At 57.6% G+C, this 55,457-nt stretch carries 58 protein-coding genes, 1 tRNA gene and 1 riboswitch (2 of these 60 only partly in view); of the genes, 20 read left to right on the top strand and 39 right to left on the bottom strand.

Annotation, left to right across the window (positions count from 1 at the left end; genetic code table 11):
- The 8 genes from nrdF to J0X15_RS10900 form a co-directional block, all read right to left on the bottom strand.
- Positions 1-798 carry the 5' portion of a class 1b ribonucleoside-diphosphate reductase subunit beta gene (gene nrdF, locus J0X15_RS10935; protein ID WP_206940593.1) on the bottom strand. Its footprint begins 180 nt before the window's first position, so only the first 798 of its 978 coding nucleotides appear in the window; it begins with the start codon at positions 796-798; its stop codon lies beyond the left edge, outside the window.
- A gap of 8 nt (positions 799-806) precedes the next feature.
- The gene (gene nrdE / locus J0X15_RS10930; protein WP_206940591.1) at positions 807-2,954 is read right to left on the bottom strand and encodes a class 1b ribonucleoside-diphosphate reductase subunit alpha; all 2,148 of its coding nucleotides are present in this window, start codon (positions 2,952-2,954) and stop codon (positions 807-809) included.
- Entirely contained in the window at positions 2,936-3,340 is a 405-nt protein-coding gene (nrdI, locus tag J0X15_RS10925) for a class Ib ribonucleoside-diphosphate reductase assembly flavoprotein NrdI (protein WP_206940589.1), read from the bottom strand. Before nrdI ends, nrdE begins: the two co-directional genes overlap by 19 nt.
- A 4-nt stretch (positions 3,341-3,344) precedes the next feature.
- Positions 3,345-3,566, bottom strand: coding sequence for a glutaredoxin-like protein NrdH (nrdH, locus tag J0X15_RS10920; RefSeq protein ID WP_206940587.1), 222 nt, complete (start codon positions 3,564-3,566; stop codon positions 3,345-3,347).
- 113 nt (positions 3,567-3,679) lie between these two features.
- Positions 3,680-3,934: riboswitch (cobalamin riboswitch) on the bottom strand.
- Between the two features lie 425 nt (positions 3,935-4,359).
- Positions 4,360-5,955, bottom strand: a complete 1,596-nt coding sequence (locus tag J0X15_RS10915) for a tripartite tricarboxylate transporter permease (protein WP_206940585.1) — start codon at positions 5,953-5,955, stop codon at positions 4,360-4,362.
- Between the two features lie 9 nt (positions 5,956-5,964).
- Positions 5,965-6,588 carry a tripartite tricarboxylate transporter TctB family protein gene (locus J0X15_RS10910; protein WP_206940582.1) on the bottom strand — a complete coding sequence of 208 codons (624 nt, stop codon included), beginning with the start codon at positions 6,586-6,588 and terminating at the stop codon, positions 5,965-5,967.
- On the bottom strand, positions 6,585-7,523 hold the full coding sequence (locus J0X15_RS10905; RefSeq protein ID WP_206940580.1) for a tripartite tricarboxylate transporter substrate binding protein: 939 nt from the start codon (positions 7,521-7,523) through the stop codon (positions 6,585-6,587). The genes J0X15_RS10910 and J0X15_RS10905 overlap by 4 nt, the downstream gene beginning before the upstream one ends.
- A gap of 40 nt (positions 7,524-7,563) precedes the next feature.
- Entirely contained in the window at positions 7,564-8,349 is a 786-nt protein-coding gene (locus tag J0X15_RS10900; RefSeq protein ID WP_206940579.1) for a GntR family transcriptional regulator, read from the bottom strand.
- Between the two features lie 94 nt (positions 8,350-8,443).
- Here J0X15_RS10900 and J0X15_RS10895 point away from each other — a divergent pair, with 94 nt between their 5' ends.
- Together J0X15_RS10895 and J0X15_RS10890 are read left to right on the top strand one after the other, a co-directional pair.
- Entirely contained in the window at positions 8,444-10,150 is a 1,707-nt protein-coding gene (locus J0X15_RS10895; protein ID WP_206940578.1) for a gamma-glutamyltransferase family protein, read from the top strand.
- 2 nt (positions 10,151-10,152) lie between these two features.
- A complete protein-coding gene (locus tag J0X15_RS10890; RefSeq protein WP_206940576.1) occupies positions 10,153-10,632 on the top strand; it encodes a GAF domain-containing protein in 480 nt (159 codons plus the stop codon).
- A gap of 18 nt (positions 10,633-10,650) precedes the next feature.
- Here J0X15_RS10890 and J0X15_RS10885 read toward each other — a convergent pair whose 3' ends face one another.
- Positions 10,651-11,997, bottom strand: a complete 1,347-nt coding sequence (locus J0X15_RS10885; RefSeq protein WP_206940574.1) for a hypothetical protein — start codon at positions 11,995-11,997, stop codon at positions 10,651-10,653.
- A gap of 166 nt (positions 11,998-12,163) precedes the next feature.
- On the opposite strand from J0X15_RS10885, the gene J0X15_RS10880 reads away from it, so the two are divergent.
- Positions 12,164-12,370 carry a hypothetical protein gene (locus J0X15_RS10880; RefSeq protein WP_206940572.1) on the top strand — a complete coding sequence of 69 codons (207 nt, stop codon included), beginning with the start codon at positions 12,164-12,166 and terminating at the stop codon, positions 12,368-12,370.
- Positions 12,371-12,975: 605 nt separating this feature from the next.
- On the opposite strand, the gene J0X15_RS10875 is transcribed toward J0X15_RS10880, so the two are convergent.
- A tRNA-Arg gene (locus tag J0X15_RS10875) sits at positions 12,976-13,052 on the bottom strand.
- Positions 13,053-13,109: 57 nt separating this feature from the next.
- Here J0X15_RS10875 and J0X15_RS10870 point away from each other — a divergent pair.
- Positions 13,110-13,370: a hypothetical protein gene (locus tag J0X15_RS10870; protein ID WP_206940570.1), complete on the top strand. Its 261-nt coding sequence runs from the start codon at positions 13,110-13,112 to the stop codon at positions 13,368-13,370.
- 6 nt (positions 13,371-13,376) lie between these two features.
- Here the strand turns inward: J0X15_RS10870 and J0X15_RS10865 are convergent, their stop codons facing one another.
- From J0X15_RS10865 to J0X15_RS10855, 3 genes are all read right to left on the bottom strand, one after another.
- On the bottom strand, positions 13,377-14,891 hold the full coding sequence (locus J0X15_RS10865; protein ID WP_209015253.1) for an ATP-binding protein: 1,515 nt from the start codon (positions 14,889-14,891) through the stop codon (positions 13,377-13,379).
- 122 nt (positions 14,892-15,013) lie between these two features.
- Positions 15,014-16,429 carry a dihydrolipoyl dehydrogenase family protein gene (locus J0X15_RS10860; RefSeq protein ID WP_206940568.1) on the bottom strand — a complete coding sequence of 472 codons (1,416 nt, stop codon included), beginning with the start codon at positions 16,427-16,429 and terminating at the stop codon, positions 15,014-15,016.
- Between the two features lie 34 nt (positions 16,430-16,463).
- On the bottom strand, positions 16,464-17,234 hold the full coding sequence (locus J0X15_RS10855) for a TVP38/TMEM64 family protein (protein ID WP_206940566.1): 771 nt from the start codon (positions 17,232-17,234) through the stop codon (positions 16,464-16,466).
- A 375-nt stretch (positions 17,235-17,609) separates the two neighbouring features.
- Here J0X15_RS10855 and rpmH point away from each other — a divergent pair, with 375 nt between their 5' ends.
- The 7 genes from rpmH (at position 17,610) to J0X15_RS10820 (ending at position 23,307) form a co-directional block, all read left to right on the top strand.
- Positions 17,610-17,744: a 50S ribosomal protein L34 gene (rpmH, locus tag J0X15_RS10850; RefSeq protein ID WP_206940564.1), complete on the top strand. Its 135-nt coding sequence runs from the start codon at positions 17,610-17,612 to the stop codon at positions 17,742-17,744.
- Between the two features lie 32 nt (positions 17,745-17,776).
- On the top strand, positions 17,777-18,214 hold the full coding sequence (gene rnpA / locus J0X15_RS10845) for a ribonuclease P protein component (RefSeq protein ID WP_209015252.1): 438 nt from the start codon (positions 17,777-17,779) through the stop codon (positions 18,212-18,214).
- Positions 18,215-18,219: 5 nt separating this feature from the next.
- Positions 18,220-20,031: a membrane protein insertase YidC gene (gene yidC, locus J0X15_RS10840; RefSeq protein ID WP_206940562.1), complete on the top strand. Its 1,812-nt coding sequence runs from the start codon at positions 18,220-18,222 to the stop codon at positions 20,029-20,031.
- 206 nt (positions 20,032-20,237) lie between these two features.
- Positions 20,238-20,885, top strand: a complete 648-nt coding sequence (locus J0X15_RS10835; RefSeq protein WP_206940559.1) for a CatB-related O-acetyltransferase — start codon at positions 20,238-20,240, stop codon at positions 20,883-20,885.
- Positions 20,886-20,943: 58 nt separating this feature from the next.
- The gene (gene yihA, locus J0X15_RS10830) at positions 20,944-21,588 is read left to right on the top strand and encodes a ribosome biogenesis GTP-binding protein YihA/YsxC (protein WP_206940557.1); all 645 of its coding nucleotides are present in this window, start codon (positions 20,944-20,946) and stop codon (positions 21,586-21,588) included.
- 91 nt (positions 21,589-21,679) lie between these two features.
- Complete coding sequence (gene argB / locus J0X15_RS10825; protein ID WP_206940555.1) at positions 21,680-22,567, top strand: acetylglutamate kinase; 888 nt, start codon at positions 21,680-21,682, stop codon at positions 22,565-22,567.
- Complete coding sequence (locus tag J0X15_RS10820; protein WP_206940554.1) at positions 22,564-23,307, top strand: pyrimidine 5'-nucleotidase; 744 nt, start codon at positions 22,564-22,566, stop codon at positions 23,305-23,307. Before argB ends, J0X15_RS10820 begins: the two co-directional genes overlap by 4 nt.
- On the opposite strand, the gene J0X15_RS10815 is transcribed toward J0X15_RS10820, so the two are convergent.
- Positions 23,278-23,937, bottom strand: coding sequence for a DUF998 domain-containing protein (locus tag J0X15_RS10815; RefSeq protein WP_206940553.1), 660 nt, complete (start codon positions 23,935-23,937; stop codon positions 23,278-23,280). The two genes, J0X15_RS10820 and J0X15_RS10815, sit on opposite strands and share 30 nt — an antisense overlap.
- A 155-nt stretch (positions 23,938-24,092) precedes the next feature.
- Between J0X15_RS10815 and J0X15_RS10810 the strand changes: the two genes are divergently transcribed.
- Entirely contained in the window at positions 24,093-24,965 is an 873-nt protein-coding gene (locus J0X15_RS10810; RefSeq protein WP_206940552.1) for a LysR substrate-binding domain-containing protein, read from the top strand.
- Between the two features lie 4 nt (positions 24,966-24,969).
- Here the strand turns inward: J0X15_RS10810 and J0X15_RS10805 are convergent, their stop codons facing one another.
- Positions 24,970-25,887 carry a DMT family transporter gene (locus J0X15_RS10805; protein WP_206940551.1) on the bottom strand — a complete coding sequence of 306 codons (918 nt, stop codon included), beginning with the start codon at positions 25,885-25,887 and terminating at the stop codon, positions 24,970-24,972.
- Positions 25,888-26,107: 220 nt separating this feature from the next.
- Here J0X15_RS10805 and dapD point away from each other — a divergent pair, with 220 nt between their 5' ends.
- On the top strand, positions 26,108-26,956 hold the full coding sequence (gene dapD / locus J0X15_RS10800) for a 2,3,4,5-tetrahydropyridine-2,6-dicarboxylate N-succinyltransferase (protein ID WP_408015339.1): 849 nt from the start codon (positions 26,108-26,110) through the stop codon (positions 26,954-26,956).
- Positions 26,957-27,037: 81 nt separating this feature from the next.
- Here the strand turns inward: dapD and J0X15_RS10795 are convergent, their stop codons facing one another.
- From J0X15_RS10795 to def, 7 genes are all read right to left on the bottom strand, one after another.
- Positions 27,038-27,631, bottom strand: a complete 594-nt coding sequence (locus J0X15_RS10795) for a hypothetical protein (RefSeq protein WP_209015251.1) — start codon at positions 27,629-27,631, stop codon at positions 27,038-27,040.
- 5 nt (positions 27,632-27,636) lie between these two features.
- The gene (gene dapE, locus J0X15_RS10790) at positions 27,637-28,818 is read right to left on the bottom strand and encodes a succinyl-diaminopimelate desuccinylase (protein ID WP_206940550.1); all 1,182 of its coding nucleotides are present in this window, start codon (positions 28,816-28,818) and stop codon (positions 27,637-27,639) included.
- 70 nt (positions 28,819-28,888) lie between these two features.
- Positions 28,889-29,317, bottom strand: coding sequence for a DUF805 domain-containing protein (locus J0X15_RS10785; protein WP_206940549.1), 429 nt, complete (start codon positions 29,315-29,317; stop codon positions 28,889-28,891).
- A gap of 173 nt (positions 29,318-29,490) precedes the next feature.
- A complete protein-coding gene (truA, locus tag J0X15_RS10780; protein ID WP_206940547.1) occupies positions 29,491-30,297 on the bottom strand; it encodes a tRNA pseudouridine(38-40) synthase TruA in 807 nt (268 codons plus the stop codon).
- A gap of 8 nt (positions 30,298-30,305) precedes the next feature.
- Positions 30,306-30,845: a GNAT family N-acetyltransferase gene (locus J0X15_RS10775; RefSeq protein WP_206940545.1), complete on the bottom strand. Its 540-nt coding sequence runs from the start codon at positions 30,843-30,845 to the stop codon at positions 30,306-30,308.
- A gap of 45 nt (positions 30,846-30,890) precedes the next feature.
- A complete protein-coding gene (gene fmt, locus J0X15_RS10770; RefSeq protein ID WP_206940543.1) occupies positions 30,891-31,841 on the bottom strand; it encodes a methionyl-tRNA formyltransferase in 951 nt (316 codons plus the stop codon).
- A 43-nt stretch (positions 31,842-31,884) separates the two neighbouring features.
- Positions 31,885-32,403, bottom strand: a complete 519-nt coding sequence (gene def / locus J0X15_RS10765; protein ID WP_206940541.1) for a peptide deformylase — start codon at positions 32,401-32,403, stop codon at positions 31,885-31,887.
- A 301-nt stretch (positions 32,404-32,704) separates the two neighbouring features.
- Here def and J0X15_RS10760 point away from each other — a divergent pair, with 301 nt between their 5' ends.
- Together J0X15_RS10760 and J0X15_RS10755 are read left to right on the top strand one after the other, a co-directional pair.
- Positions 32,705-33,907: a DNA recombination protein RmuC gene (locus J0X15_RS10760; RefSeq protein WP_408015338.1), complete on the top strand. Its 1,203-nt coding sequence runs from the start codon at positions 32,705-32,707 to the stop codon at positions 33,905-33,907.
- A 47-nt stretch (positions 33,908-33,954) separates the two neighbouring features.
- Positions 33,955-34,524 (top strand): hypothetical protein, encoded by a 570-nt coding sequence (locus tag J0X15_RS10755; protein WP_206940539.1) that lies wholly within the window; start codon positions 33,955-33,957, stop codon positions 34,522-34,524.
- Here J0X15_RS10755 and J0X15_RS10750 read toward each other — a convergent pair.
- From J0X15_RS10750 to J0X15_RS10740, 3 genes are all read right to left on the bottom strand, one after another.
- The gene (locus J0X15_RS10750) at positions 34,521-35,384 is read right to left on the bottom strand and encodes a C40 family peptidase (protein ID WP_206940537.1); all 864 of its coding nucleotides are present in this window, start codon (positions 35,382-35,384) and stop codon (positions 34,521-34,523) included. The genes J0X15_RS10755 and J0X15_RS10750 overlap by 4 nt on opposite strands.
- A gap of 48 nt (positions 35,385-35,432) precedes the next feature.
- Positions 35,433-35,783: a MarR family transcriptional regulator gene (locus J0X15_RS10745; RefSeq protein WP_206940535.1), complete on the bottom strand. Its 351-nt coding sequence runs from the start codon at positions 35,781-35,783 to the stop codon at positions 35,433-35,435.
- A gap of 75 nt (positions 35,784-35,858) precedes the next feature.
- Complete coding sequence (locus J0X15_RS10740; RefSeq protein ID WP_206940533.1) at positions 35,859-37,247, bottom strand: leucyl aminopeptidase family protein; 1,389 nt, start codon at positions 37,245-37,247, stop codon at positions 35,859-35,861.
- A gap of 283 nt (positions 37,248-37,530) precedes the next feature.
- On the opposite strand from J0X15_RS10740, the gene J0X15_RS10735 reads away from it, so the two are divergent.
- Positions 37,531-38,310: a tetratricopeptide repeat protein gene (locus tag J0X15_RS10735; RefSeq protein WP_206940531.1), complete on the top strand. Its 780-nt coding sequence runs from the start codon at positions 37,531-37,533 to the stop codon at positions 38,308-38,310.
- Between the two features lie 155 nt (positions 38,311-38,465).
- Here J0X15_RS10735 and J0X15_RS10730 read toward each other — a convergent pair whose 3' ends face one another.
- The 9 genes from J0X15_RS10730 to J0X15_RS10690 all read right to left on the bottom strand — a co-directional run bounded on the left by J0X15_RS10730 (position 38,466) and on the right by J0X15_RS10690 (position 47,389).
- Complete coding sequence (locus tag J0X15_RS10730; protein ID WP_206940529.1) at positions 38,466-39,452, bottom strand: type II secretion system F family protein; 987 nt, start codon at positions 39,450-39,452, stop codon at positions 38,466-38,468.
- A 12-nt stretch (positions 39,453-39,464) separates the two neighbouring features.
- The gene (locus tag J0X15_RS10725) at positions 39,465-40,490 is read right to left on the bottom strand and encodes a type II secretion system F family protein (RefSeq protein WP_206940527.1); all 1,026 of its coding nucleotides are present in this window, start codon (positions 40,488-40,490) and stop codon (positions 39,465-39,467) included.
- Positions 40,487-41,953 carry a CpaF family protein gene (locus J0X15_RS10720; RefSeq protein WP_209015250.1) on the bottom strand — a complete coding sequence of 489 codons (1,467 nt, stop codon included), beginning with the start codon at positions 41,951-41,953 and terminating at the stop codon, positions 40,487-40,489. The genes J0X15_RS10725 and J0X15_RS10720 overlap by 4 nt, the downstream gene beginning before the upstream one ends.
- A gap of 31 nt (positions 41,954-41,984) precedes the next feature.
- Positions 41,985-43,289, bottom strand: a complete 1,305-nt coding sequence (locus tag J0X15_RS10715) for an AAA family ATPase (protein WP_231710375.1) — start codon at positions 43,287-43,289, stop codon at positions 41,985-41,987.
- An 8-nt stretch (positions 43,290-43,297) separates the two neighbouring features.
- Complete coding sequence (locus J0X15_RS10710; protein ID WP_209015249.1) at positions 43,298-44,017, bottom strand: CpaD family pilus assembly protein; 720 nt, start codon at positions 44,015-44,017, stop codon at positions 43,298-43,300.
- An 8-nt stretch (positions 44,018-44,025) separates the two neighbouring features.
- On the bottom strand, positions 44,026-45,465 hold the full coding sequence (locus J0X15_RS10705; protein ID WP_206940525.1) for a type II and III secretion system protein family protein: 1,440 nt from the start codon (positions 45,463-45,465) through the stop codon (positions 44,026-44,028).
- 5 nt (positions 45,466-45,470) lie between these two features.
- Entirely contained in the window at positions 45,471-46,244 is a 774-nt protein-coding gene (gene cpaB, locus J0X15_RS10700) for a Flp pilus assembly protein CpaB (protein ID WP_206940523.1), read from the bottom strand.
- A 300-nt stretch (positions 46,245-46,544) separates the two neighbouring features.
- A complete protein-coding gene (locus J0X15_RS10695) occupies positions 46,545-47,060 on the bottom strand; it encodes an A24 family peptidase (RefSeq protein ID WP_206940521.1) in 516 nt (171 codons plus the stop codon).
- A 152-nt stretch (positions 47,061-47,212) separates the two neighbouring features.
- On the bottom strand, positions 47,213-47,389 hold the full coding sequence (locus tag J0X15_RS10690) for a Flp family type IVb pilin (protein ID WP_206940519.1): 177 nt from the start codon (positions 47,387-47,389) through the stop codon (positions 47,213-47,215).
- A 545-nt stretch (positions 47,390-47,934) separates the two neighbouring features.
- On the opposite strand from J0X15_RS10690, the gene J0X15_RS10685 reads away from it, so the two are divergent.
- From J0X15_RS10685 to J0X15_RS10675, 3 genes are read left to right on the top strand one after another with little or no spacing between them, the layout of a single operon-like run.
- Positions 47,935-48,396, top strand: a complete 462-nt coding sequence (locus J0X15_RS10685; RefSeq protein ID WP_206940517.1) for a pilus assembly protein N-terminal domain-containing protein — start codon at positions 47,935-47,937, stop codon at positions 48,394-48,396.
- A 13-nt stretch (positions 48,397-48,409) separates the two neighbouring features.
- Positions 48,410-49,003, top strand: a complete 594-nt coding sequence (locus J0X15_RS10680; protein ID WP_206940515.1) for a TadE/TadG family type IV pilus assembly protein — start codon at positions 48,410-48,412, stop codon at positions 49,001-49,003.
- Positions 49,004-49,008: 5 nt separating this feature from the next.
- Positions 49,009-49,587: a TadE/TadG family type IV pilus assembly protein gene (locus J0X15_RS10675; protein WP_209015248.1), complete on the top strand. Its 579-nt coding sequence runs from the start codon at positions 49,009-49,011 to the stop codon at positions 49,585-49,587.
- 24 nt (positions 49,588-49,611) lie between these two features.
- Here the strand turns inward: J0X15_RS10675 and J0X15_RS10670 are convergent, their stop codons facing one another.
- Positions 49,612-50,520, bottom strand: coding sequence for a phosphate/phosphite/phosphonate ABC transporter substrate-binding protein (locus tag J0X15_RS10670; protein WP_206940513.1), 909 nt, complete (start codon positions 50,518-50,520; stop codon positions 49,612-49,614).
- Positions 50,521-50,606: 86 nt separating this feature from the next.
- On the opposite strand from J0X15_RS10670, the gene J0X15_RS10665 reads away from it, so the two are divergent.
- Positions 50,607-51,239: an HAD family hydrolase gene (locus J0X15_RS10665; RefSeq protein WP_206940512.1), complete on the top strand. Its 633-nt coding sequence runs from the start codon at positions 50,607-50,609 to the stop codon at positions 51,237-51,239.
- A gap of 30 nt (positions 51,240-51,269) precedes the next feature.
- Here J0X15_RS10665 and J0X15_RS10660 read toward each other — a convergent pair whose 3' ends face one another.
- From J0X15_RS10660 to J0X15_RS10645, 4 genes are all read right to left on the bottom strand, one after another.
- Positions 51,270-52,286 (bottom strand): histone deacetylase family protein, encoded by a 1,017-nt coding sequence (locus tag J0X15_RS10660; protein WP_331461908.1) that lies wholly within the window; start codon positions 52,284-52,286, stop codon positions 51,270-51,272.
- A gap of 63 nt (positions 52,287-52,349) precedes the next feature.
- Complete coding sequence (locus tag J0X15_RS10655; RefSeq protein WP_206940508.1) at positions 52,350-53,348, bottom strand: aldose epimerase family protein; 999 nt, start codon at positions 53,346-53,348, stop codon at positions 52,350-52,352.
- 200 nt (positions 53,349-53,548) lie between these two features.
- Positions 53,549-55,048 (bottom strand): phosphomannomutase/phosphoglucomutase, encoded by a 1,500-nt coding sequence (locus tag J0X15_RS10650; RefSeq protein WP_206940506.1) that lies wholly within the window; start codon positions 55,046-55,048, stop codon positions 53,549-53,551.
- 67 nt (positions 55,049-55,115) lie between these two features.
- Positions 55,116-55,457, bottom strand: the 3' portion of a protein-coding gene (locus tag J0X15_RS10645) for a retropepsin-like aspartic protease family protein (RefSeq protein WP_206940504.1). 177 nt of this gene lie beyond the right edge of the window; only the last 342 of its 519 coding nucleotides appear in the window; its start codon lies beyond the right edge, outside the window; the stop codon is at positions 55,116-55,118.

Raw genomic sequence — 55,457 nt, 5'->3', positions numbered from 1 at the left:
CTTGTTGGCGTTGTAATGGAGGAAGTGCTTCACGTCCTCGGTCAGGCCAACCTCATCGTAAAGGCTTTCGGTGTAGTGGCACTCGATCTCGTAGAGATCGAACATCAAACCAAAGGCGAAATCCTTCAGCTCCTGGCGTTCAGCTTCGCTCAGGGCTTCCTGCGCGCGCTGGAACTTGTAGCCGATGTAATAGCCATGCACCGCTTCATCGCGAATGATCAGGCGGATCAAATCAGCGGTGTTGGTCAGCTTGGCACGGCTGGACCAATGCATCGGCAGATAGAAGCCGGAGTAGAACAGGAAGCTTTCCAGGAACACGCTGGCGATCTTCTTCTTCAGCGGTGATGAAGTCGCGTTGTATTCCTGCAGGATGAGACGCGACTTGGCCTGGAGGTTCGGATCCTCCGACGACCAGCGGAACGCTTCATCCACATCAGCCGTCTGACACAGCGTCGAGAACACGGAAGAATAAGAGCGCGCATGCACCGCTTCCATGAAGGCAATGTTGGTCAACACGGCTTCTTCATGCGGCGTGATTGCATCCGGCATCAGGGCAGGTGCCCCGACGGTGTTCTGGATGGTGTCGAGCAGGGTCAGACCGGTGAAGACACGGATCGTCAACTGCTGTTCCTGCGCGGTCAGCGTCGCCCAGCTCTGGATGTCGTTCGACAGCGGAACTTTTTCCGGCAGCCAGAAGTTGGCCGTCAGTCGGTTCCAGATTTCCAGATCCTTGTCGTCCTGCAGGCGGTTCCAGTTGACCGCGCGCGGCACGGCAGTGATTGGTTGATGAATGGTCATGTCAGGCCTCACAGCGAGCAGGATACGCAGCCCTGCACTTCGGTCCCCTCAAGGGCCATCTGGCGCAGACGAATGTAATAGATGGTCTTGATGCCCTTCTTCCAGGCATAGATCTGCGCCTTGTTCAGGTCACGGGTGGTGGCCGTGTCCTTGAAGAAGAGGGTCAACGACAGGCCTTGGTCGACATGCTGGGTGGCCGCCGCATAGGTGTCGATGATCTTCTCCGGGCCGATCTCGTAGGCATCCTGATAGTACTCAAGATTGTCGTTCGACATGTAGGCAGCCGGATAATAGACGCGGCCCAGCTTGCCCTCCTTGCGGATCTCGATCTTGGAGACGATCGGGTGGATCGAAGACGTCGAATTGTTGATGTAGCTGATTGAGCCCGTCGGCGGAACCGCCTGCAAATTACGGTTATACAAACCGCTTTGCATGACGTCTTTCTTCAGCGCTTCCCAGTCTTCGCGAGACGGGATGGCAATGCCGAACTTTTCAAACAGCGCCTTTACGGTTTCAGTCGCTGGCGCCCAATCGGTCTCGGTGTATTTGTCAAAATAGGTGCCGTCGGCATATTTCGACTTTTCGAAGCCCTTGAAGCTCTCGCCACGTTCGCGCGCAATCAGGTTGGATGCGCGAACGGCATGATAGGTCACCGTGTAGAAGTAGAGATTGGTGAAATCGACACCTTCTTCAGAACCATAGTGAATGCGTTCACGGGCCAAAAAGCCGTGCAGATTCATCTGGCCCAGTCCGATGGCGTGGCTTTCATCGTTGCCCCGCCGCACGGATGGAACACTGTCGATGGCGCTCTGTGTGGAGACGGAGGTCAACGCCCGCACGGCCGTTTCAACGGTGGAGCCGATGTTGCCGCCGTCCATCGTCTTGGCAATGTTCAGCGAGCCAAGGTTACAGGAGATATCGGTGCCGAGATGCTCATATGACAGATCGTCCTTGAACTCGGACGCTTCGTTGACCTGCAGGATTTCCGAACACAGATTGGACATGTTGATCCGGCCTTCGACCGGATTGGCCCGGTTGGCTGTGTCTTCGAACAGGATATAGGGATAGCCGCTCTCGAACTGGATCTCCGCAATGATCTGGAAGAACGTACGCGCCTTGATCTTCTTCTTGGCGATCCGGCTGTCGTCCACCATCTCGTGGTATTTTTCAGAGACGGAAATCTCCGAGAACGGAACGCCGTAGACCTTCTGCACGTCATGTGGCGAGAACAGGTACATGTCCTCGTTCTTCTTCGCCAATTCGAAGGTCACGTCCGGGATGACGACGCCCAGAGACAGTGTCTTGATGCGGATCTTCTCGTCAGCGTTTTCACGCTTGGTGTCGAGGAACTTCAGAATGTCCGGGTGGTGAGCATTCAGATAGACCGCGCCAGCCCCCTGACGCGCGCCCAGCTGGTTGGCGTAGGAGAAGCTGTCTTCAAGCAGCTTCATCACCGGAATGACACCGGACGACTGGTTCTCGATCCCCTTGATCGGAGCGCCGGCCTCACGAAGGTTGGACAGCAGCAAGGCAACACCGCCGCCGCGCTTGGACAGCTGCAAGGCGGAATTGATGGAGCGTCCGATGGACTCCATGTTGTCTTCGATGCGCAGAAGAAAACAGGAAATCAGCTCACCGCGCTGCTTTTTGCCGGCGTTGAGGAACGTCGGCGTTGCTGGCTGAAAGCGACCTGCGATGATCTCATCCATCAGCTGCATGGCAACGTCTTCATTGCCTTCGGCCAGGGCCAGAGCCACCAGCACGACACGGTCTTCAAACCGCTCCAGGTAGCGCTTACCGTCGAAGGTTTTCAGCGTGTAGCTGGTGTAATATTTGAAAGCGCCCAGGAACGTCGGGAAGCGAAACTTGCGCGCATAGGCGGCTGCAAAGATCTGCTGGATGAACGCCGGATCATACTGCTCCAGAACGTCCTGCTCATAGTAGCCTTCGCGCACCAGATAGCCGAGCTTCTCCTCCAGCGAATGAAAGAAAACCGTGTTCTGGTTCACATGCTGCAGGAAATACTGACGAGCGGCCTCACGGTCGGCGTCGAAACGAATCTGCCCCTTCTCATCGTAGAGGTTCAGCATCGCATTGAGCGCGTGATAATCGTAGGTCGCCGCGCCTGCGGGCCGGTTTAGGACTGCCGTTTCCAAAATTCTTTCATCCCGTGTTGGATGCGGTCGACATCTGTGTCTGTGCCCGCCATTTCAAAGCGGTAGAGCACCGGCACCTGGCATTTGGAGGCGATCACCTTCCCTGCCCATGCATAATACTGACCGAAGTTCCTGTTTCCCGAGGCGATCACGCCCCGCAGTTGAGCCCGGTTGTCCGCATCATTCAGAAAACGGATAACCTGCTTGTGGACAGCACCCCGGCCTTCCCCATCCGAATAGCTTGGCGTCACCAACACAAAAGGCTCTTCAACCTTCAGCATTGGCTCACTCGCCTTGATCGGGATGCGATGGGCCGGGAGAGCGAGCCGTTCCACGAGACGATGGGTATTGCCGGACGCGCTGGAAAAATAGACAAGCACGCCCAAGGCTTCAGCTGAGCATGCTGATCTTGTCCGGACGGAAGCCGGACCAATGCTCTTCACCAGCGATGACGACGGGGGCCTGACGGTAGCCAAGATCCTGTACCTGCTGCATTGCGTCGTCGTCTTCTGTCAGATCGACGACATCAAACAGGATACCACGTTGCTGGAGGGCGCGCGTGGTTGCTGTACATTGGACGCAAGCAGGCTTGGAATAAACGGTGACGGCCATGAGATTTATTATTCCCCGAAGATCAGTTGCCGGTTTTCAATAGAGTGGACGGGGAAGACCAACGGACAGGCTGGCGTGCAAACACCATTCTGCGCCGCATAGGCCCTCCGCCCATTGACGTTTTGTTCAAGGCAGGTCTCCTGGCTCTCGGCATGGCACATCCAGCCACCTTCCCAAAACCGCCTGAGCACATCAGTTGGTTTCAGTGGCACATCAGGCCAAACGCTTGCCGACTACAGTTGCGGGGGCAGCGCCGGAATAAACATGCGGTCATCAGTGTGAAACCAACGACGCGTAACGGACCGGCTTCCCTCTTAGCTCCCAGAGCCTATTTGCGACTCTCGAGAACCTTGAACACTACATAGGGTATGCCAGCCAGCGCATGAGTCAACAGATGGGGCGTGTCTCGCTTGTGAAGGAATCATTTACCAAACGCCTTATCCCCGGTTTCCCTGCAATTCGGCAGGGTAAAAAAAACCTGCGGGGACGGAGCCATTTTCCGTCAAGTTTTAATTTGCTTTTTCGACCACAACAGGATGTGGCGCTCAAGACAATCGACAGCAACACGGCGTTGCAGAAAGCGTCATTGTGAACGCTACGTAAGCTTGTTGAGCCAGAGGACCTGAGGACGACTTTCTGCCCGCCGACATCCGCAAACGCTGCACTTCAGAAACACCGGCAAAACGACAATGGCGGCTGATCGCCGCGTCGGCCATCAAGTGTTGGCATTGCAGAATCAAACGCACAGCCGCCAATCGCACAGGCCTGCATCAGGCGCGAGTCGTGAAGCAGGTCATGAAAGTGTCCCTTTTTCTCGAGCCTGCCGTACCATCCGGAACAGCAGGAACAGCGATACGGCCAGCATCACGAGTGCAATGGGCGATTTCAGCAAGAAGTACGGATCGCCGCCCGAGGCGGTAAAGGCTCCACGCACCAAGCCTTCAAGGGTCGGGGCGAGAAGAAAGCCGATCACGAAGGGCAAGATGGAAATATTCAGGCGCCGCAAGGCATAGCCGATCAGCGCAAAGGCACAGGCTGTCAGAAGCCCCAGGTAACCGCCATCCTGAACATAGGCAGCCGTCAAGGACACGGTCAGGATCACGGGGATCATCAGATCCTTGGGGATGCGCACCAGATGGCCCATCAAGCCCATCAACATGCCACCGGCCGTCCAGTTCACGAAATTGGCCATGACCATCATCGTGAACAGGCCAAAGGCCATGACCAGATCGCGATTCATGATCGTATCGAAGCCGGGAATTTCAGTAATCGGCGTGAACCGAAAAACCTGCGGACCAAAGGCAAAGTCGCCGATACTCTCGACGGCCAGAATGATGAAAACCGCTGCGAAATTGCCTGGAATTCCGAGGCTCATCACAGGGATCAGGTTGGCACCGGAAACCGCCGAGTTTGACGCTTCCGTGGCGACAACCCCATCTGGTGTGCCCTTGCCGAAGGCTTCCGGAGTCTTGGAGCGGCGCTTGGCCCAATCGTAACTGAGGGTGGCGGCTGTGGTGGTACCGATGCCCGGCAGTGCACCGATTGCCGTGCCGATGCAAGCGCCACGCAGAATGCCTGGCATCATGGTGACCCGCTCGCGCCATGTGAGCTTCGGACCCATCTCGGGCTGCTGCGGCGGGGGAGCATTCTTCAGGCGGCTGTTGCGCATGTCTTCCACGGCGACCAGCACTTCCGACAAGACCAGCACCCCGAGAATGGCGGAGGTCAGCGGCAAGCCGGCGCCAAGCTCCGGCACGCCGAATGTAAGCCGGGGACCGTTGCCCGACATTGTCGACCCGATCAACGAGACGAACATGCCCAGCAGCCCGCCAAGCAGGCCCTTGATCGGAGCGTCACCGACAACGGCTGCCATGAAGCAGAGCGACAGAATGATCAGTGCCGACTTTTCCGGCAATCCCAGCACCCGCTCGACAGCAACTGCAATCATCGGAGCCGCGATGAACAACACCAGATCGGAAAAATTGTCGCCCATGACGGAAGCGAAATGCGCCGTCTGGATGGCCTTTCGCCCCTGCCCTTTCTGCGCCATCGGATAGCCATCCAATGTCGTCAGGAAAGCGTCAGGAGTCCCAGGCGTATTGAACAGGATCGCCGGGACGGCTCCACCGACTGTCGCGCCCTTCATGATGCCGATAAGACAGCCCAGAACCGGGAACAGCGCTTCATTGGTGTAGCCGAAAATGGAAATCAGGACGGGCAAGGCAATCGCCATGGCAAAGGGCCCCGACATTCCCGGCATGGCGCCGATGAGAATGCCGATCACCACCCCGATCACCACCATGAACAAAGGCATGAGCCAGAGGCTGCCTTCTGCGGTGAAAAACACCGAGCTCATCCCATAGCCGACATATTGCAGCAGAAGTTCCATCACGGGTTCCTAGAAGTCGGCGTTGGGAGGCAGTTGGACGTTTATCAGAAGGACATCGAACACGAGGATCAAAGCGGCGGTCGAAACAGCTGCGATCACAACGTCACGCAACCTCAGGGTGTGACGAGTTGTGTGAATGAAGCCGCATGTCAGTAGGGTGCCCCCGACAAAGAAGCCGGACACATCGAAGGGAAAGGTGCCGGAGACCGCACGGTAGCCACTCAACTCGGTCAAACCAGCCGCGTTCGTACACCAGACCAGAGCCGGACCGGTCCAGTTCATCGCCAGCAAGGCCAGACCCACAAGCAGCATGGCACGCAGCAAGAAGGCAAGATTGCCCAGGCCAATATCACCCACCGGCTCCCCAGAAGATCCGGAGCGTGACCGGAAATGCGTAAACACCAGCATCACCGCGAGAGGCACCATCAGGGCCATCAGCAAGACTGGAAAGAAGGCGTCGCCCGGAACAGTCTGTCCGGTCAGGCTTTTCTTCAGGAAGCCGCTTCCGATGTCTTGCGGAAACCAGAGCGTCACGCTGACGAGGGCAAAGACCAGCGTTCCAACCCCAAGCCAAAGGTTCCAGAAGCCGCCCCTTTCGGGGGCGGCTTCGTTGTCGACCGGCGTTCCGGTCATTTCTGAAGTTCTTTCATCATCTTTTCATTGGCCATGTAGCCTGTGAGAACCTGCTCACGAAGTTCCGCGCCCTGGGTCAGGATCGGTGCAGGCGGATACTGCTTCTCGATGAACTGGCGGGTTTCGCTATTCGGGTCGGAGAGGATTTCCTTTACGACCGAAGCAATCTCATCGCGGATTTCATCCGGCAGGCCAGCGGGTGCGGTGATGATGTACTGATAGCCGAGGGTCAGATCGATGCCCTTGTCTTTCAGTGTCGGGGCTTCAGGCGCCAGCGCTACCGGGCCGGTCTCCGCCGAAGCGAGAATATTCAACTGCCCAGCTTCCACCAGAGGTTTCTGCACACCGCCGCCCCAGGCAACGTTGGCATCCATGGAGACCAGGGCATTGAGGGCGCCACGACCACCCTTGGTGCGCAGGTGGTTGACGTTGATGCCGAGCGAGCGTGCGACGATCTCTGCGCCGGCCTCCACCTGGGTACCCCAGTTGGCCCAGACGATCTGCTCGCCACCTTCAGCCGCAGCCTTCAGGTCTTCCAGGCTTGTCCAGCCGCTTTCAGCACGCGCCAGAACCGCCATCTGAGAACCGGCAGTGGTGGTGATGTAGGTGAAGTCTTCCGGAGAAAGATTGTCGCTGTTCATCGGCGCGAAGTCGTAGGTGGTGGTGATCGCAAAACCGAGTGTCTGACCATCCGGCGCCGCGTCCTTCAGCTGAGCCGACATCACCGTGCCATCATCACCAGCCTTGTTTTCCGGAATGACCTGCCAGCCGCGGAGGGCTTCGATTTCTTTTGCAAGCGTACGGCCCTGCACATCCGTGCCGCCGCCTGCGCCGTAGCCGATCCACAAACGAATCGGGCCATCCGGCTTCCAGTCAGCCAGCGACGGAGTGACGAAAAACAGCGCGAGTGCGGTTCCTAAAAGTATGCGTTTCATGGGTATTCTCCTCTGAGGGGTATTTTTATCTAACGAGGGGTCAAGACCCCGGCTTGCCTTCGCTTATTTCCATTGGCCTATGGCCACGGGGCAACTCGAACCGCTGAACAAGCAGCAGCTTGCTCTGGCGGTCGTATTCGTAAGCGTCCCACAACATCCCCACGTGCGGCGCGGCGAGGTCGAGATGCTCGCAGGCCTGACGGGACAACAGATCCGCAGCGATGCTGTGGCGAACGTTGGCTGTGCGAATGCCGAACTTCTCCCACAAGAGCCGGTGGTAGGAGGCTCCGTGCTGGACGTCGGCGCTGTCCGGGAACGCCTGGGCGTGTTCGCATCGGATGAAGAAAGAGCTGTAAGCCGGCGAAGATCCGGTCACCCAGACCAGTCGATCAATCCGCAACACCTCCTCGGCCCCAAACTCTGTCAACAGCGGGCCATATTCGGCAGTCAGCACCTTCTGCATGCCCAGCACGCGGGTGAAAGGCATCATCAGGTCGCCAGTCGCCGGATCGCGAAAGCGGTAGACGTGGACTTCCGGCACCTGATGGCTGATATCGGCGATGAAGCTGCCAATCTTGCGGCGGCGGACGATCAGGCCTTCCTCGACCAGCTGGGCCAGCGCCTTCTGGACCGTCGACAAGCCCAACGGCAGCGCCGCGCAGATCTCCGTCTCCTTCGGCAGGCGTCCGCCTGGCGCGTAGTCATTTTCCTGAATGCAGGCAGCAAAGGCCTTCGCCAGACGCTGGTACTTCGCGCCCTCGTCCGGCTCGGTCTCCCAACGCTCCCGAAGCGGCTCCAGGGACAGCATGTTCATCTCTTCGCTCATGACAACAATGCTAAGTGTGAAATTTTTCAGTTGTCAACTACGTAGTTATTAAATAATGATTTTAAAAAATAGATAGTTTACGGGAGATGGTGACATGACGGGACATTGGGCCGTGGCGACGGGACACCCAATCGCAACCGCAGCCGCAACGCGCATCCTCCAACGCGGCGGCAATGCGGCAGACGCGGGCGTGGCCGCAGGCATAACGCTCGGCGTCGTGCAGCCCGATCTTGTTTCTTTCGCAGGCGTGGCCCCGATCATCCAGTACAATGCCCGCACCGGCCGCGTGACCAGCCAGGACGGCGTCGGCTATTGGCCGGCCGCTGCCGACGTTGAAAAAATGCACCGAGATCATGGCGATCACGTGCCTGAAGGCATTCTGCGCACAGTCATTCCGGCGGCTCCGGCCAGTTGGATCAAGGCCCTGTCCGAGCACGGAACGCTTACATTCAAGGACGTTAGCGAAGAGGCGATCCGGGCCGCGCGCGAAGGCTTTGAGGTTTATCCGCTATTTGCCAATTTCATCGCCGATCGAGCTGAGAAATACGCCCGTTTTCCGTCAACGGCAGAGATTTTCCTGCCTGATGGCAGCCTGCCGAAGGTCGGCGACGTTTTCCGTCAACCAGACCTTGCCTGGACGCTGGAGCAACTGGTTGCAGCGGAAGCAGCTTGCGACGGTGACCGGCACGCGGGACTGGCCGCCGCCCGCAAGGCGTTTTATGAAGGTCCGATTGCAGAGAAGATCGTTGCCTTTCATGCCGCCGAAGGAGGGCTGCTGACTGCAGAGGATCTCGCCACCTATGATGTGCGCGACGAGCCGACACAGGCCGTCCGGTTTCGCGATGCGGAGTTCCATTGCTGTGGCGCCTGGTGTCAAGGGATATCGATGGCCGAAGCCTTGGCGATGGTGGAGACTGCCGGACCTGATGCCACCGTTCGCGATGGAAAGCTGGACCTGCATTTTCTAACGGAAGTGCTGAAGCGGGTTTTTGCTGATCGGGAGGCTTTTGTCACAGATCCACGCTATATGCGGGTGCCACAGGAAAGCTTGTTGCAGGCGGAATTCCTGAAGGCGCGCCTCGACAGCATCGGCCCACGCTCCGATCCACTGCCTGATGCCGGCAGCTGTCGACACAACGACCAGCAAGTTGCCGACAAAAACACCGATGAACAGCCGGTCTATGCCCTCGGCTGCGCCGACACCTCCCACGTCAGTGTGATCGACGCCGATGGAAACATTTTCTCGGCCACTCCAAGTGACCCAAGCTACGACACGGTCGTGGTACCGGGAACTGGTCTTTCCGTTTCCTCTCGCGGCTCGCAGTCACGGGCAATCCCGGGGCATCTCAATGCACTTGCTCCGGGCAAGCGGCCACGCCTGACCCCCAATCCGATTCTTGCGCTGCGTGACGGCAAGCCGTGGATGGCCATGGGGACACCTGGTGGCGATGTTCAGATTCAGGCGATGCTGCAGGTGTTGCTCAACATGCTGGATCTGGGCATGGCCCCGGAAGACGCCGTACGCGCCCCCCGGGTTGCCACCTATGCCTTTCCCGGCAGCTTCGCCCCACATGATGTGCATCCCAACAAGCTGCTCTACGAAGACGACCTCAGTGCCGACCAGCAAGCCGATCTCATCAGTCGGGGACATGACCTGGAACCCTGGCCCAGCCTTACGTGGAAAGCCGGTGGCATCTGCATGGCGTTGAAAACCGGCGACACAACGCTCGCCTTGGCCGACCCCCGACGCGCTGGCACCTCCGCGACAGGGTCCGTTCCCAATCTGCCTGAGGTGCACTGACAATGCACACAAGTCAGTCGAAACAGCCCCTCAGTGATACCCTGAGCCAGATCATTGACGGCAACGTCACGCGTGATGTTGCCCTGACGCTAAGCGCCCAGACCATCGACAACGGACTTTTTACGGCCATGCGGTTCCACGAGGACGACATGGAAGTGGAGCGTCTCTTCTCGACGCTATCCGATGTCTATCCAGTCAGCGGTCGCAAACCAAAACGCGACACCGAATGGGGCGAGAAGGTCCTGATCCGCCGGGAAATCAACCTCGGCTTCGGCCCAGAGGATATCACCTGGGCCTTCGGAGACCACGAGACGATCCTCGAACTTGGTCTGCAAGCCGTACTGAATGTGCCTGTCGTGCGCGGAGAGACGGTTTTAGGCACCATCAATTTTTTGCGGGCAGACAAGCCCTTCAGTGAAGTCGAGACCGCAACGGGACAGCTTCTGGCTGCCGCCTTAGCCTTGCGCGGTCTGCACGCCTGATCATCTGACAGAAATGCTTTAAGGTTCCGATCCCGTCGCCGGTAGGGGGCCCGTCGCATGCCAGCCAGCGGCTTTCAGCGTGTCGAACAGGGTATCGGCGTTCTCGACATCGACAAACAGGCGCCGCACAATCGCTTCCAGTTGGCTGTTTGGCCAGGTTGTCTCGAACTCCTGCGTCAGGCTCCGGGCCAAAGCTACGTCTCCGGCTTTTTGATGGGCCGCAATCAGGTAGGCTGATCCAATTGGACTGATCGGCCCTCCCCGCGCGGCGGAGTTGTTTAATGCCGCTATTGCTTTTTCCTCGTCGCCCAAGTGGAAAATCGATGCAGCATAGGTCACCATGAAGACATGCCGTTTCAGGCTCTGCGTGTCGAATTTTTCCGGATCGGCCGTCCGAAAGACATGCTCGAAATCACCACTGAAAAAATTAATGAGAGAATCGAAGTCAAGCACATCGAGATCCGCCGGGTCGATTTCGAGCGCTCGCCCGGAAAATGACCGAGCCTCCTCGATATTACCACGCACAAACTCCATCCATCCGAAAGAGGACTGGGCCCACGTCGAAGTCGGGCCATGCGCCAAGGCAATCTGAGCATGCTTATACCCCAGGCTCATGATGGCGTCCCGCTCTTCTCCAAGTGGCATGAAGAACGTTTGCAGGCCACAGATTTGCGCCAGACCGGCATGCCCCCCGTAATAAGTCGGACTGAGTTTGATTGCCCGCTCAAACATGCCTTTCGCAGCGATCAAACGACTCGGATTCGTCGCCGGAAAGATGAGCCCACGTGCTTGAATCGCCAGATCAAGAGCCTCCAGTGCCCGCGGCGAACGATTCAGCAGGGCCGCACGCTGTGCGCTGCTCAATCCAGTTCGCTGCGTGTTCTTTTGGGTAACAGGCTCTCCGCTGTTCAAAAAAACGATGCCGCCAACAACGCCGGCCACCAACACACCGAGAACTGCAAGACCGGCGGCAAGGACCTTTCGGCGCCCCACTAGCTGCTCTGTTGGTGTCTCGAGAAGATACTCAAATCGAACTGCGTATTGGCCGGTATCAATATGAAACCGCACGCCATCCTCGGCGCCTTCGCCAGCGTAATAGGCCTCGAGCGCACGTCTCAGCCTCCCCGCATCCACGCGTACAAGACTGGAACTGTCGACGCTGGAGGACGGAGGGCGCTTGTAGACGTCATCGGCAATCGTCTTGCCGAAGATCATATCCGCGCGCCCTGCGAGAGTTTCACCTACGACGTAGGTCAGAAACTCTCGCAGCCGTGGCGAACTGGAAAACCCCTGGCTCCCGCATATTTTTTTGAGGAACCCCAAGAGAATTTTTTTGTCTGCGAGCGTTAATTCCCGTGACGTCATTGGCTGCCCTTTCCGGGTCTAACCAGAATAATCCGAATGTTCTCATGTGGTTAAACCCGTAAAAAACAGTCGAAACACAGTTTTAAACTCTGCGCTTGGTAAATATTAGGCGATCTTGTAGCCAGATCAACCACGTTACGCAGCGAAATGCTGGGGATGGCACCAAATGAAGGGCTGGGAGGTCAGTTTAGGCTTTGAGCCGACGGCGGTCGCAGACCTTCGACACAAAGACACTGTGTTTGATGAAATCTGCAGCGACTATGAAGAGATGCTCGACGCAAGGGCCCGCAGCGCGACTGCAGCAGGCGCCGAGGACCTAGCTGATACGATCGCCGCCCTGGAACTGGAAATGAGCAATTACTTACAGACCTGATGATCAGGTCCGTATGTCAGGATATAGAGCACAAGGGCGTTTTGACCCGACTGGTCCAAATGAGACATGGAGAGTGGAAAGCCACATTGCGCAGATGCCTCAAAGGCGGACGCAAACAAGAAGTCAAAAGCATCTGCTCTCCAAGGTTGATCGGAAACGATCGACCGAAGTGGGGGCCAGTTCCTTTCAAAAGAAGCACCACGCTCATGAAGGAGACGGTCCCCAACTGGTCGAAGCACAGGCCCCATCGCCTTCTTCACACTGAAGGGTTCGACCGTAAGCCCCTGCCGCCCTCCTCCCTGCGGCGGGGGCTTTTTCTTTGTCCCCTCATTGCCAGCAGGGCCTTGACTTATGCCCCTTCCCAGGCAGCCGATCCCGAATGCATGTTGGTGCTGATACACCTGAGGCAACGAAGCCAGCGACACATCTTTCTCAAGCGCCAGCAGGCGCGACGCTCCCCGCACGAGCACTACGAAGTAGCTTTTGAATACAGTCCTCAAACCCTGCGACGGCTATGCAAGCCGCGAAATCGAGCACCTGCACGTAGAGTACGCACTGAAATATTGCTTCATGGAAGTATATTCAATCCACTCCAATGAAAGGAGTGGTGCACCGGGGAGGATTCGAACCCCCGACCCCCAGATTCGTAGTCTGGTGCTCTATCCAGCTGAGCTACCGGTGCATATGACGTTTCAGATTTTTCATCTGCTTATGTCAGCTTGATCATCCAAGATAATCTATGCTGCAGCACTTTGAAACCTGCGTCTCGCTGGAGCGCCGTGGCGGCGTCTCCGTTCGCGATGGAGGGACTTCTACTGCGCTCTACCGTTCTTGGCAAGAGCCGGGTTTGGATTTTTTTTCCTCCCGACATTTTTCTGAAAAAGCTCTTTGTTTTCAGCCATTTTCGCCTGTGTATAACGCCTTCCCTCACCCCACGCACATTGATCGCCACTTGATCACTTTCGTCAAGGCTGTGCTTAGCCGCCACAGCTTCAGCTGAGGAAGGCTATGCGCTGCGATCAGGCAGAACAATCAGGAACTGGGTACCGCGCCGGCTGTCTTCCAGGGAAATACGCCCGCCATGGGCACGCAGAAGCTCGGCAGCAATCGCCAGACCCAACCCCACCCCACCGCTCTTGGAGCTGGAATGAAAAGCCTTGAAGAGGGCTTTGCGGGTTTGCGCCGGGATGCCGGGTCCAGTGTCAGTGACTGTAATGCTGACTTCGCAGCCCTGCCGAACGCCGTGAACATCAATCCGTCGCACAATCGCCGGATCCAGCTCGGTCTCCAGTGCCTGTAGTGAGTTGCGGCACAGGTTGAGCAAAACCCGGAACAGCTGCTCCGGGTCGGCATCGACCTCCAGATCCTTCGGCACGCGCACTTCCAGCTGTACAGCGGGATGCTCGTGCAGACCCAAAACATCAGTGACGTCCAGCACCACCTGATAGAGGTTCAGCCAGCGGCGCTGGGGCGCACTTTCCTGCGCCTTGCCGTAGGACATGACGGCTTGTGTGTATCCGACTGCCCGGTCCAGCGTAGCAACGATCTTAGGGGCCAGGCGCCGCACGGTCGGATCCTCGACATGCTCCAGGCGCTCTAAAAACAGCTGGGCGGAGGCCAGAAGATTGCGCAGATCATGATTGATCTTGGAGACGGCGAGCCCGAGGTCTGCCAACCTTTGCTTCTGATGCAGGGCGCGGGCAAGCGCCTCCTGCATGACGGACAGGCGTGCCTGGGCTTCTCCCAGCTCGTCCTTTCGGGCGGCTGGTGGAATGATGCAGCTGGGATCTTCCGGGGTTTCCGCAAAACGGTCCATGGCGCGGGTCAGGCGTTGCAGGGGACGCACAAACAAGGCCTGAAGGCTGATGTAGACAAGAGCTGCGGTGATGACGGAAATAACCAGAGACAGGCCGAGAATACGCCAGGAAAAGGCGAACATGTCGTTGCGCAGCAGATTAATCGGCAGGACCACGTCGACTTTCTCGACAAGCCCCATCTGCCCTTGCCCCACCACCCGTAGCAACCCTCCATCCAGGTGTGCCAGTGTCTGGAAGCTTTGAACGATGGATCGCCAAGGGCTCATGTCGCTCATGTCGACCACCATGGTGATCTCGAGCGGGGTCTCGTTCATGGCAATCAGGCTGCGGCGGCTGCCGAAATCAAGCGCAATGGCTACGGCGCCCGTGGCCCGCAGCAGCTCCTGTTGCAAGCGCGGGGCGATGGTGTTGGTCTCGCTCAGAACGGCGGCGGCCACTCCGGCAGTGGTCAACCGGTCGGTCATCCAGCTGTTGCGGAAGTTGGCAACCGACGGAACGTAAATGAACACCTCTGCCAGCATGACGAAACTGATCGTCAGCAGAAGCAGCTTGCCCGAAAGCCCCCCCCAGGCATAGGGCATCTGTGCCCCAAGCCCCTGAGTATGCATGGCGCCCGATGTATCCGGCTCGGAAATGGAATGCGGCCCCGTCTGCGGGCGTGCGCCTGACGTTGCCTGATCTGTCGGTCCGCTTTCGCGCTTCATGTCATTTCCGGCACTGATTTTCACTGGGCGCCTTCAGCCAACACCGTGGTCGTCTCAAGGTTACCTTTGGCAATACAAACATATACGCCCCGCCAATCCTATCCCGTTAAGTGTAACGGGGGTCACCCAAACTTTTGCAATATTGCGACAACTCGGCGAACCCAGGGATTGGCCGGTGCCTCAGCGTAATAGCTGATGGCCGCGCGGCGTACCAACTCGCTCAAGGTCGGATAGGGCGCAACGAAACCGGCAAGATCACGCATTGTCATCTTCTTTGAGTAGGCAAGCGACAAAAGACACGCCAATTCGCCCGCCTGCGCGCCGATGATATCAGCCCCAAGCAGCCGGCCACCCTTGCCCGCATACAGCTTCAGCGCGCCGATTGTCTGATTGTCGGTCCGGGCCCGGTCATTACCGTCGTAGGCTACGCTCAGGACACGAACAGCGCCCGCCCGGCGACGTGCCTCCTCCAGACCAAGGCCAACATGCGCCACCTCAGGCGAGGTGTAGGTTGCCCATGGAATGCTGTCGGCCGTGAACTTGACCGGCAGGCGAAACAGCAAAGCTCGAAGGAGGAGACCTGCCTGAGCGCCTGCTGCATGGGTGAATTGTGGCCCGCCCGCAACATCGCCAATGGCGTAAACCTTGCGATTGTTCGTGCGCAGCGATGCATCGACCCTGATGCCGCGCTTGTCAGTGGCGATGCCGGCGTTCTCCAGATCAAGCCCATCCACATTGGGTGACCTGCCCACCGCCAGCAGCAAATGCGTTCCGGTTACTGCACGCATTCCCTGCTCAGTGGCCACATGCACGATGACGCCACCACTGTCCGTTGGCTCGACCCGCTCCACGTGAGTGCCTTCCAGCAGGGCAATGCCTTCGCTCTTCACGTGCTGCCGGAGGATTTCCACATGCTCTGGGTCATCTTTGGACAGAATACGACCGGCCTCAAGAACCGTGACACGAGACCCCAGGCGCCGATGCGCCTGGGCCATTTCCAGACCGATCGGCCCGCCACCGATGATCAGCAGGTCGGGCTTGGGCCGCAGATCCTCAAACAGGGTTTCATTGGTCAGGTAGGGCGTTTGGTCGAGACCGGGGATCGGAGGAACGAGGGGCGAGGAGCCACTGGCGACGACAAACCGCCGCGCCTTGATAAGGCGATCTCCTACGGACACAGTCTCCTGATCGACAAATCGTGCGCCGCCGCGAAGCACCGTCACTCCAAGGCCCTCGAACCGCTCCTGAGAATCATGCGGAGCGATGGCGGCGATAGTCGCTTGGATGTGTGCCCGCGCGCTTTCAAAATCGGGCCCTAGCGGTTCATCCACGAGCCCGTTGCGGGCGAAAGCCGCCCTGGCAGAAGACAGAAGCGCCTTCGAGGGGACACAGCCATAGTTCAGGCAATCGCCACCCATCCGTCCTTTTTCGACAAGAACCACCTCTACACCGAAGGCAGCTGCACCAGCGGCCAACGACAGCCCTCCGGAACCGGCTCCGATGACGCAAATATCAGGGGTCAACACAGTGTCTGTCATGAAACTCTTTCTGCCGCACGCACAGGGCCTGATGTCATCCCTTGCGCCGGCTTTTCAAAACAACTGGAATAAGCGCGAGGATACCGAGGGCGAACAGTGCGACCAGCATGGTCGGGGTGATGAGCGCGGAGATTTCGACATTGCAGGTTCCTGCTTCTCCACATCCGGGGGACGCTTGCTCCTGAGCGTCAATCAGGCTGCCCAACCCTGACCCGACAATCGAAAAGGCAAAAGTGCCGGGAATGATCCCCAGCAGCGTCGCCACACTATAAACGGACAAGCGAACGCCCAGCAGCGCTGGCGCCATATTCACCAGCCAGAAGGGGAAAATCGGCGTCAGGCGCAAAAACAACATGTAACTGAAGGCGTCATTCTGAAAGCCCTCTCTCATCCGGGCCAGCCAGCCACCAGCCTTGCGCCGGAACACTTCGCCAACCGAACTGCGAGCAATCAGAAATACCAGTGTGGCACCGGCGGTGGCCGCCAAGACTGCGGCAGTGCCACTGACCATCCAGCCAAACAGGTAGCCGCCGGCGATTGTCAGGAACGATGCTCCGGGAAAAGACAGCGCCACCGCCGCTATATATATAAGGATGTAAAGCGCTAACGCTGCAATGAGATGCGCTTCAACAAACTCGGAGAGCGCCTGATGTTCGCGAATCAAAGCCGAGAGGGTCAGGTAGTCCTGCAGGCCATAGGCATAGGCGACCGCCAGGCCCATCAACAAGGCGGCCAGGGCACCCCAACGCCCCCACGATACCCCTGATGATGTGCGGTTCTCGCCCGCAATTTGCTTGTCACCCATTTTCTGGCGCCTTCAAATCAGCTTCAACTCGTGCCGGGTTGGATAAATTCCTGTTATTTCCAGAGAACTTACGTCCTTCGCACCATGCTAGTCAGAATGTGGGACGCCTGTCGACAAATGCAGCGCGCTTCACCGACAGTTGACGGAATGTGAGCAGTAGACCAGAAAGGCAACAATCAGCGTCTGGGAAAATCTGAATTTGCCTGCCCTATCGTTGACTCGTGAGCCCGCCTTGCTTATAAGCGCGCTCGACCGGGATATGCACCTGCAATCACGCGCTTCGGGCCGTGGTTTATCCGCAATTAGACGGAAGGGTGCCTCTTCCAAAGAATTTTAAAGAAAAAAAGGGCCGCGCTTGGGCGCGGATAATGAGCAATGAAGCGTACGTATCAGCCGAGCCGTCTTGTCCGCAAGCGCCGTCATGGTTTCCGCGCACGTATGGCCACCAAGAATGGCCAGCAGGTTCTCGCGCGTCGTCGGGCCAAGGGTCGGAAGCGTCTGAGCGCCTAAGCGGGCCTCGCGACAAGCGGTGGTAGCAGGCGATGAATGTCTTTCAATCACAGCCAAAGCCACCGCACATGACAACACTTAAAAAGCGCTCCGAGTTCCTCGCCGTCGCCAAAGGCGGTCGCGTGGGCCGGCGCGCTTTTGTGTTACAGGGCTTGAAACGCGAAGCCGACATTCCATCACGTGTCGGCTATACTGTCACGAAGAAGACCGGGAACTCGGTCGTTCGTAGCCGTATCAAGCGTCGCCTCAGGGCCGCTGTGCAAGCTCTTCAATTGACGGATGTTCCGCCACAGGCAGATTTCGTGCTGGTCGGGCGTGAAGCAGCCCTATCTCATCCTTTCGAAAATCTGGTAGCCGATCTCAAGTCTGGTCTTCAGCAGGTCCTTGACCCCAAAGCACCGCAAGGGAACAAGAGACCGCCACGCCGACCACGAGGAAGCAAACCGGTCACGGGCAGAAAACAGGGGTAAACCAGTTGTTCTCTGAAAATCGCAATACGATTCTTGCAGTCGTGCTTTCTTTGATTGTCTTGCTGGGCTGGCAATATTTTGTTGCCCAACCACAGCTTGAACGACAACAGGCAGAGCAGGCGCAACAGGCCGCCGAGCAAAGTGCCGCCACGCAGAGCGACACGACAACGCCCGTCGGCCCTGGCGGCACGCCGGCAGCTGGTACGCCTCCGCAGTCCGCTGCGGTTGCAACCGTCAGTCTGGAAGATGCCTTGAAGGCAACGGACCGCGTCGCCATCGACACCCCCCGCCTTTCAGGCTCGCTCAATCTGACCGGTGGTCGCCTCGACGATCTTCGCCTGAAGGACTATCGCCAGACGGTTGAAGACGACAGCCCGACCGTGATTCTGCTGGCGCCGAAAGGCAGCCCCGATCCGTATTACGTCGATTACGGCTGGGTTACGGAAGCCAATTCCAACATCACCCTGCCTACCGGCTCCACTGTGTGGAACGTCGACGGCAACGCCGACCTGACCCCGTCTCAACCGGTTACATTGTCCTATGACAATGGAGAGGGGCTAACCTTCAAGCGCACGTTCAGCGTTGACGAGAACTACATGTTCACGGTCAGCCAGTCAGTCGAAAACACGACCGATGCAGACCTGACGCTCTATCCGTACGGCCTGATTGCCCGCACCGGCGAACCGGATCACCAGAGCTTCTACATTCTGCATGAAGGCCTGCTTGGCTTCTTCGGCGAAGAAGGCCTGAAGGAGATCGACTATTCCGACCTCCAGGAAGAAAGCAAGATCCGTCCGAAAGAAGTCAACCAGGGCTGGCTCGGCATTACCGACAAGTACTGGGCGACAACGCTGATCCCGACCCCAGGCGAGGCGTTCCAGCCGAACTTCAGCCACAACGCCGGCAGCGACAATTACCAGGCCGATTTCCTCGGCAAGGCCGTGACGGTGAATGCAGGTGCGACCGCTGGAACATCCTCTCACCTGTTCGCAGGGGCAAAAGAAACCAAGCTGCTCAATGCCTACAAGGACGATCTCGGCATCTCCAACTTCGAGCTGCTGATCGACTGGGGCTGGTTCTACTTCCTGACCAAGCCGATGTTCCATGCCATCGACTTCCTCTACCATCTTGTTGGCAACTTTGGTGTTGCCATCCTGTTGGTGACAGTGGGCGTCAAGGCGGTTTTCTTCCCGCTGGCAAACAAGTCCTACGTTTCCATGAGCAAGATGAAACTTGTTCAGCCGCAAATGGCGGAAATCAAGGAACGCTACCCGGATGATCGCCAGAAGCAGCAGCAAGAGCTGATGGAGCTGTACAAGAAGGAAAAGATCAATCCGCTGGCAGGCTGTCTGCCAGTCGTGATCCAGATCCCGGTCTTCTTCTCGCTCTACAAGGTTCTGTTCGTGACCATCGAAATGCGTCACGCACCCTTCTTTGGCTGGATCCAGGATCTGTCGGCTCCGGATCCCACCACCGTCTTCAACCTGTTCGGCCTGATCCCCTGGGATCCGCCGCAGATGCTGATGCTGGGTGTCTGGCCGTTGATCATGGGCATCACCATGTTCCTGCAGATGAAGATGAACCCGGCTCCGCCCGATCCGGCGCAGAAGATGATCTTCACCTGGATGCCGATCGTCTTCACCTTCATGCTGGCTTCTTTCCCGGCCGGCCTGGTGATCTACTGGGCCTGGAACAACAGCCTCTCGATCACTCAGCAATATGTGATCATGCGCCGACAAGGCGTGAAGATCGAGCTGTGGGACAATCTGAAGGGCACCTTCAATCGGAACAAAGACTCCGAAGAAAAGAAGAGCTGACGCTTCAGTTCCAAAATGATAAAAAGGGGCTCCGGATTTCCGGGGCCCTTTTTGTTTCGACTGACCGGAGGCCGCAGGCCAGTGATTTCCTGAGTTCCAGACCCCAGCAAGACCAAAGCGTGAAAGTTGCCGGCCCAAGGCGGGCACCTTTCAAATCGCGCGCTCTATTGCGCGTCCTGCTACGCTGTCACTTACAGGATTTCACCATGCATGGCCCTGCCCCCGAAGCCCGGTTTCCATTTCCCGGCGCGGAACACACAGTCTTCATCAAGAACGTCATCTCCGGCGATTATATCGAAGCCGGCGACTACAGCTATTACAATGACCCTGTCGATGCCGCGCGGTTCCAGGAGAAATGCGTCCGCTATCATTTCGACTTTCTCGGCGACCGACTGACAATCGGCAAGTTCTGCGCGCTGGCCACCGGCGTCGAGTTCATCATGAACGGCGCCAACCATGCGATGGGCGGCGTCTCGACCTACCCGTTTCATATTTTTCAAGGCGGCTGGGAACAGGATTACGACACCTCCGTTTTTCTCAAGAATTCACGAGGAGACACGACCGTAGGCCACGATGTGTGGATCGGGACCGATGCCACGATCCTCCCCGGCGTCAGCATCGGCAGCGGAGCCATTGTCGGCTCCAAGTCCGTGGTCGGCTCGGACGTGCCGCCCTATGCTATTGTTGCCGGAAACCCGGCGCGCATCATACGCACCCGGTTCGATGCAGCAACGGTCGACCGGCTTTTGGAAATCGCCTGGTGGAATTGGCCCATCGAGATGATCTCGGCCAATCTGTCAGCGATAAGGGAAGGACACCCGGGCGACCTGGAATGCATCGCCGCCGCCCTGTAAGGGACGATTGCGCGCTTTGTACTCGACGTGACCTCCGGAGATCGCTAGAAGAGCGCTCATGAGCGACGAAGACGAATTTTACACAAAAGACCTGCTGAACGATGGCCGCCTGATGTTCGCAAAACGCTGGGATTTCATCACCAGCGTGACGGACATGGCGCAACTGCCAGAAATCGGCAACACCGAGATCGCCTTTGCTGGCCGATCCAACGTGGGAAAGTCCAGCCTGATCAACGCCTTGACTGGGCGTCATGGGCTGGCACGGACCTCGTCCACGCCCGGCCGGACGCAGATGCTGAACTTCTTCGGCAACGAAGAAACACCTCTGACCATCGTTGATATGCCAGGCTACGGTTATGCCCAGGCACCGAAAGACATGGTCGATGCCTGGACACGGCTGGTGTTCTCCTATCTGCGCGGACGGCCCACCCTGCGGCGTATTTTCGTGCTGATCGACAGCCGTCATGGCATCAAGCCGAACGATAGTGAAGCGATGAGCCTGCTCGACAAGGCAGCGGTGAGCTACCAGATCGTTCTGACCAAGTCGGATAAGATCAAGCCGCCTCAGCTGAAACGCCTTGAAGAGGAAACCCTGACCCTGCTGTCCAAGCGCGTCGCCGCTTTCCCAAGGCTCATCGCAACATCCTCGGAGAAGAACCAGGGACTGGACCTGCTCAAGGCCGAGATTGCCAGCATCGTCTGACACCATTTTCCCGTCATCGGATTGAGAAGACGCGCGAAATCCGCTATCAAATCAGTCCTGCATTTTTAGCGACTTGAGACCAAGACCTCCCATGACCACACCGGACCAGCCCAGCCGCGCTCACATCATCGCCCAGGCCCTGCCCTACATGCAGCGCTATGACGGACGCACCGTGGTGGTAAAATACGGCGGTCATGCCATGGGAGATGCCAGCCTCTCCAGTGCCTTTGCACGCGACATCACACTGTTGCGCCAGTCCGGCGTGCATCCGGTTGTCGTTCATGGCGGCGGTCCACAAATTGGCAAAATGCTGACACGTCTTGGCATCGTCAGCGAATTCCGTGGCGGTTTGCGCGTCACCGACAAGGCGACCGTCGAAGTGGTGGAGATGGTTCTTGCCGGTTCCATCAACAAGGAGATCGTCCAGTCGATCAATGCCCAGGGCGGCCGTGCTGTCGGCCTATGCGGCAAGGACGGCAACATGGTGACCGCGGAAAAACTGCGCCGGACGACCGTTGACCCGGATTCCAACATCGAGCAGGTCATCGACTTGGGGTTTGTCGGCGAACCCGCTGACGTAAACCCGACTGTCCTGAAGCTCGTGTTGAAGGAAGACCTGATCCCTGTCGTTGCGCCCGTCGCACCTGGCGCTGACGGCGAGACCTACAACATCAATGCTGACACGTTCGCAGGCGCCATCGCAGGCGCGCTGAATGCAAAACGCTTGTTGTTTCTCACGGATGTTCCAGGCGTACTCGACAGGGACGGAAATCTGATCAAGCAGCTGACTGTCGCCCGTGCGCGCGAACTCATCGCCGATGGAACGATCAATGGCGGAATGATCCCGAAAGTCGAAACCTGCATCGAAGCACTCGATCAGGGCGTCGAAGGCGTTGTCATCCTCAACGGCAAAGTGTCCCATGCGGTCTTGCTGGAACTCTTCACCGACGGTGGTGCCGGAACGTTGATCCGCCCGTGACCGAGCAAGACAAGCCAAGCGGCGAAGGTCAGCACGCGCACCGCCAGGACCTGCGGGTCTTCAAAGGTGTCGAAGCCTGGGTCTTTGATCTCGACAACACGCTTTACCCATCCGGGTCGGATCTGTTTCCCCAGATCAACGAACGCATTGCCTCCTTCGTGTCCGATCTTCTGAAGATTGCGCCTGAGGACGCCATGACCCAGCAGAAGGCCTACTACCACAAGTATGGCACAACCCTGCGCGGGCTGATGAGCGAGCATGAAGTCGATCCCGACTCTTACCTGAGCTATGTCCACGACATCGATTATTCGAACGTGCAGCAGAATCCGGATCTGGCGCAAGCCATAGCGGAGCTGCCGGGAAAGAAATACATCTTCACCAATGGCGACCGTCCGCACGCGGAGCGAACCGCTGCGGCGCTTGGCATCAGCAACCACTTTGAAGATATCTTCGACATCGTCGCAGCCGGTCTTCTGCCGAAACCAAACCGTGAAGCTTACGACAAGTTTCTGAAACTCACCGGTGTCTCGCCGGTCCGCGCCGCAATGTTTGAAGACTTGCAGAAAAACCTGACCGTGCCGCACAAGCTTGGCATGCGGTCAGTGCTGATTGTCCCGCCCGGAGCCCGTGAGGTCTTTAAAGGTGACTTGGACCTGGAGAAAGACAGCGCACCGGAAGTTGACTTCATCACGGACGACCTGGCCGGCTTCTTAAAAGCCGTGGTGGGCAGTCTCAGATGATCCGGAGGCCTGGCGCAGCGATGCGGCGCGCCATCCCAGAACCGCTGTTTGCACATAAATGATCGCCTCCAGAAGGCGCTGTGTCAGGCCTTGAAGGTCTGTGACGCTGAGCATTGTCAGAAAAAGACCAAAACCACAGACCGACGCCAGCAGGCCCATGAGCCGAAGGCTTCCTGCACCCGGAAGCGACAAACACAGCAGGAGCAGGCCAATCAAGGCCAACGGATAAGCCAGGGTTCCGATGACCATATGTGTCCTATGAGAGGCGGAAGCACCGCTCACCCCGGCATGACAGCCCGCATCACATGGCAGGAAGGCGGCGGCCATTAAGAGACAGGCATAGAGCGTCAGGAGGGCCAAACCGGTCACAATGGCAGCGCTTGCTTTCGGAAGGGCTGCCCACAGCACGACCAGAAAAACCAACATGGCAGCCTCTGCTGGACCGAAAACAGCATAGTTGGCCCAGTCCGCAAACGGGGCGCCTTGCGCTCCAAGCACGCTCATGAACTGGCTGACATGGGAGTAATCCGGCGTGAGGCCTGCAATCACAACAACGCCGGCAGAGAGCCAAAGACCGCTCAGGCCCGGTAGAAGCCTCAGTGCCGATGACCGGAAATCGATCTGATCCAATCCTGTTACTCCATCATCACATGAGCGGCATCTGGGCACAGGCCCTTGATAGATCAAGACAGTCGATGAGACCACCCCACGCTGAATTATGGGTCTGGCGCCGATAGCCGGGTCTTGGTATATTGAGCAAATCTCAAACGTTTCATGAGTCTTCAATGGCGTCCTTGCGCGCTCTTCACGCCTTTGCACTTCTTGCCCGGCATGGCCGCGCCTCTCAGGCTGCCGAGCTTCTCGGCGTCTCCCCCTCTGCGCTTTCGCACCTGATGCGCAAGCTGGAAAGCGAATTGGGAGCCACGCTGGTGTTGCGCGACGGGCGAGGCCTGAGCCTGACCGAAGAAGGTCAGCGGCTGGCGCTTGGCATTGGCGACGCGTTTGAACGTATTGATGAGGCCGTCGACAGCTTCAAGCGGCGTGGTCGGACCGAGCTGCGCATCTCTACCGTCTCGACATTCGCCACCCGCTGGCTCATCCCCCGCCTGCCAAAATTCCAGGCATTGCAGCCTGATGTGGAAATTCTTCTCTCCACCTCTACCCGGGTGGTTGATCTCGAACGCGAGAACTTCGACTGCGCCATCCGCCTGGGCAAAGGGCACTGGCCATCTGTCGAAGGGGAGCTGCTGTGGCAGGAACATCTCGCAGTGGCCCTGTCGCCCGGCCTTCTGGATCCCGCGACACCTCTGACCCAAGAGACACTCTCAGGCTTACGACTGTTGCACAGCGCTGCGCGGCGCAATGACTGGCCGTCCTGGCTGGCCCATGTCGGCCTGATCCATCCCGAAACCGTCTCCGGCACGCTTGTTGAAACGCGTGACCTGGCCATTCAGGCAGCCATTGCCGGAATGGGCGCGATTGTTATCGACCGCAGGTTCGTTGCCGCTGAAGTTGCTGCTGGACATCTGGTCTTGCCCGATTGGCCGGCACAGGACCTCGACACGGGCTACTGGTTCGTCCGCTCGCCGCTTCGCCCGCAATCGCGACCGGTCAGCGCCTTCAAGGCGTGGCTGCTGGAAGCCGCACACGCAGAGTGAGGCGCTAACCCAGGATGGAAATGACCACCACACTCGCCAGGATCATCGAGCACCCAAGCACATCCCTCCCCGTGATTTTCTCCCGGAACACCAGCAATGAGACAGCGAAGGTAAACAGCAGCTCTACTTGCCCCAGCGCGCGAACATAGGCCACCTGCTGCAGGGTCATTGCCGTGAACCATCCGGCCGACCCGCTGACCCCGGCCAGACCGACCAGTGTGGACAAGCGCCAATGGGTGAGTGTCGCCCTGAGCTGGTCCATGCGACGCCATGCCAGCCAGCTGCCCATCACAACCGTTTGAAACGCCGTGACACAGGCCAGCGCGATGGCGGCCTGCATCAGAAACCCGGTGCCTTCCAGCGCCAGACAGGCCAGCCGGTACAACGCCGCTGAAGCGCCGAACAGCGCAGCGGACCCCAGGCCGTAGGCTGCCGGGCGAAGAGCATTTCGCCAGCCGAATGGCTGACCGGACGTGCCGGCTTTCTCGGACGACTTGCCCGTACTGATCAGAATGACCCCAGCAACGCCAGCGACTATCGCACCAAGAAGAACCGCTGTAAGTTTTTCGCCGAGTAACAGAAATCCAAACAGAGCGGCCTGAACCGGCTCGGTCTTGGAATAGGCGGTACCGACCGCGAAGTTGCGCATGGAAAACAACTTGATCAGCAGGAATGTCGCGGCAATTTGAGCCAGGCCGCCGCAGATAGCAGCCGGATAAAAGATCGGCGTTACCTCTGGCCAAGGGCTGTCCGTCATCCACCGCAGACCAACGACGTACAGACAGGCAAAGGGAAACCCGAAGCCAAAGCGCACGAAGGTTGCAACAGCTGGTCCGAAATCACCCGCCAGATGCTTTTGCAGCGCAGATCGCAGGTTCTGGCAGAACGCGGCGAACACCGTGGTCGGGATCCATATCTCCACTTGAGCATTCCTCAGCTTGAATCAAATCATGATGGGTAATGAAGCTGCAGCAAAGCATATAAACCGTCAGAAAACCGGGATCCAAAATTCAAGCATACTTGAGGTTTTTATCGGACTCACGCTCCCTAAGGTCCCGGCTCTTGCTTGACAGATGGTCGCCGTGCGGCTTAGGTCCGCGCGACTGAATTTGAAACCTCCGAAACTTGGGCAAGGCACTCTGATGACCATCAACATTGCCGGTCTGGAAAAGACCATCGACGCTGCTTTCGAGGACCGCTCCAACATTGACACGCACACCACCGGTGACGTGCGCAAGGCTGTCGAAGCGACCCTCAATCTTCTCGACCGCGGTGAACTCCGCGTTGCTGAAAAGAAAGAAGGCGAGTGGGTCGTCAATCAGTGGGCGAAAAAAGCAGTTCTGCTGTCGTTCCGTCTGAATGCAATGGAAGTCATCAAGGGCGGTCCTGGCGATGCAACCTGGTGGGACAAGGTTCCCTCGAAGTTCGACGGCTGGAGCGGCGTGAACTTTGAAGAGGCCGGTTTCCGGGCTGTTCCGAACTGCACCGTGCGGCGCTCTGCCTTTATCGGCAAGGGCGTGGTTCTAATGCCGTCCTTTGTCAACCTTGGCGCCTATGTCGACGAAGGCACGATGGTCGACACATGGGCCACAGTCGGCTCCTGTGCGCAGATCGGCAAGAACGTCCACTTGTCCGGCGGCGTCGGCATCGGCGGCGTTCTGGAGCCCCTGCAGGCCGGCCCAGTGATCATCGAAGACAATTGCTTCATCGGTGCGCGTTCCGAGGTTGTCGAAGGCGTGATCGTGCGCGAAGGTGCCGTTCTCTCGATGGGCGTCTTCATCGGCGCGTCGACCAAGATCATCGACCGGAACACTGGCGAGATCTTCATCGGCGAAGTTCCCGCCTACTCCGTCGTGGTTCCGGGCAACATGCCGGGCAAGCCGCTGCCGGATGGCACTCCGGGCCCGAGCCTCTACTGCGCCGTCATCGTCAAGCGCGTCGATGCCCAGACCCGCTCCAAAACAGCAATTAACGAACTGCTGCGCGACTAAGCCTGGCAGGCCTCAAAAGTTAAAGACATGCAAAAGCCGCTCCCAAATGGAGCGGCTTTTTTGCATCCAAATTCACTGCATTCAAATGCCCCAGAAACGACCGACAAGCTCTCCGACGAGCAGGGAGAGCAGCACATCCAGAATCACCACGCCGAACGCAAGGCTGATGTTTGCCTGAAGCACCAGACGGGCAATGCGGAAGTGGTACCAGAGGATGACCACGAACGTGGACAGGGACATCAAGACCATCAGACCTGAGGATACGGCCCCCATCAGGTAAAGCGCGGCAATCACCGTGTGGGGAAAGGTGCCCAGCAGGCTCGCCCAGTTGCGGACCACGATGTAGGGGATAAAAGTCCGACTGATGCCAAGCACGCCGGACAGAAGTGCCAGGAGAATGGGCATCGTCACCCAGTCGAGGGCGTAGCCGGTGAATTGCGATTGCCAGAAGAAGCTCGCTGCCAATTCCTCCGGCGAGACACTGCCTTCCTCAGCAATCAGCTTCTGGCCAGCCAGTCCGTTGAGGATCAGAAACGGCAGCAACAGGATCACGACCTGGAACGACCTCCAGAAGCCCTCAATTGAGGTGTCGAAGTAGCGCTCCCCCTCAGGCCTGTTGCCAAACAGCAGCCAGCAGCCCTTGAGTGCGTGTCTGATCTCCGCCGCGCTGATCATCCCCCTCAGCCTTTTGGCTTGCTGGCGAAGTAGCTTTCAAGGAAGCGACCATAAATGGCAGCCAATTCGTCCAGATCCTTGACCGGCGTGCACTCGTCGATCTTGTGCATGGTCTGACCGACCAGACCGAACTCCACCACCGGGCAATAGTTCTTGATAAAACGCGCATCGGATGTTCCGCCGCCGGTCGACAGCTCCGGGCAGCGTCCTGTCTCCGCCTCGACGGCCTCGCTCAGCGCCTTGATCAGCACTTCATCGCGTGTAAGGAAGGAATCGCTGCCATCCCGGCGAAAGGCGATATCCCACTTCAGGTCTTCGGTCGCAGCACTGCCCAGAATTTCCTGGATCTTCAGCTTCAGACTGTCGAGAGACCATTCGTCGTTAAAACGCACGTTGAAGCGTGCTTCGGCGCGCGCCGGAATGACATTAAAGGCCGTGTTGCCGACGTCGAAGGTGACGATTTCCAGATTTGTCGGCTGAAAGCGGTCATTCCCGTCGTCGAAGATAACCGCGTCCAGAGCCGTCATCAGCTTCATCAGACCCGGAATGGGGTTGTCTGCCAGATGCGGATAGGCTGCGTGCCCTTGCGTGCCTTTCACCGTAACAATACCCGACAAGGAACCACGGCGCCCAACCTTGATGGCGTCGCCCAGCTGGTCCGGATTTGTCGGCTCGCCAACGATGCAGGCATCAAACTTGTAGCCCTGTTCATCCGCCCATTGCAGCAGTTTGGAGGTGCCGTTGACCGCCGGGCCTTCCTCGTCGCCAGTGATCAGGAACGAGATGGTGCCTGTGAAGTCATCACCGTGATTGTCGAGGAATGCCAGGGCAGCGGCTGCGAAGGAGGCTATGCCCCCTTTCATGTCGACCGCGCCACGCCCGAACAGCACCCCTTCGGAAATCTCCCCCTCAAACGGACCATGCTGCCACTCGGTCTCCTGGCCGGCCGGAACCACATCCGTATGCCCTGCGAAGACGAAGTGCGGCGCACCTGAACCGATGGTAGCAAAGAGGTTCTCGACGTCTGGGGTGTCCTCGTCACTGAAGACAGGTCGCTCGACTGTGAAGCCTCTGGCGGTCAAAAGCTTGTCCAGAAACGCCAACGCCCCCCCCTCAACCGGGGTAACAGACGGACAACGGATCAGATCACGGGCGATTTCAACGGCGGCAGAAAGTGTATCGGACATGAGGCCTCAGTCTGGAACAAAGCAGCTTGTCTTCATGCAAAGACCAAGCAGAAAGGGATGCAGTAAGCCCTCAGGACTTCCCGCGAAAGTAGCTATTGGGGAAGGGACCGTAGCGATTTGGTTTGTTCTGGCTGGGAAAAAATCCCAAGCCGATAATCACCACTAAACTGACAACAGGGATAAAGATCAAGATCGCGGCAAGGCCAGGAAAGCCAATATCCTGACAGCGCTTGATCACCAGAGCCAGCGCTGTCCATTGCAACACGAGAAAGAGGATCGGGAACAGAGCGTTCGACGCCATGAAATGGGTAATGTCGAGCGCAACCAGATCCTCGTCCGGCGGCAAGGAATTGAGCCACATGTTCACGGACAGACCAATGACCAGCCATACAAGCAGGAAGCCAAGCCAATATGCTTCACGCGAGACACGGCCAATCGGGCTTACCACAAGCCAAAAAAGACCAGGTGTCGGATTATAAGAGACGCGCTGAACTGACATTGGATCCTGAAATGTGAAATTGCTCACGTGAGACAGGAGGTAGTCGCTCCCCCACGCGGGATCAAGCCCTCTTTACATCACTGTGCGGTCTGGGCGTCGATACTTCAGCACAGGGTGTGTCCCCGCCACAGCCGCTCTGCACCGCGTAAATCCTGCCCAGATCGGCGGGCCGTTCACTCAGGCTGTGTAGCCGCTCTCTTGTGCGCCCATAGCCGCTGTTCTTCCAGATCGGCCTCGATGGAGCGGTAATCGACCTTTGTCAGATACAGGCCATCGGCTGGTGCAACCGGCCCGCAGGCTTTGCGGTCACGCGCCGCCAGCGCCTTGGTAATGTCGCCCACACGCCACTTGCCCTCACCCACCAGCCGCAGCGAACCGACCATCGAACGCACCTGATTGTGCAGGAAAGAGCGGGATGCACATTCGGCTATCAGGAACTCTCCGTCACGGCGCACGCTGAAAGTCTCCAGTGTCTTTTCGGGGCTTTTTGCCTGGCAGCGGGTGTGGCGGAAAGTCGTGAAGTCGTGATGGCCAACAAATTCCTGAGCCGCCTCGTGCATGGCCCCTGCATCAAGCTCCGTCTTGACGTGCCAGGCCAGCCCGAGATCATGGGTCAGCGGTGCCAGACGGTTGTGGATGCGATAACGGTAGGAGCGACGGATGGCGGAAAAGCGCGCATCGAACCCCTCATGCATTTTCTCGACGGCCAAAATCGACACAGGATCTGGCAAGCTGTGATGGCTCAAGGCGCCAAGCACCGTGCGCTCCGGCCAATCCTTGCTCAAGTCGGCATGGGCGACCTGACCGGTCGCGTGTACGCCCGTGTCCGTACGCCCCGCCCCGCCGATGGTGACGTCCTCGCCGGTGAAGGCCTTGATCGCCCGCTCGATGACAGCCTGAACCGAGGGCCCGTTCGCCTGGCGCTGCCAGCCGCAAAACGGCCGGCCATCATATTCCACGGTCAGTTTGTAGCGCGGCATTGCAGAACTTACTCGAACTCTTCAAAGGGTGTTGCGAACGTGACGGTGACCGGTAGATCGCGGGAGCCGGCTTCGCTCAGGGCGCAGGCCATGAAGGCAATTCCGGAATAGGGTCCATGAACCTTCTGCGCCAGTTCGGCATCAAAGCCGAAGCGCGGATAATAGGTCGGGTAGCCAAGCACCACCACCAGGTCTTCGCCCTTTTCGCGCAGAAGCTCCAGAGATCGGGTAATCAGCTTGCCACCGATCCCTTGGTGTTGAAACTCCGGCCAAACAGCCATGGGCGCAAGGCAGGTCACCAAGAGGCCCTGTCCCGGTCCGGAATCCGCCGGTGTCACCCGCGAGAATGCAATATGACCGAGGATACGACCACGCGGTGTCTGCGCCACCATTTCCAGAACCAAAGCGCCGCAATGGCGTAGACGACTGACGAGACGGGCCTCGTTGTCCTGCCCGAAGGCAGCCGTATTCAGTTCACGAATTCCGATTTCATCGGCGGGTGTCGCAGCACGCAACACCAGCTCTTGATGATCGATCTCATCGTTCATCGCTCTCCCCCTGTGCGTGCCGTCCTTCGTTTCAGGACCGATGCCTCAGACCAGCTTGTCGCCGTTCTTCAGCTGCAGCCCACGGAGAAACTCCGCACCGCTGACGGCGGTCTTGCCGGCGCGCTGCAGCTGGGTGCAGCGAACCGCCCCCTCACCACAGGCCACGACAGGCCCATTGCCATCCGAGATTAACAGGGTTCCGGGTTCTGCGCCCGCACCTTGCACATCGGCAACCTGGCTGCGTAGGACTTTTACACGCTCAGTCTTGGTTCCGCGTTGCATTTCGAACCAGGCGCCGGGAAATGGCGAGAGACCACGAATGTGATTGTGAACGGATAGCGCGCTCTGGCTAAAGTCGATCTGCGTTTCAGACTTGGAGAGCTTGGATGCATAGGTGACACCCTCCTCCGCCTGCGGTGTCGCCATCAAGGCGCCACGCGACAGGGCGGCCAACGCGCGAACCATCAGATCGCCTCCCAATCCCGACAGCTGATCATGCAAATCACCTGCAGTCATATTGGCATCGATCGGCATCGTCTCGGCCATGCAGACCGGCCCTGTGTCCAGTCCGGCTTCCATTCGCATCACCTGAATACCGGTTTCCGCGTCGCCTGCCATAATCGCCCGGTTGATCGGCGCAGCACCACGCCAGCGCGGCAACAGAGAAGCATGCAGATTGAGGCACCCCTCGCGCGTCGCATCCAGAACAGCCTGCGGCAACAACAACCCATAGGCCACGACCACGGCCACGTCGGCGTCCAGATCGGTGAACTTCTGCTGCTCTTCCGGGTCCTTCAGACTTGTCGGTGTGAACACAGGGATGCCAAAGGATTCCGCGGCTTCATGCACCGGGGATTTTTTCAGATCCATTCCGCGCCCAGCCGGGCGCGGCGGTTGCGAGTAGCAAGCAACGACTTCGTAGCCCATGCCGACGATTTCCATCAGGGTCGGCACGGAAAACTCCGGCGTCCCCATGAAGATGATGCGTAAATCCATATGGCTTTCCGAAGGTTCGGTGGCACCCGTCGACAAGACGAGCCTAGAGCGTGCCGGCCTGCTTGGCCTGCTTGGTAAACTTCTTCATCACCCGATCGCGCTTGAGCTTCGACAGATAATCAATAAACAGCTGACCGTTCAGATGATCCAGCTCATGCTGAATGCACGTTGCGAGCAAGCCATCCGCCTCGATTTCCTGCGCAACGCCCTCGCGGTCGAGGAAAGTGACCTTGACCTGTGCTGGGCGCTCGACATCTTCATAGAAGTCAGGGATCGAGAGACAACCTTCCTGATAGACGGAAAGCTCTTCGCTTTCCCAGGTGATCTCGGGGTTGATGAAGACCAATGGTTCGTTCGGGTCTTCTTCCTTGGAAACGTCCAGTACGAAAATGCGCTTCAACACACCGATCTGGCTCGCAGCCAGACCGATGCCTGGCGCAGCATACATGGTTTCGAGCATGTCGTCCGCCAGCTGGCGGATGCTGTCGTCAACGGTCGCGATCGGTTCGCACACCTGTCGCAGGACTGGATCGGGAATGGTGATGATGTCGCGTTTTGTCATGCGAACCACATAGGCAAAGCGGCGCTTGGGGTCAACGCGAATTCCTTCAAAACACCGGGCTTAGCCTCAATCTTTGACGGATTTCGACACCATATTCCGGCACAAAGGCCTGCTTGCCGCCTCAAGACACTCAGACAAGTCTTTCGCTTTTCCTTTTGCCAGTCGTGCCGAAGGCTGCTTGCGCAAGACCATTCACTGGTCTTCGCCGCAGCGTCCCAGATCACCAAACTCGTTCGAAGCTTGTTGGGATGTTCGTCTTTGAAACGCGCAAGAGCTGCTGCGCATTCGGCAGAATCGTTCTATGTTTGTTTCCATGAACTCAACTCTGTTTTTTCTTGGCAACCGCGCGATCACCGCCCTTGAGGCAGCTGTCGCTGCAGGCCTCATCCTGCTGGTGTGCCTTCTGCTGCTGCTGATCAGCGCGCGGGCGCAACTTCGCCGGAGTGGCGACGCGGAAATCGCCGCAGGAGAACGGATTGAGGATCTGGAAGGCCACCTGTCGAAAGTCATGCAGTCGCAGGGCGAGATCTCCGGACGCATGCAGACCATGGCGGAGATTTTCGGGTCCCGGCAGTCGGACATGATGCGTGCTGTCAACGAACGCCTTGACGGCATGGGCCAACGACTTGGCAACTCCATGGTCCATACGACCAAGCAAACCCATGAGGGTCTGCGCCAGCTGCATGAACGGCTCGCTGTCATCGATCGGGCACAGCAGACGATCACCGACCTCTCCGGACAGGTGGTCGAACTGCAATCTATTCTGGCCAACAAGCAGACACGCGGCGCATTTGGCCAAGGCCGCATGGAGCTGATCATTCAGGATCAGCTGCCCTCAACCGGTTACAGCTTTCAGGCGACGCTTTCCACCGGCGTGCGACCCGACTGCCTGATCTACATGCCCAATGGTGCCCCTCCGCTGGCCATCGACGCCAAGTTCCCACTCGAAGCCTTTCAGCTGATCCGCAAAGCCGAGACGGAAGAAGGGACACGGGCTGGAAGTGCACAGTTCCGGCGAGACTTCACCAAGCACATTGGCGACATCAAGGACAAGTACCTTATTCCCGGCGAGACCCAGGACACGGCTTTTCTGTTCGTCCCGTCAGAGAGCATTTTCGCCGAACTGCACGAACGCTTCGAAGACCTGATCCAGAAGGCTCACCGGTCGCGTGTTGTCATTGTCTCGCCATCACTTCTGATGCTGTCCATCCAGGTCATTCAGGCCGTCTTGCGGGATGCGAAAATGCGTGAACAGGCGCATCTGATCCAGGCTGAAGTGACCAAGCTTCTGGATGACGTCGGTCGGCTGAATGACCGGGTCGGCAAGTTGCAGACCCACTTCACCCAAGCCAACAGGGATATCGACCAGATCCTCGTTTCGACAGACAAGATCTCCAGGCGCGGCCAGCGTATCGAGGATCTAGAGCTGGGAGAGGCCTCCCGGGAGGTTGAAGCTGATCCTGCCACCTCAGACGAAGAACAGTTCAACCTGACTTCCCCTTGAGGATCTCACATGCCACGATGCCTGCAGATGTTTTACAGGATTAATACATGGCCTTCGTAAGTCAGCGCCAGTGGGGTCTGTGCCAAGCTCTCGCCTTGCTTCTGGTTGTCAGTTGGGCAACCGTTGCGAGCCGCACCGAGGCGGTTGCTCAAGAGTCCTGCAGCAATGTTGCCCAGACGACCTGGCTTGAGGATCTAACCGCGCGCGCTTCCACTTTTGGCGACTGTACCGCGCCTGCGATCACCTTGACGGTCTTCGATCAGGAGACATCCGTGGTCTGGTCGAGCGTTCACATGGCCGCCGACCTGTTCGGCTTTGACATGGCCACTGATTCAACCGGAATGCAGAGCGCTCTGGAGGGATGGCTGTCCGACATGACGCGCAGCGGCGTCTCCGGCGACCTGCCAGCTTGGCCTGAGGGACTGTCTGCCCCGGATTCTGGCGAGTTTCCTTTTTACGTCGAGGACGGGGTTTCGCAAGCTTTGTACAGCGAGATCCGTGCCGAGAACCGGCCGATGGTCTGCTACGTCCAGGGCATGGAGAGCCAACGATGTCTGCTTAGGCATCCGACGACCAAAGCGTTTCAGGTCATCGGCGTCCAAAGCTTTCCGGGCTAAAGCCGACGGCAGACGGTGATTTTGCCGTATTCGTTTGCGGCAATGCGCACGACTGCCGCGTCAAGAGGTTCACTGGCAACTGTCATTGTGTGACCATTGGCGTGCAGAATGCGGTTTTCACCTTGAACAATGGCAACATGGCCTTTCCAGAACACCAGATCACCGCGTTCCAGGGACGCGAGCTGCCAGTCCTCCAGCAGGTCTCCGGCATCAGTGGCCTGCATGTCGCTGTCGCGTAGAACTGCCAGCCCACCCGCCTGAGCAGCCATTTGCACCAGCGCGGAGCAATCCAGCCCCAGGCTGGATCGACCAGCCCATAAATAGGGCGTCCCGAGAAACTCTTCTGCGACCCTCACCCAGTCTGCCTCGACATGATCCAGCGGAACAAGGTGTTTTGCCACCATCGCCGAGCCATCATCCAGCAGGGCATATTCCAGATCGCGTGTCGTCGTTGTTCCGGTCACAGTCACCAAGGAGCCCATGGAGACAAGACCCAGAGGCGGAAACCGCAGATCAGCGGGAGGATAACGATAAGAGCGCAGGGCACGGACCCGGTGGGTCGGCTGAGCCCAGCTCGTCAGACCTTCATCAGACACCCAGCCAACATAGCCATCCGTCCCCAGCTGCCCAAAGGCCCAGCCTTCGACAGTCGTTTCAAAGACGGTGAAGGTTTCGCCAAACAAAGCTTGTGTATCAATGCCGGCTTCCGGGTTTGGCTGCGGGCGCAGATCCAGCATGTCACGGCAGACCCGCATCGGGTTCCCATCAACGAACCGCTGCGCCTGGACGCGGCCCTGGTAGGAGCTGGACGCCAGATCAGGACGGACTGGATGAAGGCGGCGGTCAAAAGCAGAAGTCATGGGGCACCCGAGTTTTTGCAGCGGTTGGCAACTGTTTGGAACGTCCGGTTACCAATGCAGACTGGCCGCCTTTTCCACCACGAGGTCGCCGAGGTTTTCCAGATATTGGGACCCTTCAACCGTACGGGTGATGATAACGTTACGGCGGTCTGCCTCATCGCGTTTTCGCGACAGAAAGCGCATTCCACCAAGTGTGTCCAGCGCCCGGGTGATCGCCGGCTTGGTCACATCAAGCTTTGCTGCAAGGCCGCGCACCGTGTGGGGCGGAGGCTCCAGATAAACGGTCAGCAGGATCGTCAACTGTCGGGCTGACAGGTCCTGCTCACTGTCGCGCACGAGTGTCAGATTGACCTCATGCAGCAATTTCAGCGCCTGACTGGCGCGAATCTCGACCCCCATGGTCCACCACTTCCCACTAAACTTCACTCAAACTGGGGAGCAGTGAACCACGAAACCATTTCGGAGCCGTTATTTTTATGCAGAAAACTGATCGCTGATCATATCGAACAGCGCCCGAATGCCCTGAGCCTCACCGCCTGCGACTTTCCCCGGCTTGCTGCTCGGGGTCCAGCCGTAAATATCGAAATGCGCCCAGCTCTCGGCATTTTCGACGAAACGCGACAAAAACAGCGCGGCTGTGATCGACCCCGCAAAGCCTGTGCCTGACGTGTTGATGTGGCTAATGTCGGCGACCTGACTATCGAGATATTTCATGTAAGGCTGCCACAGAGGCAACCGCCACATCGGATCTTCGCTCGCCTCGGCAAAAATCGAGATGTCTTCAGCCAGATCCTCGTCGTTGGTAAAATACGGCGGCAAATCCGGTCCAAGCGCCACACGGGCTGCACCGGTCAACGTCGCCATATCGATCAACAGTTCCGGGCTTTCCTCATCAGCGAGCGCGAGAGCATCGGCCAGAATGAGCCGCCCCTCTGCGTCCGTGTTGCCGATCTCCACGGTCAGGCCCTTGCGGCTTGGCAAGATATCTCCCGGCCGGAATGCAGACCCGGCAATGGAGTTCTCGACGCAAGGGACGATCACCCGCAGGCGAACGGGCAACTTCGCAGCCATGATCATGCTGGCCAGTCCGAGCACGTTTGCAGCCCCACCCATGTCTTTTTTCATCAGCGACATGGAGCCGCCCGGCTTGATGTTCAGGCCGCCGGTGTCGAAAATCACACCCTTGCCAACGAGTGTGACCTTGGGAGCGTCGTCATCCCCCCAGGTAAAATCCGCCAATCGAGGCGTGTTGTCGCTGGCCCGTCCAACGGCATGAACCAACGGCAGGTTTTCCTTCAGCAGCTCGTCACCGACGACAATGCTGCCGCTACCCCCATGAGCGTTGAAAAGATCCTCGACCTGCGCGGCAAGTTCCGCCGTCCCGAGATCATTGGCAGGGATATTGATCAGATCACGCGCCAGCTGAACACCGTCGAGCACGATCTGCAGGCGTTCGATGTCAACGTGCTCAGGCACGACGAGCCGGGGCTGTTTCCCACTGGCGCCACCCCGATAGCGATTGAAGGCGTAGCTTGAAAGCGCGAAGCCGAGCAGAGCCTGGGCGATAGCCGGGAATGGCTCCTGCATCTCATAGTCGGCTGGCGGCAAGTCATTCGCCAGAGTTCCCAATGCGAAAGGATGGGGCAGATTCTCTGGCAAAGTGCCAAAGAGCACCGCCTGCCCTCCCCCATCGAGGGGAACCATCAAGGACCGGCCCGCCTGCGCGTTGTAACCCTGACGCTCTGCCCAGCCTGTCGCATTCGCCCCCAATTTGGACAGCAGATTGGGCAAGCCCGCTTCGCTTACGGCATAAACGGGGATCGGAGCAGTGGCTTCATGGGCGCTGATCAGTGACTGACGCAAGGGGACCTCCATATCGATTGACTGTGGTTGCGTGCGCGCAAGCGCGGGACCGAATATCCAACACGCAGTAAGGCTTGGGAATGCAAGGCGAAACGTTCCCGAAAATCGGATGATCCAGTATCGTCATGCGTTCCACCGTTGCGAAACAGTTATTGTCTCCGGTTGCCTTTTGCAACAAGCGCCGCACCCTGGCCCCTCGGCTTTTAAGAAAACATTAGGGTTAACAAGCTACTACTGACGAGACTTGCAGAGTTTGTTTCGCATAGTGTTTGAGGAACCCCACATGGCGCAGCTTCGGCATATCACCGCCAAATCCCGCATCAGAACCGTGTCGCTGGTTATGGCTGTTACCGCAGCGGCCCTTCTGGGGGGCTGCGCGAACTCCCGACATGGCAGTGTCGGCACCCATGCCGCTCCTGTTTCGGGCAGTGCCCAGCCTGGTTCGGCTGCCGCACAAGCCCAGGTTTCGCAGTGGGGACAATCCTACAACCGCGCACCACAGAACCCGCAAGCTATCCTCGGCTATGCCAACGCGTTAACCCAGAACGGTCAAACGGCTCAATCGATGGCCGTGTTGCGTAAAGGCGTTCTGCAGCACCCGAACAACCAGCCGATTGCCTCTGCTTATGGCAAGGTCCTGGCGATCAACGGTCAGTTCGAAGAGTCCCTCAATGTGATCAAGCGGGTTCAGACACCCGCCAAGCCGGACTGGAAGCTGCTTTCCGCAGAAGCTGCCGTGCTCGACCAGATGGGTAACCATGCCCGCGCCAAGACGCTGTATCATCAGGCCCTGCAGATCAATCCCAATGACCCGTCGATCCTGAACAACCTGGCGCTTTCTCATCTGATGTCGAAAGAGTTGCCGGAAGCAGAATACACCCTGCGCCGTGCAGCCTCCGCGCCAGGAGCCGATTCTCAGGTGCGCCAGAACCTCGCACTGGTTCTCGGACTTCAGGGCAAATTCCAGGAAGCAGAACAGGTCGCCTCAACTGACATCAGTCCGGAAGACGCCAAGGCGAACATCGCTTATTTGCGCCAGATGCTGTCAGCCTCCCAAAGCTAAGCCCCAGATTCATAGTTTCAGCCTGTCGACACCCTTCTTGGTGGCAAGCATTTCACAACAAAAAACGCGGACCCGAATGGGCCGCGTTTTTTGTTGTCTGAAATTTTTGCAGGCCAGTCGATGCGAGACACCGGCCCACCGCCAGTCCCCTGCGGTTATTTGTTGAAGGCGTCCATCACCTGCATTACGGCCGGGCCCATGATGACGAAGAACAGCACCGGCAGGAAGAAGACAATCATCGGGACGGTCAACTTGGGCGGCAAGCTGGCGGCCTTTTTCTCTGCTTCCTGCATGCGTTGGTCCCGATTATCGTCGGCCATCACACGCAAAGCCTGACCGATAGGCGTGCCGTAACGCTCGGCCTGGATCAGCGCCATCATGACGTTTCGCACGCCATCTACACCCGTTCTCCTGCCAAGGTTTTCATAGGCCGTCCGTCGCTCTGACAGATAGGACAATTCAGCATTGGTCAGCGTCAGCTCTTCTGCCAGCGGAATGGACTGGATGCCGATTTCCTCCGCCACCCGGCCAAAAGCTGCCTCGATTGACATGCCGGATTCCACGCAGATCAGCATCAGATCAAGCGCATCCGGCCACGACCGGCGGATCAACAGCTGGCGCTTGGTGATCTTGTTCTTGATATAGATGTTGGGCAGGAAAAAGCCGACCCCGGAGAGGAACAAGACCGCCATGAGCTTGGTCATCATCGGGACACTCTGCGGCATGAACGTGAAGGCGTAGAAGCCTCCAATCAGCAAGAGCAGCAGCGGCACCGCAACGCGGGCAAACAGAAAGGTATAGAGCGGTCCGGTGCCACGATAGCCCGCCATGCGCAGTTTTTCCTGCGTGCCCTCATCGGACAGCATCTCTTTCAGGTTCAGATCGTCAACGATCTTGCGGACGTTTTCCTTCGGTTTGGCACGCAAAGCCGTGCGTGGATCCTGAGGACCTTCCGTCGCAAGACGGGCACGCTCGCGCGCCCGTAGCTTGTCGCGCTCCAGCGCCACTGTCTTCATCCGCCCCTTGAGGCCGTCACGGCTCAGCAAGGGCAAAACGAGGGTGAAAACGGTGCCAGCAACGGCCACCATGGTCAGCACCGGTATCAGAACCTGGGAGTTCATAATGTCTGCGGGATCAAACATCTCTCAGCTCCCCTAGAAATCGAAATTGATCATGTTGCGCATCACCATGATGCCGCAGAACATCCAGAACAGACCGCCGGCGATAATCATCTGTCCACCCGAGGTGGTGAACAGCAGCATGATGTAGTCCGGAGCGACCAGAAACAGAATGCCGGTGACCATGAACGGCAAACAGCCGATAATGGCCGCCGAGGATTTGGCTTCCGAGCTCAGCGCAGTGATCTTGCGCTTCATGGCCTTGCGGCTGCGCAGCACTTTCGACAAGTTGCCCAGCGCTTCCGAAAGCCCACCACCGGCACGCTGCTGAATGGCAACGACAATGGCAAAGAAGTTGGCTTCGGCAAGAGGCATGCGCTCGGGCAGCCGTGCCACCGCATCGGTCAGGGAAATCCCCATAACCTGAGTGTCGACGATTTTCTGAAACTCTCCGGCAACCGGCTGCGGCGATTCCTTGGCGACAACTTTCAGGCAATCGCCGAGAGGCAACCCTGCTTTCACACCGCGCACGATAACATCCACCGCCCCCGGCAATTCATTAAGAAAAGCGTTGAAGCGCTTTTTCCGGCGGTGACCGATGTACCAGCGCGGAAATCCGAGGCCGCCAATAAAACCGAAGGCTGCGGTCAACAACAGATTGTGAGTGAAGATCAGACCCAGGAACATGAAGAACACGCCACAAGCGAGACTGAAATAAATGAAATGCTTACGCTCCCAAGTGAGACCCGCCTGCTCCAGCCGGCGTTCCAGCGACACCTTGGTCAGCTTGTCGTTCTTCGTCCGCTGACGTTCTTCGAACTGCTTCAGCTGGTCCTGAACGGAACGTCGGCGCTTTTCGCCGTCTTTGGCTTTCATCCGAACATCGGTTGCCTGCGGCCGCACCGAGATCTGTGACACCCGCTCCTGCCGCCGCTTGCTGCCGCTCAACGTCGGCTGCAACAAGGCATAAAGCACGCCGCCTATGCTGAAGGTCGCAAGCAGGGCGACTGCGACGAAGGTGATTTGCGGCCCGAGGACTGCTTGCAGATCGGTCAGGTTCATACGCGTTCATCCGCATAGGCTGGCATTTCAGATGCGTCGAGTGCCTCGGCAAGACGTTTTTCCTCGCCGAAGTAGCGCGCACGTTCCCAGAACCTCGGACGACCAATGCCGGTCGACCTGTGGCGTCCGATGATACGGCCCTGCTGATCTTCGCCCATCATGTCATAGAGGAAGATATCCTGGGTGATGATCACGTCGCCTTCCATGCCCATCACTTCGGTCACATGGGTAATCCGACGGGAACCATCACGCAGACGCGCCGCCTGCACAATGACGTCGATCGACGACACGATCATTTCGCGCAGCGTACGCGAGGGAAGCGAGAAGCCGCCCATGGTGATCATGGATTCCAGACGAGACAAGGCTTCACGCGGGGAGTTGGCGTGCAGTGTGCCCATAGAACCATCGTGACCGGTGTTCATGGCCTGCAGCAAATCGAATGCTTCTGGGCCACGTACTTCGCCGACGATGATGCGTTCAGGTCGCATACGCAGGCAGTTCTTGACCAGGTCACGCATGGTGATCTCGCCCTCCCCTTCAAGGTTCGGCGGGCGAGTTTCAAGGCGCACGACATGAGGCTGCTGAAGCTGAAGTTCCGCTGAATCCTCACACGTGATAATGCGTTCGGTCAGGTCAATATAAGCAGTCAGGCAGTTCAAGAGTGTGGTCTTGCCCGAGCCCGTACCACCAGAGATCAACACGTTGCAGCGCGATCGACCGATGATCTGAAGGATTGTCGACCCTTCCGGCGTGATGGACCCGAACTTGGTCAGCTGATCCAGGGTCAGCTTGTCCTTCTTGAACTTACGAATGGTCAGTGCGGGACCGTCAATCGCCAGCGGAGGCGCAATGACGTTGACACGAGACCCATCAGGAAGGCGGGCATCACAAATCGGGCTGCTGTCATCAACGCGGCGGCCAACCTGGCTCACGATCCGCTGGCAGATATTCATCAGCTGCGTGTTGTCGCGGAAATTGACCGCCGTCTTCTGCATCTTGCCTTCGGTTTCGATGTAAACCGTATGGGCACCGTTGACCATGATATCGGCAATGTCATCCCGGGCCAGAAGCGGCTCAAGTGGACCGTAGCCGAGCACATCGTTACAGATATCGTCGAGAAGATCTTCCTGTTCGGAGATCGACATGACGACATTCTTCAGGGCGATGATGTCATTGACCACATCGCGAATTTCATCGCGCGCATCTTCCGGCCCCAGCCGGCTGAGCTGTGACAGGTCGATCGCCTCGACCAATGCATTGAAGATCTGGCCCTTGGTCTCGTAATACTCGGAAGACTTGCGCTTCCCGCCGGCTTCAGGAGCTGGTGGTGGTGGAGCAGCCTTCTCGGGCGCAGCCTTCGCTTTGGGGGCAGGTGCCTCCGGCTTGGGAGCAGCGGGCTCCGGCGGAGGCGCCGTCCGCGTCCTCTCTTCGTTTTCAAACGATGTCCCGCGTCTTCCAAACATAAGTCGCCTAGTCCCGTTTTGGTCAGCTCATTCAGGCGGATTTGCGGGTCAACTTCGAGAGAAGACCCTTCAAGACCGTCCGTTTCGCCTTGTTTGCATCGCTACGGCCAGACACCAGCTGCGCCAGTTCATTGAACATGTCGCTGACCGGGTTCTTGGCATCCACTTCGGCAATCATCTGCCCGTTGTTTGCTGCAGTTCCGAACAACTGCGGATCAAACGGAATGGACATCTGCGCCTTCAACCCAAGAGCCGTCGCAAATTCTTCCGGCTTGATTTCAGGCCGCTTCGGCATGTTTGTGCGGTTGAGCACAAGATGCGGCAGGCCATCATTCGGACGGAGTTGCTTCAGGCTGTCGATGACGTTCTTGGCATTTCTGAGGTTTGCCAGATCTGGTTCGGCCACCACGACAAGTTCGTCGGCACTGGTCAGGACCTGACGTGTCCAGCCGTTCCACGTATGGGGTACATCGAGAACAATCGTCGGCGTGGCAGAGCGCATGATATCAATCAGCCCCTCAAACGCGCCTTCATTGAAATCATAGGCTCGTTCCAGGGTCGCTGGCGCGGCCAGCAAACTCAGGTGATCTGAGCATTTCGACAGAATACGGTCGAGGTAGGTCTCATCCAGACGATCTGGCGACGACACGGCCTCATAGATCCCCTGTAATGGGTCCTGATTATAGTCGAGGCCGGCTGTGCCGAACGGCAGGTCGAGATCGGCTACAGTCACTTCGTTGCGGTAGTTGCGGGCCAGCGTCCAGGCGCAGTTATGCGCCACAGTCGAGGCTCCACACCCTCCCTTGACTCCGAAGAAGGCAATGGTGCGGCCGAGCGGCTCGGCTCCCGGTTCGCCGTAAAGCTCGCCGATCGCTCCGATGAACTGATAAAGGTCTATCGGAGCAACGAGATACTCGCTGATCCCCTGCGCCACCAACTCTCGGTAGAGCCCGACATCGTTCATCTTGCCGATAACAACGACCTTGGTACCGGCGTCACAATATTCGGCCAGCTGATCAAGGTCGTGGAGCAATTTCTGGCGATCGTCGTTGCATTCCAGAACGATCAGGTTCGGGGTTGGCGCCTGAGCATAATGCTCGATTGCGGCCGGAATCCCGCCCTTGTGGAGCTTGACGTGCGCCTTCTGCATGCGGCGGTCTTCTGCCGCTGCCTCAATTGCGTGAACCGTGGCGTCGTCCAGACAAAAAGCCTGGATGGAAATACGCGGCACCGGTCGAATGTTGGACGCACCATGCGGTGCTTCCGGAGTGCGGTCGGCATAGGCCTGGTAATCCAGGGATCCATAGCTGTCAGACATGGTACTCTCGCTGCTCATCGACGTTCCTACTCGGATACATTCGCGCCTACACCTTCGGTATAGGTGCTCGTCGTTCCGGAACCGTTGCGATATCCTTCGAACACGACTGCCCGGCGCTGCTGATCCGCCGGGGCCATGGCACGCGGGGCCAGCAGATCAGCTGGATTCTCTACCATCGCTGCCAGGTTCGACTGGGTGGCACAACCGTAGTTGTGGTAGCCAATATTCTGATTGACCCCACCACCGATGTTTTCGGGCCATTCACCGCAAGGGCCTGCAACAGCCTGCATTCGCGCGTATGCCAGCCGGATCGGAGCTTCTGCATTGGGATCTTCGACTGCATAGGTCCGCAGCATCTGGGATCCGCGCGCAACTCCACCTTGCGCCAGCGCCTTGCGAATTTGTGGTGTCAGAGAATGAACCGCACTTTCATTGGCCGCGCCCGACGGGATCAGAATCTCAACCCGGCCGTTGCCTCTGGAGCGTGCATCGGCACCGAAGGCCGTCACGCTGCCTGACAGGTGCGGGCCCAGATTGCGGCTGGAGAAGCCAATCGGCAAATCCAGCGTTTCCATGGCTTCGGTCAATACGATCGGATGACGCAGCCGGTAATCGTTGGCGGCCAGGAGATGATCGGTGCCCATGGCCGTCTGCCCGTTCTGGCAGGCCGCGAGTGTTGCCAAAATTCCGCCCAAGATCGCTAGGCGCTGCATCCGCAAAAAGCGACTGTCTCTATTGCTGCTCATCGGGCGCCTCATTTGTAGATAAATCCGACTTGGCCACGATATTCACCCGTCGGAGCATTTCCGCCAGTCTTGAAGATCTTGTTGAGCCGATTAAAGAAAATGGATTCCGCATCTGTTGGCGGGAGAAGATTCTTATCTGGACGTACGAGCTTTGAAGGCGCGACCGGGTTGACCGTGTAAGGCGTTACGAAGACCACCAACTCAGTCTGCTTGCGCAGGAAGTCACGGCTCTTGAACAGGCTTCCGAGGATAGGAACCTGCATCAGTCCGGGCACTCCGCTGATCGCCTGCTGATAAGATTCTTTCAGAAGCCCAGCCATGACCAATGTTCCGCCCGAGGGCAATTCGATGGTCGATTCTGCCCGGCGAACCTTCAGCGCCGAGATCGAAATGCTGCCGACAGTCACCGCGCCTTCGCTGGAAAGCTCACTGACTTCTGTCTTGACCCTCATGTTGATCCGCCCGCCCGACTGAACCACCGGCGTGAAGTCGAGGCCGACACCGAACTTCTTGAACTCGACGGAAACCTGACCGTCTGATTCACTGATCGGGATCGGAAATTCACCCCCCGCCAGGAAGCTGGCGTTTTCACCCGAGATGGCGGTCAGTGTTGGCTCCGCGAGGGTCCGGATGACCCCTTCACGCTGTAAAGCTTCGACAGACGCAGCCAGGCTGGTTCCGCCGGCGTTCATGACACCGGACAGGATTGACTGGTTGACCGCATCGGTGTTGACGGTGAAGGACGTGGAGTTGTTGAAGCCCGCCGTGTAATTGCCAACTCCAACGCTGCCGGAGAGATTGAGCCCCAGCTGCTTGATGACAGAACGGTCCACCTCAGCGACAGTGACCTTCAGCAAGACCTGGTCACTGCCCGAGACCTCGATCATATTGAGAATTGCTGTCGACTTGATGTCAGGACCAGAGAACCGGGCTGCCAGGTCAGCGGCCTTCTGAGCGTCAGCTGTACTGTCAGCCTTGCCCGAGAGGATCAGACTGCCGTTCAGCGACTCAGCCTGAATACGCGAACTGGGAATGGCCCGGCGGATCAGCTGTGTCAGATCGGTCGTATCGGGTTCGACGCGCAGGTCGAAGCTTGCCAACTCCCGTCCACTGCGGGCAAAGAGAACCAGGTTCGCCTGACCGGCGGCATTGCCCAGAACAAACACCCGATGGCGGCTGCGCACGACTGCATCTGCTATCGCCGGGTTGGAGACCAGCACGTCGGCGACTTCTTCAGCCAGGTCAATTACGACCGACCGGCCGATGCCAACCTGAAGCTGCTTGTCGGTCACTTGCTGACCGGACGCCACATGGATCTGTTTTGGGAAAGCCCCCTGTGCCTTGGCACCGGTTGGCAGCAGAACTGCTATGAGCGCTGCGGCGAAGAGCCAGGTGCTGATCAGCAGAAGGCACGCCTTAAAGTCTTTGCGCTTTACTATCTGTTGCATCGAAATCATTGCGCTGTCGCCTGAGTTGTCACACCGTATTTCACGAAACTCACTCCACCCTTGCGCTGCGGTTCGGCTTCTTCTGTGTCTGAAGAATCCGCGGCGCTACGCAAAGCCAGGTCAATCGTTCCAAGCTTTTGCGCCTGTGCCACCGTTTCCGCCTGCTGCGGGGTCAGTTCCAACGTCGCCGTCCGCTTCGGAGACAATGTCTTCTCTTCCCGTTCTCCTACGGTCACCGTATCGATGGCGAGGATGCGGATGTTTTCCAGGATGGTTTCAGTCTGGACGCCCTGACCGCCGCGGTCATTGCGCGTCAGAAGAAGATCGACCTTGTCGCCAGGAAGAATAAAGCCACCGGCGGTGGTTTCAGTCGCGACCCCAACCGAAATGGCTCGTTTTCCCTTGGGAAGGATTGCCGCCATATAGCCCCGGTCGGTGTTGACCAGACGCTGTGGGCGTATCGGCTCACCGGAAAAGATCATGGCCTTCGCCAGTTGGCCGGCATATTCATCCCGGCCTTCTGGTGTTCCTGATTTCACAATCGCATCCTGAGGCAAAGCATCTGCTGGCCAGGGAGCCCACTTCAGGTCTCCGCCGGTCAGCTTGTTGCCTGGTGGAATGTCGCGGGCAGCAACAAGCACTTGCTCCTGATTAATTTCAGAAGGGTCAGGCAGCAGGCTTTGCTGCGTATCGGATGCTCCAGTGTTCATGACAAGACGGGCTGCAATTAGACCAGCCCCGAGAGCCACACCGAGAACGAGAAGACGGGCGTACTTCATCACTTGCTTCCACATGTCCGGATGGCGCGAAAAAGCGCCTGTGGAAGCCAGTGTGGCGTGCAAATCGTCAAAACATGGTTAATTATACATGAGAAGACAAAGTTAACGCAATTTAACCTAAATGATTATTTTATTAATCCGCACAGAAAGCTTAGGAATTCTATCAAGAGGATGTCGAACTTGGCGGCAATCTGCCCTACATCTTTCCGCAAATTTTCATAAATCAACGCATTGCAGATCGAGAAGTCGCGCCCTTAGGGCAGATTCCGCCCACGGAACCCAGACAAGACCTGCTCAATCCTAACCGCTTCCCAAGAGCGCGAACCATACGCTGCGTGGAAATACCTGCAGGGCAGCAGCGGCAAGTGCGATGCCGTAGGGAATGCCGGTTTTCTGGTCATGCAAGCGCAGCAGCCATCCCATCCGGCCAAATGGCCCCGGTAACACCGGAATTGCTCTGCGAAAAATCAGGATGAAAGCTGTCAGTACAGCGCCGTAGACCGCCGTCCAAAAAGCAAAAGCCAACAGCACCGGGGTCCACCCGAGCCAAAGTGCGATCGCACTGGCAAGCTTGGCGTCTCCCCCACCCATCCACCCCAATACAAACATCGTGAAGCAGACGACGAAAACTACGGCACACGCCAATCCATGCAGGCCCCACTCCGCCAAACTCAGCCCCGCAAAAGCGGCTGCAATGATAAAGCCCGCCACAAGCAGAAGGTTGAGCCAGTTTGGGATCTTCATCGTGAGCAAGTCACTGACGGCAGCCAAAGCGACAAGCGCAGGAAAAATGGTCAGGATTCCAAATACAATCATTTTGCGGTCGCACTCCTACCAGTGGCGCCGATGATAAAAAGTAGCGTTATAAGAAGACAAATAAAAAGCGGGCCCTAAGGCCCGCTTTCGATCGCTTATGCTAGGCGAGGTTTAAAAAATCCTCAAGCCTTGGATAAGAAAGTTATCACGAATTAGCTTGCAGCGGATGTCAGGCCAGCGTTGATATCGGAGAAAATGTCACCAAGGCTGCCACCCATGGTGCCAAGAATACCGATAATTGCAACGGCCAGGAGGCCTGCGATCAGACCGTATTCAATTGCGGTAGCGCCGGACTCATCATTAGCGAAACGTGCGAAAAGGTTAGTCATCTGTTTGCTCCTACTTAACCACTTGATATTTGACAGCTTCGGGTCCGTCGGACTTGTCCTCGACCGTTCGAACTCCCTCAAACTAGCCTCCACGGGTTTCAAATAGGTTAAACCTCAAGGCGAATTAAAAGAAAATCTTGCGATAAATACCTATGGTTAACACAGTGTATGCTTACAATTTTATTAATTTTCCCGTTCTAATTTTATAAATACAGGCATATTTTAAGTAAAAAATAATTAAAACTTTATTCTTTTGAATAAATTCACTCAATAACACAACCTCTTCACCACCGAGGAGCCTCCTTCTCTTTTGTAGAAAGTACGCTCAAGAGCTTCTGCCGAATTCAAACAGGCAGCTATATCCAGAAAGTGCAATTCTCGGCACGACCTATACTTTGGCAGTGCCGGGACAAAGCAAACCGCCACAATTTGCAGCTTCCCGCTAGGGATTCGAGCGCTGTTAGCTCTTCATTCACCAAGATATCGGTACAAGGGCATATACCCTCTCGCAAATGGAGTAAGTCATGGGTTCCGGAGCAACTTTAATGTCAAGATTGGTTCTGTTGGCCATGCTTATGCTATCTGCCCACAACGCCTATGCGGCTGAAGACGACGCGACGATCTACGTCGCGGTCGATCGGGCTAAGGTGTTCCGGATAGAAGAAGAGGCAAGCACCGTGGTGATTGGCAACCCGTTCATCGCCGATGTCTCTATTCACGACCGCTCGACTCTCGTTGTGACGGGCAAGGCCTTCGGTTCAACCAACCTCATCATCCTGGATGCCAACAATGAGCCGATCATCGATGAGATGATCGTCGTTCAGTTCTCCGAGGATGACACTGTTACTGTTACTCGCAACGTCAATCGACAGACCTACTCATGCACTCCGATTTGCAATCCCACGCTTCGCGTCGGTGACAGCCCGGAATTTTTCGCCGGGGTTCAGGGGCAATCAACCACTCTGAACGGCATGTCTCAGGACGCTGCAGGCGGGCAGGCGCGTTAAAGGCTTTATATATATGGCGTCAGGACGCAACAGCTCCAGTCTTCCGCAAGATCCTGCACGTCGCGGCTTTCTAAGTCGCTTTCTGCCACGAAAGCTTCGAAGAGTTGCCAGCGATGAAGGCGGTGTCACTGCGATCGAATTCAGCATGATTGCCTTACCATTCTTTATGCTGCTGCTTGGGCTGATCGAGTTCGGGCTGGCGTTCTTCGTCAACCGGATCCTGGATTACGCGGCACTGGAGACGACACGCCAGATCCGCACCGGTCAGGCCATGAAGTCCGGCGTCTCCAAAGCCGCGTTCAAGACAGAATTGTGTGGTCGCATGACGCGGGTCCTGTGCAATGAGAGCCGGTTGACCGTCGACATCCAGACGTTTTCCGACTTCCAAAGCCTGTCAGACATCGACAGCCTGGTTGATGATGATGGCGAGCTGGAAGAAGATCCCGCCTTTAGCATTGGCGGCGCTAGCGACATTGTGATTGCCCGCGTCGTTTATGAGTGGCCGATGTTCACCTCCCTCATGAACACAGACAGCGGCGACACCTCCGACATGTCTCGGCGTCTCTACACGACCGTCGTTTTCAGAAATGAGCCGTTCCCGTGGTGATGCTTATGCTCAAACACACGCACTGTCTGTTTCAACGTCAACTTGCGCGGCTTAATACCGATGCTCGGGGCGTTGCTGCGGTGGAATTCGCGCTCATCCTGCCCATTCTGCTTCTCTTGCTCGTCGGCATGGCGGAATTCACCACTGCCTTGAACCAGAAGCAAAAGGTCTCTCAGACCGCCCGATCTGTGGCAGATCTTGTGGCTCAGGCCGACATTGTGTCGTCCAGCGACATGCAAGACGTCATGTATGCAGCCCAACAGATCATGCAGCCCTACACCGACGAAACCCTGGACGTAATCGTCGCCAGCGTCAGCTTTGACGAAGACGGGGACGTTACGGTCGACTGGAGCCGGAACAGAACGGGCGGCGCCCCCTGGGCACCTGGCTCAGAACCCCCGGTTACCATCCCTGATGAAATCAGCTTCGCCGGAACGTCACTCGTCATCGGCTACACTGCTTCGACGTTTGTTCCGGCCTATGCCAGTTTGACGACCAAATACTTTCCATCGATGTCGAGCGTGCAGCTTTCAGACATTTACTTTTTGCGCCCTCGCCTGACGACAACCGTGCAGATCGAGTAATCAGCTCTGCTGCAACGCAGGCGCCTACTCGGCGAGCAGGAGATAACCAGCGTAGTCCTCTTCGCTTACCGGCTCAAATCCACCCGGGAACACATCCCCCTCAATCGCCCGATAGACATCAGGCGCCTCCTGCGGCAGATCGATCAGCGCACTCTGCAAGCGCTGCCGCAAATCCTCATCCAGAGATGCCCGAACCACATGCGCCGTATAGGGCAGCGCGACGGATTGCCAGACAATCTCGAGTTTCGAGGTGCTGCCGTTGGTCTCGCGAAAGAAATCCGCCAATGTTCCGCCGGAGTATCCTGTTGCTGGATCTCCCGCCATTGTACTCCACCCAACGACACAATCCAGGGTGCCGGCAAGAAGACCGGCTATTCCTTCCAGTGGAGTTCTGACCGTATCGAGCCGGGAAAAGAACTGTTCCGGTGCCCTGCCCTGCGCCCGCATATGCGTCAGAAAAAGCTGGTGGGTCGCAACGGCGTCTGGGGGGCCGATGCCGATCCTGCCTCCGCGCAAATCCTCTAGCCCCTGCCCCGGATTACCCGGCGCTGATGCGCCCTTCATTGCGATCAGAACAGCATGAAACCGACCCGTCACAGAATCCGGGCGAGAGGTGACCAGCGGTGTCACACACCCCACGCAGGACTTCGCCAGAAATGCGTAGGCCGTTGGGGAAAGACGGGCGTAGTCGATGTTGCTCTGGCTGAGAGCGGCTGCCGTTTCTGCAAGCGTTTCAAACAGGAACAGGTCCACGGGACGGTCGACTACGCTTTCCATATATCTACGGAATGGCTCAACCCGCTCACGAGTCCCTTCGTCCGTTCCGATCGTCAGACCTAGCCTGAACCGCTGCGGCAGCTCGGCGCGGGCGCTTAAGCTGGCGCTACAGACAAGCAGAGCAAACATCAGGAAAAATGTGGCAAAACGTGCCATAAAGTTACCCCGAAGATTTATCAACTTCACGTTCCAAGCTGCACGTTCAGCCAAGCTCTGTACTTTTTTCAATTCAGGAGCCATTCATGGCCACAGCCATTACACATGTCGTTTTTGATGTCGGGAATGTCCTGATCGAATGGGACCCGATTCACCTCTATCAGAGTCTCATCCCAGACGCTGCGGAACGCGAGGATTTTCTTACACGCATCTGCTCAATGGAGTGGAACCTGCAGCAGGATCTGGGACGCGGATGGGCTGAAGCAGTGGCCGAACTCAGTGCAGAGCACCCCGAAAAAGCTGAACTGATCGCAGCTTACTCCAACCGCTGGCATGACATGGTCCCAGGCGCTATCGACGGGACGGTCGAGATCCTTGAGGAACTCAAACAAGCCGATGTGCCGCTTTATGCCATCACCAACTTCTCATCGGAGAAATGGCTGGAAGCCACAACACGGTTTGATTTCCTAAAGACGTCCTTCATCGATACGGTCGTCTCCGCCGAAGAACGGATCATCAAGCCGGACGCCAGAATCTACGAGGCGCTGCTTGGCCGCAACGCCCTGAATGCCGCCGCCTGCGTCTTTATCGACGACTCCCCAAAGAATGTTGAAGGCGCAAAGGCAGTCGGACTGGAAGCCCTGCATTTCACCTCCCCGGAAAAACTCCGCCGTGATTTGCTCGAGCTTGGGCTTCCCCTTGTCAAACGCACAGCCTGAGGAAAACGTTTCTTTCCATCGAACTGCGGATCACGCTGCCAGAGCGCGGCGTGCTTCCTCATATGCATGCAAAACATTGACGCAATTTCTGCCGAGCCCGCCGATCGTCTGACCGTCCTCCAAAAGGAACACGGTTGGCAGCTCAAGCCGCCCGATGCGAGCGCCAAGGCGCTTGAAATCATCGTCCGTGAACCGGAAACCGCCTGTCGCTTCGTTCACGGAAGTATCAAGGCCCAGAGAAATCACGAGATATTCTGGCCGGTATACCAGAAGCCACCGGCAAGCCTCTTCCAGAGCGGGTGCGTAGTTGCTCCAGTCGGTTCCTGCAGGCAATGGCCAATTACGGGTAAAGCCCGTGCCGGCATGCTCGCCAGTTTCATCCGAGTGCCCGAGAAAATAGGGATACGCTTGGCGCGGATCCGCATGCAGCGACAGATACAGCACATCCGAACGGTCATAGAAAATCGACTGGGTTCCGTTGCCGTGATGGTAACCGACATCCAGGATCGCCACCCGGGCGGCGCCGTAGTCTCGCATCCACTGCGCGGCTATCGCGGCATTGTTCAGGTAGCATTGACCACCCAGAAAGTCCTCACCGGCATGGTGTCCAGGAGCCTGGCACAAACCAAAGGCTGCCGGCTCGCTACGCTCCAGAACCATTTGCGCCGCCGTCAAGGCTGTCGCGGCAGAGACTGACGCAGCTTCAAAAACTTGCGGGCCCATCGGGGTTCGCGCATCCATTGAGTATCGGCCCAGCAAGCCCTCGATGTTGTCGGGCAAAGTGTCCTCCCGCAACGAGCGTATCGGCCAGGTGGTGGCAAAAGCTTCTCCATCGCGCCCAGCTTCAATCCATCGTTCCCAGAACGTCTCGAGAAACAAGAGGTAGCCCTGGTCATGCACGCGACGAAGCGCGCGAGGACTGAAGTCGGCTGGGGGAACAACAGATCCCAGTCCACGCTCCCGTACGGCCTGCAACACACTTTCCGCCCTTCCGGGTATGTCAACGGCCACCGCCTGCCGCGTGGCAGGAGCATCACTGGCTGGCACATGCTGGAGGCGGAGAGGTGAAAAGACTGTCTGCAAGGGAAGGCCTACAACAAAAGAGAAGCACTACGAAAACCGGAACTCCGTAACGTGAGTATAGGTCTCATCGGGCTGCAACAGAACACTGGTGAAATTATCGTGGTTGATGCTGTCGGGCCAGCGCTGCGGCTCCAGACAGATCCCGGCGTTGGCGCCATAGACCTTCCCGTCAAGCCCTGGAACCGGCACCTCGATCATATAGCCGTCATAGAGTTGAACACCTGGCTCCGTTGACCAGACTTCCATGCGTGTCTCACCTTCGCCGTCTTCGAGCGCTGCCATAAAGGCGATTTCATCATACGGCGCATCCGCCAGGCAGAGGTTATGATCATAAATGACCTTTTCCTCCCCTGGCTTGCGCCGCAGTTTACGGCCATCGCGAAAATCGTAGGGTGTCCACTCCACCTTACGGATCTCACCCGTCGGGATCGCATCCTCGTCCACCGGAAGGTAGGCGTCTGCAGCGACTTCAAGAGTGTGGTTGAGAATGGTCTCGCTGCCATCCAGATTGAAATAGGAGTGCTGGGTCAGATTGACCGGCGTCGCCTTGGTCGTGGTTGCCGTGAACTTGACACGCACAGCTCCAGTTCCCGTCAGCGTATAGCGGCAAAGCACTTCCACCTGACCGGGATAGCCCTCCTCGCCGTCTTCGGAGATGTACTTCAACAGCACACTGGACTTGTCGTGCTGCTCCAGAGACCAGACTCGGTTGGCAAAACCAGTTGCCCCGCCATGAAGCTGGTGCTTGCCGTCCTGATTGGCCCCCAGTTGATAGACCGCGCCATCAATCGTCATCTTGGCGTTGCCGATACGATTGGCGCAACGCCCTGGAACAGCACCGAAATAGGGCGAGTGATCCAGGTAACTTTGCAGATCATCAAACCCCAGAACAACAGACTTTCCATTGAACCTGAGATCGCGAATGAGGGCGCCATAGGTCAGCACCTTGGCCTCCAAAGACCCTTTTTTCAGGGAGATCTCCTGCACGGTCGTTCCGTCAGGCAGGTTTCCGAAGTCGCGGATCATTCTGTATCCTCCCAAGACTGAGTTCCGTTATTGCCAAGAGACTTACGTGATCCACTGGCCGATTGAAAAGGCCATTCACGACTTGTCTGGATGGGATCGTGTCATTTTCTGCTGCGAGGTAGCAGATAGGGCTCCAAAGCAAGCGGCCGACGCCCTTTCGGAACGCCGGCCACGTGATCATCAATCAGGCGACGAGCCGATCAGAGTGTCTGATTGTATTCGCCGACTTCCGGATTCTGCCGAAGCACGCCATCGACGGCCTTGAACATCTCGTGCAGACGGTCCTTGGCCACGGGGCTTTCGATCACCACCACAAGTTCCGGTTTATTGGACGAGGCCCGCACCAGGCCCCATGTGCCGTCTTCCGTCACGACACGCACACCATTGACGGTGATGAGATCGACGATCTTCTGCCCGCCGACGGTTTCACCCTTTGCCTGCATGTCCTTGAACTTGGCCACGACACGGTCCACGACCTCGTATTTCACCTCATCTTCGCAATGCGGAGACATGGTCGGGGAACCGAAGGTCTGCGGCAGGTCCCTGCGAAGGTCGGCCATGGTCTTGTCCGGGTTGCGATCCAGCATATCGAGGATGGCAAGCGCCGACACGAGGCCGTCGTCATAGCCGCGGCCGATCGGAGCGTTGAAGAAGTAGTGACCTGACTTCTCGAATCCGACGATGGCATTGAGCTCTGTCACCCGACGCTTGATGTACGAGTGACCGGTTTTGTAGTAGTCGGTCTTGGCACCGTTTGCCAGCAACACCGGATCCGTATTGAACAGGCCGGTCGACTTCACATCGACGACAAATTGCGAATTAGGATGCAGGGCGGAAATATCCCGTGCCAGCATGACACCGACCTTGTCAGCGAAAATTTCTTCGCCTTCATTGTCAACAACGCCGCATCGGTCACCGTCCCCGTCAAAGCCCAGACCGACTTCAGCGCCGGTTTCCAGCACCTTGTCGCGCAGGGCATGAAGCATCTTCATGTCTTCCGGGTTCGGATTGTAATTCGGAAAGGTGTGATCCAGCTCGGCATCCAGCGGAATGACTTCCGCCCCGATCATTTCCAATACCTTGGGTGCGAAGGCACCAGCCGTGCCATTGCCGCAAGCTGCAACGATCTTGATCGGACGCTTGAGCTTGGCGCGATTTGTCAGGTCCTTGATGTAAAGATCCGGGAAGCCTTCAACGAAGGTATAGCTGCCGCCTCCCTTCAGGTTGAATTCGGCATTAAGAACGATTTCCTTCAGGCGACCCATCTCATCGGGACCAAAGGTCAACGGGCGATCAATGCCCATTTTCACCCCAGTCCAGCCGTTGTCGTTGTGGGACGCCGTTATCATGGCCACAGCGGGCACATCCAGAGCAAACTGGGCAAAATACGCCATCGGCGACAGTGCCAGACCAATGTCATGGACCTTGATCCCGGCAGCCATCAGGCCGTTCATGACGGCATTCTTGATAGTCGACGAATAGCTTCGGAAGTCGTGCCCGACAACAATCTCCGGGCGAATGTCGCGCTCATGCATCAGGGTACCGATACCCATCCCCAGAGCCTGCATGCCCATCAGGTTGATCTCTTTTTCGAAAAGCCACCGAGCGTCGTATTCACGGAAGCCCGTTGCCTTCACCATCGGCAAGGACTCATACTCATACGTATTGGGCTGGAGGGATGCCAACGGCTTGGGAAACATAGGGACCTCTTACAATGATATTGTGAGATATTGGATGGGAAAGTGTAACCGGAACAGGTGTCAAAGCCTATTGGACGAGCAACAGCGTGTCATTCGAAAAGTCGAAGCGTTGCAACTGGTTCAAGGCCGACATACCCAGCAGGGGCGTTTTCAAGGCGTCATCCTTCAAGACCAGTGTGTCCACATCTCTCAAGCGGATTCGGCCTATTTTCATGTCACGCACAACAGTTGCGGCGCCATGAACAACGCCATTCGCAGTTGTAACAGGTATCTTAAAGGCGAAAGATTGCAGATTTATGCCGGCTTGTCGCGCAACGGCTTCCGGTAAGACAACCTGAGACGCCCCTGTGTCAACAAGCATCAGAAAGCGCCGACCATTGAGGGAAGCCTCCGCAACATAATGCCCGTT

Source organism: Roseibium limicola, assembly GCF_017313085.1.
In the GTDB taxonomy this organism is placed as follows: Bacteria; Pseudomonadota; Alphaproteobacteria; order Rhizobiales; family Stappiaceae; genus Roseibium; species Roseibium limicola.
The sequence above is the reverse complement of the archived record's forward strand: the minus strand, read 5'-3'. Positions and strand labels throughout refer to the sequence as shown.

Bases quoted from the DNA above. Each gene is read 5' to 3' on its own strand.
- J0X15_RS10910 (WP_206940582.1), bottom strand. From the start codon at position 6,588: ATGACCGGAACGCCGGTCGACAACGAAGCCGCCCCCGAAAGGGGCGGC.
- J0X15_RS10685 (WP_206940517.1), top strand. From the start codon at position 47,935: ATGTCAAGATTGGTTCTGTTGGCCATGCTTATGCTATCTGCCCACAAC.
- argB (WP_206940555.1), top strand. From the start codon at position 21,680: ATGACCACACCGGACCAGCCCAGCCGCGCTCACATCATCGCCCAGGCC.
- J0X15_RS10915 (WP_206940585.1), bottom strand. From the start codon at position 5,955: ATGGAACTTCTGCTGCAATATGTCGGCTATGGGATGAGCTCGGTGTTT.
- J0X15_RS10650 (WP_206940506.1), bottom strand. From the start codon at position 55,048: ATGTTTCCCAAGCCGTTGGCATCCCTCCAGCCCAATACGTATGAGTAT.
- J0X15_RS10760 (WP_408015338.1), top strand. From the start codon at position 32,705: ATGTTTGTTTCCATGAACTCAACTCTGTTTTTTCTTGGCAACCGCGCG.
- J0X15_RS10895 (WP_206940578.1), top strand. From the start codon at position 8,444: ATGACGGGACATTGGGCCGTGGCGACGGGACACCCAATCGCAACCGCA.
- J0X15_RS10750 (WP_206940537.1), bottom strand. From the start codon at position 35,384: ATGACTTCTGCTTTTGACCGCCGCCTTCATCCAGTCCGTCCTGATCTG.
- J0X15_RS10880 (WP_206940572.1), top strand. From the start codon at position 12,164: ATGAAGGGCTGGGAGGTCAGTTTAGGCTTTGAGCCGACGGCGGTCGCA.
- J0X15_RS10715 (WP_231710375.1), bottom strand. From the start codon at position 43,289: ATGAGCAGCGAGAGTACCATGTCTGACAGCTATGGATCCCTGGATTAC.
- J0X15_RS10900 (WP_206940579.1), bottom strand. From the start codon at position 8,349: ATGAGCGAAGAGATGAACATGCTGTCCCTGGAGCCGCTTCGGGAGCGT.
- J0X15_RS10670 (WP_206940513.1), bottom strand. From the start codon at position 50,520: ATGGCACGTTTTGCCACATTTTTCCTGATGTTTGCTCTGCTTGTCTGT.
- J0X15_RS10755 (WP_206940539.1), top strand. From the start codon at position 33,955: ATGGCCTTCGTAAGTCAGCGCCAGTGGGGTCTGTGCCAAGCTCTCGCC.
- J0X15_RS10680 (WP_206940515.1), top strand. From the start codon at position 48,410: ATGGCGTCAGGACGCAACAGCTCCAGTCTTCCGCAAGATCCTGCACGT.
- J0X15_RS10695 (WP_206940521.1), bottom strand. From the start codon at position 47,060: ATGATTGTATTTGGAATCCTGACCATTTTTCCTGCGCTTGTCGCTTTG.
- cpaB (WP_206940523.1), bottom strand. From the start codon at position 46,244: ATGAAGTACGCCCGTCTTCTCGTTCTCGGTGTGGCTCTCGGGGCTGGT.
- J0X15_RS10890 (WP_206940576.1), top strand. From the start codon at position 10,153: ATGCACACAAGTCAGTCGAAACAGCCCCTCAGTGATACCCTGAGCCAG.
- dapD (WP_408015339.1), top strand. From the start codon at position 26,108: ATGACCATCAACATTGCCGGTCTGGAAAAGACCATCGACGCTGCTTTC.
- J0X15_RS10735 (WP_206940531.1), top strand. From the start codon at position 37,531: ATGGCGCAGCTTCGGCATATCACCGCCAAATCCCGCATCAGAACCGTG.
- J0X15_RS10835 (WP_206940559.1), top strand. From the start codon at position 20,238: ATGCATGGCCCTGCCCCCGAAGCCCGGTTTCCATTTCCCGGCGCGGAA.
- J0X15_RS10855 (WP_206940566.1), bottom strand. From the start codon at position 17,234: ATGGGTGACAAGCAAATTGCGGGCGAGAACCGCACATCATCAGGGGTA.
- J0X15_RS10785 (WP_206940549.1), bottom strand. From the start codon at position 29,317: ATGTCAGTTCAGCGCGTCTCTTATAATCCGACACCTGGTCTTTTTTGG.
- rnpA (WP_209015252.1), top strand. From the start codon at position 17,777: ATGAATGTCTTTCAATCACAGCCAAAGCCACCGCACATGACAACACTT.
- J0X15_RS10865 (WP_209015253.1), bottom strand. From the start codon at position 14,891: ATGAAGCGCGAAAGCGGACCGACAGATCAGGCAACGTCAGGCGCACGC.
- J0X15_RS10860 (WP_206940568.1), bottom strand. From the start codon at position 16,429: ATGACAGACACTGTGTTGACCCCTGATATTTGCGTCATCGGAGCCGGT.
- J0X15_RS10675 (WP_209015248.1), top strand. From the start codon at position 49,009: ATGCTCAAACACACGCACTGTCTGTTTCAACGTCAACTTGCGCGGCTT.
- yihA (WP_206940557.1), top strand. From the start codon at position 20,944: ATGAGCGACGAAGACGAATTTTACACAAAAGACCTGCTGAACGATGGC.
- J0X15_RS10870 (WP_206940570.1), top strand. From the start codon at position 13,110: ATGCTGCAGCACTTTGAAACCTGCGTCTCGCTGGAGCGCCGTGGCGGC.
- J0X15_RS10810 (WP_206940552.1), top strand. From the start codon at position 24,093: ATGGCGTCCTTGCGCGCTCTTCACGCCTTTGCACTTCTTGCCCGGCAT.
- J0X15_RS10730 (WP_206940529.1), bottom strand. From the start codon at position 39,452: ATGTTTGATCCCGCAGACATTATGAACTCCCAGGTTCTGATACCGGTG.
- rpmH (WP_206940564.1), top strand. From the start codon at position 17,610: ATGAAGCGTACGTATCAGCCGAGCCGTCTTGTCCGCAAGCGCCGTCAT.
- J0X15_RS10775 (WP_206940545.1), bottom strand. From the start codon at position 30,845: ATGAACGATGAGATCGATCATCAAGAGCTGGTGTTGCGTGCTGCGACA.
- J0X15_RS10710 (WP_209015249.1), bottom strand. From the start codon at position 44,017: ATGAGCAGCAATAGAGACAGTCGCTTTTTGCGGATGCAGCGCCTAGCG.
- J0X15_RS10745 (WP_206940535.1), bottom strand. From the start codon at position 35,783: ATGGGGGTCGAGATTCGCGCCAGTCAGGCGCTGAAATTGCTGCATGAG.
- J0X15_RS10905 (WP_206940580.1), bottom strand. From the start codon at position 7,523: ATGAAACGCATACTTTTAGGAACCGCACTCGCGCTGTTTTTCGTCACT.
- J0X15_RS10720 (WP_209015250.1), bottom strand. From the start codon at position 41,953: ATGTTTGGAAGACGCGGGACATCGTTTGAAAACGAAGAGAGGACGCGG.
- J0X15_RS10725 (WP_206940527.1), bottom strand. From the start codon at position 40,490: ATGAACCTGACCGATCTGCAAGCAGTCCTCGGGCCGCAAATCACCTTC.
- nrdH (WP_206940587.1), bottom strand. From the start codon at position 3,566: ATGGCCGTCACCGTTTATTCCAAGCCTGCTTGCGTCCAATGTACAGCA.
- J0X15_RS10885 (WP_206940574.1), bottom strand. From the start codon at position 11,997: ATGACGTCACGGGAATTAACGCTCGCAGACAAAAAAATTCTCTTGGGG.
- dapE (WP_206940550.1), bottom strand. From the start codon at position 28,818: ATGTCCGATACACTTTCTGCCGCCGTTGAAATCGCCCGTGATCTGATC.
- truA (WP_206940547.1), bottom strand. From the start codon at position 30,297: ATGCCGCGCTACAAACTGACCGTGGAATATGATGGCCGGCCGTTTTGC.
- fmt (WP_206940543.1), bottom strand. From the start codon at position 31,841: ATGGATTTACGCATCATCTTCATGGGGACGCCGGAGTTTTCCGTGCCG.
- J0X15_RS10665 (WP_206940512.1), top strand. From the start codon at position 50,607: ATGGCCACAGCCATTACACATGTCGTTTTTGATGTCGGGAATGTCCTG.
- J0X15_RS10655 (WP_206940508.1), bottom strand. From the start codon at position 53,348: ATGATCCGCGACTTCGGAAACCTGCCTGACGGAACGACCGTGCAGGAG.
- def (WP_206940541.1), bottom strand. From the start codon at position 32,403: ATGACAAAACGCGACATCATCACCATTCCCGATCCAGTCCTGCGACAG.
- J0X15_RS10705 (WP_206940525.1), bottom strand. From the start codon at position 45,465: ATGCAACAGATAGTAAAGCGCAAAGACTTTAAGGCGTGCCTTCTGCTG.
- J0X15_RS10690 (WP_206940519.1), bottom strand. From the start codon at position 47,389: ATGACTAACCTTTTCGCACGTTTCGCTAATGATGAGTCCGGCGCTACC.
- J0X15_RS10795 (WP_209015251.1), bottom strand. From the start codon at position 27,631: ATGATCAGCGCGGCGGAGATCAGACACGCACTCAAGGGCTGCTGGCTG.